The organism is Pseudobdellovibrionaceae bacterium, from assembly GCA_019637875.1.
Lineage (GTDB): Bacteria > Bdellovibrionota > Bdellovibrionia > Bdellovibrionales > Bdellovibrionaceae > JAHBUW01.
Map to the genome: position 1 here is coordinate 1 of JAHBUW010000018.1, position 54,926 is coordinate 54,926.

Annotated in this window: 65 protein-coding genes, 1 tRNA gene and 2 pseudogenes (1 of these 68 running past the window's edge); 30 read left to right on the forward strand and 38 right to left on the reverse strand. The window is 56.1% G+C overall.

All coding sequences use genetic code 11. The features are described 5' to 3' along the window. On the forward strand, positions 1-1,429 hold a 1,429-nt coding region (locus tag KF767_17485; GenBank protein MBX3019685.1), incomplete at its 5' end, for a hypothetical protein. 22 nt (positions 1,430-1,451) lie between these two features. Here the strand turns inward: KF767_17485 and KF767_17490 are convergent. Together KF767_17490 and KF767_17495 are read right to left on the reverse strand one after the other, a co-directional pair. Next, complete coding sequence (locus KF767_17490; protein MBX3019686.1) at positions 1,452-1,967, reverse strand: hypothetical protein; 516 nt, start codon at positions 1,965-1,967, stop codon at positions 1,452-1,454. A 157-nt stretch (positions 1,968-2,124) separates the two neighbouring features. Next, positions 2,125-2,841 carry a hypothetical protein gene (locus KF767_17495; protein ID MBX3019687.1) on the reverse strand — a complete coding sequence of 239 codons (717 nt, stop codon included), beginning with the start codon at positions 2,839-2,841 and terminating at the stop codon, positions 2,125-2,127. Positions 2,842-3,032: 191 nt separating this feature from the next. On the opposite strand from KF767_17495, the gene KF767_17500 reads away from it, so the two are divergent. Then, the gene (locus KF767_17500) at positions 3,033-5,030 is read left to right on the forward strand and encodes a patatin-like phospholipase family protein (GenBank protein MBX3019688.1); all 1,998 of its coding nucleotides are present in this window, start codon (positions 3,033-3,035) and stop codon (positions 5,028-5,030) included. Between the two features lie 9 nt (positions 5,031-5,039). Here KF767_17500 and KF767_17505 read toward each other — a convergent pair whose 3' ends face one another. From KF767_17505 to KF767_17525, 5 genes are all read right to left on the reverse strand, one after another. Next, positions 5,040-5,990, reverse strand: coding sequence for a hypothetical protein (locus KF767_17505; protein MBX3019689.1), 951 nt, complete (start codon positions 5,988-5,990; stop codon positions 5,040-5,042). A gap of 147 nt (positions 5,991-6,137) precedes the next feature. After that, positions 6,138-7,769 (reverse strand): hypothetical protein, encoded by a 1,632-nt coding sequence (locus tag KF767_17510; protein MBX3019690.1) that lies wholly within the window; start codon positions 7,767-7,769, stop codon positions 6,138-6,140. A gap of 96 nt (positions 7,770-7,865) precedes the next feature. After that, positions 7,866-8,453, reverse strand: coding sequence for a methyltransferase domain-containing protein (locus tag KF767_17515; protein ID MBX3019691.1), 588 nt, complete (start codon positions 8,451-8,453; stop codon positions 7,866-7,868). Positions 8,454-8,520: 67 nt separating this feature from the next. After that, positions 8,521-8,880 (reverse strand): DUF1304 domain-containing protein, encoded by a 360-nt coding sequence (locus tag KF767_17520; GenBank protein ID MBX3019692.1) that lies wholly within the window; start codon positions 8,878-8,880, stop codon positions 8,521-8,523. A gap of 8 nt (positions 8,881-8,888) precedes the next feature. Then, positions 8,889-9,881, reverse strand: coding sequence for a hypothetical protein (locus KF767_17525; protein MBX3019693.1), 993 nt, complete (start codon positions 9,879-9,881; stop codon positions 8,889-8,891). A 134-nt stretch (positions 9,882-10,015) separates the two neighbouring features. Here KF767_17525 and KF767_17530 point away from each other — a divergent pair, with 134 nt between their 5' ends. After that, entirely contained in the window at positions 10,016-11,281 is a 1,266-nt protein-coding gene (locus tag KF767_17530; protein ID MBX3019694.1) for an MFS transporter, read from the forward strand. Here the strand turns inward: KF767_17530 and KF767_17535 are convergent. The 3 genes from KF767_17535 to KF767_17545 all read right to left on the reverse strand — a co-directional run bounded on the left by KF767_17535 (position 11,272) and on the right by KF767_17545 (position 12,917). Further along, the gene (locus KF767_17535) at positions 11,272-11,766 is read right to left on the reverse strand and encodes a hypothetical protein (GenBank protein ID MBX3019695.1); all 495 of its coding nucleotides are present in this window, start codon (positions 11,764-11,766) and stop codon (positions 11,272-11,274) included. The two genes, KF767_17530 and KF767_17535, sit on opposite strands and share 10 nt — an antisense overlap. A gap of 92 nt (positions 11,767-11,858) precedes the next feature. Beyond that, positions 11,859-12,293, reverse strand: a complete 435-nt coding sequence (locus tag KF767_17540; protein ID MBX3019696.1) for a response regulator — start codon at positions 12,291-12,293, stop codon at positions 11,859-11,861. A 147-nt stretch (positions 12,294-12,440) separates the two neighbouring features. Next, complete coding sequence (locus KF767_17545; protein ID MBX3019697.1) at positions 12,441-12,917, reverse strand: hypothetical protein; 477 nt, start codon at positions 12,915-12,917, stop codon at positions 12,441-12,443. A gap of 89 nt (positions 12,918-13,006) precedes the next feature. Here KF767_17545 and KF767_17550 point away from each other — a divergent pair, with 89 nt between their 5' ends. After that, positions 13,007-13,861, forward strand: a complete 855-nt coding sequence (locus tag KF767_17550) for a LysR family transcriptional regulator (GenBank protein ID MBX3019698.1) — start codon at positions 13,007-13,009, stop codon at positions 13,859-13,861. Here KF767_17550 and KF767_17555 read toward each other — a convergent pair. After that, a complete protein-coding gene (locus tag KF767_17555; protein MBX3019699.1) occupies positions 13,829-15,226 on the reverse strand; it encodes a chloride channel protein in 1,398 nt (465 codons plus the stop codon). The two genes, KF767_17550 and KF767_17555, sit on opposite strands and share 33 nt — an antisense overlap. Positions 15,227-15,300: 74 nt before the next feature. On the opposite strand from KF767_17555, the gene KF767_17560 reads away from it, so the two are divergent. After that, on the forward strand, positions 15,301-15,888 hold the full coding sequence (locus KF767_17560; protein MBX3019700.1) for a glutathione S-transferase: 588 nt from the start codon (positions 15,301-15,303) through the stop codon (positions 15,886-15,888). Here KF767_17560 and KF767_17565 read toward each other — a convergent pair. From KF767_17565 to KF767_17575, 3 genes are all read right to left on the reverse strand, one after another. Beyond that, on the reverse strand, positions 15,885-16,802 hold the full coding sequence (locus KF767_17565) for a helix-turn-helix transcriptional regulator (protein ID MBX3019701.1): 918 nt from the start codon (positions 16,800-16,802) through the stop codon (positions 15,885-15,887). The two genes, KF767_17560 and KF767_17565, sit on opposite strands and share 4 nt — an antisense overlap. A 100-nt stretch (positions 16,803-16,902) precedes the next feature. Next, positions 16,903-17,331 (reverse strand): VOC family protein, encoded by a 429-nt coding sequence (locus tag KF767_17570; GenBank protein MBX3019702.1) that lies wholly within the window; start codon positions 17,329-17,331, stop codon positions 16,903-16,905. A 9-nt stretch (positions 17,332-17,340) separates the two neighbouring features. Continuing rightward, complete coding sequence (locus KF767_17575; GenBank protein MBX3019703.1) at positions 17,341-17,706, reverse strand: DoxX family protein; 366 nt, start codon at positions 17,704-17,706, stop codon at positions 17,341-17,343. Between the two features lie 102 nt (positions 17,707-17,808). Between KF767_17575 and KF767_17580 the strand changes: the two genes are divergently transcribed. Next, positions 17,809-18,189 carry a nuclear transport factor 2 family protein gene (locus tag KF767_17580; protein MBX3019704.1) on the forward strand — a complete coding sequence of 127 codons (381 nt, stop codon included), beginning with the start codon at positions 17,809-17,811 and terminating at the stop codon, positions 18,187-18,189. A 37-nt stretch (positions 18,190-18,226) separates the two neighbouring features. Here the strand turns inward: KF767_17580 and KF767_17585 are convergent, their stop codons facing one another. Then, entirely contained in the window at positions 18,227-18,871 is a 645-nt protein-coding gene (locus KF767_17585) for an HAD family hydrolase (GenBank protein MBX3019705.1), read from the reverse strand. A 602-nt stretch (positions 18,872-19,473) separates the two neighbouring features. On the opposite strand from KF767_17585, the gene KF767_17590 reads away from it, so the two are divergent. Next, positions 19,474-19,773 (forward strand): recombinase family protein, encoded by a 300-nt coding sequence (locus KF767_17590; protein MBX3019706.1) that lies wholly within the window; start codon positions 19,474-19,476, stop codon positions 19,771-19,773. Here the strand turns inward: KF767_17590 and KF767_17595 are convergent. The 3 genes from KF767_17595 to KF767_17605 all read right to left on the reverse strand — a co-directional run bounded on the left by KF767_17595 (position 19,735) and on the right by KF767_17605 (position 21,183). Continuing rightward, positions 19,735-19,875, reverse strand: a complete 141-nt coding sequence (locus tag KF767_17595; protein MBX3019707.1) for a hypothetical protein — start codon at positions 19,873-19,875, stop codon at positions 19,735-19,737. The genes KF767_17590 and KF767_17595 overlap by 39 nt on opposite strands. Positions 19,876-20,063: 188 nt before the next feature. Next, positions 20,064-20,885 (reverse strand): cation transporter, encoded by an 822-nt coding sequence (locus tag KF767_17600; GenBank protein MBX3019708.1) that lies wholly within the window; start codon positions 20,883-20,885, stop codon positions 20,064-20,066. A gap of 31 nt (positions 20,886-20,916) precedes the next feature. Next, positions 20,917-21,183, reverse strand: a complete 267-nt coding sequence (locus KF767_17605) for a hypothetical protein (protein ID MBX3019709.1) — start codon at positions 21,181-21,183, stop codon at positions 20,917-20,919. Between the two features lie 74 nt (positions 21,184-21,257). On the opposite strand from KF767_17605, the gene KF767_17610 reads away from it, so the two are divergent. The 8 genes from KF767_17610 to KF767_17645 all read left to right on the forward strand — a co-directional run bounded on the left by KF767_17610 (position 21,258) and on the right by KF767_17645 (position 28,741). Further along, positions 21,258-21,677: a winged helix-turn-helix transcriptional regulator gene (locus KF767_17610; GenBank protein ID MBX3019710.1), complete on the forward strand. Its 420-nt coding sequence runs from the start codon at positions 21,258-21,260 to the stop codon at positions 21,675-21,677. Next, entirely contained in the window at positions 21,674-22,876 is a 1,203-nt protein-coding gene (locus KF767_17615; protein ID MBX3019711.1) for a TolC family protein, read from the forward strand. The genes KF767_17610 and KF767_17615 overlap by 4 nt, the downstream gene beginning before the upstream one ends. After that, positions 22,873-23,304 carry a hypothetical protein gene (locus KF767_17620; GenBank protein ID MBX3019712.1) on the forward strand — a complete coding sequence of 144 codons (432 nt, stop codon included), beginning with the start codon at positions 22,873-22,875 and terminating at the stop codon, positions 23,302-23,304. Before KF767_17615 ends, KF767_17620 begins: the two co-directional genes overlap by 4 nt. A gap of 3 nt (positions 23,305-23,307) precedes the next feature. Further along, a complete protein-coding gene (locus tag KF767_17625; GenBank protein MBX3019713.1) occupies positions 23,308-26,439 on the forward strand; it encodes an efflux RND transporter permease subunit in 3,132 nt (1,043 codons plus the stop codon). Positions 26,440-26,668: 229 nt separating this feature from the next. Beyond that, the gene (locus KF767_17630; GenBank protein MBX3019714.1) at positions 26,669-27,220 is read left to right on the forward strand and encodes a sigma-70 family RNA polymerase sigma factor; all 552 of its coding nucleotides are present in this window, start codon (positions 26,669-26,671) and stop codon (positions 27,218-27,220) included. Continuing rightward, positions 27,204-27,755, forward strand: coding sequence for a hypothetical protein (locus KF767_17635; GenBank protein ID MBX3019715.1), 552 nt, complete (start codon positions 27,204-27,206; stop codon positions 27,753-27,755). The genes KF767_17630 and KF767_17635 overlap by 17 nt, the downstream gene beginning before the upstream one ends. A 60-nt stretch (positions 27,756-27,815) precedes the next feature. Further along, entirely contained in the window at positions 27,816-28,451 is a 636-nt protein-coding gene (locus tag KF767_17640; protein MBX3019716.1) for a hypothetical protein, read from the forward strand. Positions 28,452-28,465: 14 nt separating this feature from the next. After that, entirely contained in the window at positions 28,466-28,741 is a 276-nt protein-coding gene (locus KF767_17645) for a heavy-metal-associated domain-containing protein (GenBank protein MBX3019717.1), read from the forward strand. A 382-nt stretch (positions 28,742-29,123) separates the two neighbouring features. Here the strand turns inward: KF767_17645 and KF767_17650 are convergent, their stop codons facing one another. The 4 genes from KF767_17650 to cadA all read right to left on the reverse strand — a co-directional run bounded on the left by KF767_17650 (position 29,124) and on the right by cadA (position 32,792). Then, on the reverse strand, positions 29,124-29,477 hold the full coding sequence (locus KF767_17650; GenBank protein ID MBX3019718.1) for a hypothetical protein: 354 nt from the start codon (positions 29,475-29,477) through the stop codon (positions 29,124-29,126). Positions 29,478-29,507: 30 nt separating this feature from the next. After that, positions 29,508-29,831 (reverse strand): copper-binding protein, encoded by a 324-nt coding sequence (locus KF767_17655; GenBank protein MBX3019719.1) that lies wholly within the window; start codon positions 29,829-29,831, stop codon positions 29,508-29,510. Positions 29,832-29,867: 36 nt separating this feature from the next. Further along, positions 29,868-30,287 (reverse strand): DUF305 domain-containing protein, encoded by a 420-nt coding sequence (locus tag KF767_17660; GenBank protein ID MBX3019720.1) that lies wholly within the window; start codon positions 30,285-30,287, stop codon positions 29,868-29,870. A gap of 105 nt (positions 30,288-30,392) precedes the next feature. Further along, on the reverse strand, positions 30,393-32,792 hold the full coding sequence (cadA, locus tag KF767_17665) for a cadmium-translocating P-type ATPase (GenBank protein ID MBX3019721.1): 2,400 nt from the start codon (positions 32,790-32,792) through the stop codon (positions 30,393-30,395). A gap of 256 nt (positions 32,793-33,048) precedes the next feature. Here cadA and cueR point away from each other — a divergent pair, with 256 nt between their 5' ends. From cueR to KF767_17680, 3 genes are all read left to right on the forward strand, one after another. Beyond that, entirely contained in the window at positions 33,049-33,441 is a 393-nt protein-coding gene (cueR, locus tag KF767_17670; GenBank protein MBX3019722.1) for a Cu(I)-responsive transcriptional regulator, read from the forward strand. An 85-nt stretch (positions 33,442-33,526) separates the two neighbouring features. Beyond that, positions 33,527-36,043, forward strand: a complete 2,517-nt coding sequence (locus tag KF767_17675) for a multicopper oxidase domain-containing protein (GenBank protein MBX3019723.1) — start codon at positions 33,527-33,529, stop codon at positions 36,041-36,043. Between the two features lie 42 nt (positions 36,044-36,085). Further along, a complete protein-coding gene (locus KF767_17680; protein ID MBX3019724.1) occupies positions 36,086-36,442 on the forward strand; it encodes a hypothetical protein in 357 nt (118 codons plus the stop codon). A 953-nt stretch (positions 36,443-37,395) separates the two neighbouring features. On the opposite strand, the gene KF767_17685 is transcribed toward KF767_17680, so the two are convergent. Further along, positions 37,396-37,923, reverse strand: a complete 528-nt coding sequence (locus KF767_17685) for a hypothetical protein (protein ID MBX3019725.1) — start codon at positions 37,921-37,923, stop codon at positions 37,396-37,398. On the opposite strand from KF767_17685, the gene KF767_17690 reads away from it, so the two are divergent. Genes KF767_17690 through KF767_17700 form a run of 3 tightly spaced genes read left to right on the forward strand, consistent with a single transcriptional unit; the run spans position 37,922 to position 38,799 of the window. Next, positions 37,922-38,326, forward strand: a complete 405-nt coding sequence (locus KF767_17690) for a hypothetical protein (GenBank protein ID MBX3019726.1) — start codon at positions 37,922-37,924, stop codon at positions 38,324-38,326. The genes KF767_17685 and KF767_17690 overlap by 2 nt on opposite strands. Positions 38,327-38,348: 22 nt before the next feature. Then, complete coding sequence (locus tag KF767_17695; GenBank protein ID MBX3019727.1) at positions 38,349-38,570, forward strand: helix-turn-helix transcriptional regulator; 222 nt, start codon at positions 38,349-38,351, stop codon at positions 38,568-38,570. Next, positions 38,557-38,799, forward strand: a complete 243-nt coding sequence (locus tag KF767_17700; GenBank protein ID MBX3019728.1) for a hypothetical protein — start codon at positions 38,557-38,559, stop codon at positions 38,797-38,799. Before KF767_17695 ends, KF767_17700 begins: the two co-directional genes overlap by 14 nt. Positions 38,800-38,821: 22 nt before the next feature. On the opposite strand, the gene KF767_17705 is transcribed toward KF767_17700, so the two are convergent. Further along, positions 38,822-39,241 carry a hypothetical protein gene (locus KF767_17705; protein MBX3019729.1) on the reverse strand — a complete coding sequence of 140 codons (420 nt, stop codon included), beginning with the start codon at positions 39,239-39,241 and terminating at the stop codon, positions 38,822-38,824. Between KF767_17705 and KF767_17710 the strand changes: the two are divergent. Further along, positions 39,155-39,667, forward strand: a pseudogene (locus KF767_17710) (recombinase family protein). The gene KF767_17705 and the pseudogene KF767_17710 sit on opposite strands and share 87 nt — an antisense overlap. Continuing rightward, positions 39,659-39,889: pseudogene (locus KF767_17715) on the forward strand (zinc ribbon domain-containing protein). Before KF767_17710 ends, KF767_17715 begins: the two co-directional pseudogenes overlap by 9 nt. Before the next feature lie 189 nt (positions 39,890-40,078). On the opposite strand, the gene KF767_17720 reads toward KF767_17715, so the two are convergent. From KF767_17720 to KF767_17770, 11 genes are all read right to left on the reverse strand, one after another. After that, positions 40,079-40,498 carry a hypothetical protein gene (locus KF767_17720; GenBank protein MBX3019730.1) on the reverse strand — a complete coding sequence of 140 codons (420 nt, stop codon included), beginning with the start codon at positions 40,496-40,498 and terminating at the stop codon, positions 40,079-40,081. 29 nt (positions 40,499-40,527) lie between these two features. Next, a tRNA-Pro gene (locus tag KF767_17725) sits at positions 40,528-40,604 on the reverse strand. A 102-nt stretch (positions 40,605-40,706) separates the two neighbouring features. Continuing rightward, on the reverse strand, positions 40,707-40,871 hold the full coding sequence (locus KF767_17730; GenBank protein MBX3019731.1) for a hypothetical protein: 165 nt from the start codon (positions 40,869-40,871) through the stop codon (positions 40,707-40,709). Then, positions 40,868-41,392 carry a hypothetical protein gene (locus tag KF767_17735; protein ID MBX3019732.1) on the reverse strand — a complete coding sequence of 175 codons (525 nt, stop codon included), beginning with the start codon at positions 41,390-41,392 and terminating at the stop codon, positions 40,868-40,870. Before KF767_17735 ends, KF767_17730 begins: the two co-directional genes overlap by 4 nt. Positions 41,393-41,397: 5 nt before the next feature. Further along, positions 41,398-41,757, reverse strand: coding sequence for a helix-turn-helix transcriptional regulator (locus KF767_17740; protein ID MBX3019733.1), 360 nt, complete (start codon positions 41,755-41,757; stop codon positions 41,398-41,400). Between the two features lie 79 nt (positions 41,758-41,836). Beyond that, positions 41,837-41,986 carry a hypothetical protein gene (locus KF767_17745; GenBank protein MBX3019734.1) on the reverse strand — a complete coding sequence of 50 codons (150 nt, stop codon included), beginning with the start codon at positions 41,984-41,986 and terminating at the stop codon, positions 41,837-41,839. Positions 41,987-42,161: 175 nt separating this feature from the next. Continuing rightward, positions 42,162-42,572, reverse strand: a complete 411-nt coding sequence (locus KF767_17750) for a hypothetical protein (protein MBX3019735.1) — start codon at positions 42,570-42,572, stop codon at positions 42,162-42,164. A gap of 279 nt (positions 42,573-42,851) precedes the next feature. Then, entirely contained in the window at positions 42,852-43,115 is a 264-nt protein-coding gene (locus KF767_17755; protein ID MBX3019736.1) for a hypothetical protein, read from the reverse strand. Between the two features lie 248 nt (positions 43,116-43,363). Continuing rightward, positions 43,364-43,501 carry a hypothetical protein gene (locus KF767_17760; protein MBX3019737.1) on the reverse strand — a complete coding sequence of 46 codons (138 nt, stop codon included), beginning with the start codon at positions 43,499-43,501 and terminating at the stop codon, positions 43,364-43,366. A 160-nt stretch (positions 43,502-43,661) separates the two neighbouring features. Beyond that, positions 43,662-44,405 (reverse strand): hypothetical protein, encoded by a 744-nt coding sequence (locus KF767_17765; GenBank protein ID MBX3019738.1) that lies wholly within the window; start codon positions 44,403-44,405, stop codon positions 43,662-43,664. Then, entirely contained in the window at positions 44,402-47,155 is a 2,754-nt protein-coding gene (locus KF767_17770; protein ID MBX3019739.1) for a cell surface protein, read from the reverse strand. The genes KF767_17765 and KF767_17770 overlap by 4 nt, the downstream gene beginning before the upstream one ends. 252 nt (positions 47,156-47,407) lie before the next feature. Here KF767_17770 and KF767_17775 point away from each other — a divergent pair, with 252 nt between their 5' ends. From KF767_17775 to KF767_17800, 6 genes are read left to right on the forward strand one after another with little or no spacing between them, the layout of a single operon-like run. Beyond that, positions 47,408-48,892 carry an aldehyde dehydrogenase family protein gene (locus tag KF767_17775; GenBank protein ID MBX3019740.1) on the forward strand — a complete coding sequence of 495 codons (1,485 nt, stop codon included), beginning with the start codon at positions 47,408-47,410 and terminating at the stop codon, positions 48,890-48,892. 1 nt (position 48,893) lies between these two features. Continuing rightward, the gene (locus KF767_17780) at positions 48,894-50,159 is read left to right on the forward strand and encodes a GTP cyclohydrolase II (GenBank protein ID MBX3019741.1); all 1,266 of its coding nucleotides are present in this window, start codon (positions 48,894-48,896) and stop codon (positions 50,157-50,159) included. After that, positions 50,152-51,330 (forward strand): DUF1688 family protein, encoded by a 1,179-nt coding sequence (locus KF767_17785; GenBank protein MBX3019742.1) that lies wholly within the window; start codon positions 50,152-50,154, stop codon positions 51,328-51,330. Before KF767_17780 ends, KF767_17785 begins: the two co-directional genes overlap by 8 nt. Before the next feature lie 22 nt (positions 51,331-51,352). Then, on the forward strand, positions 51,353-51,985 hold the full coding sequence (gene upp, locus KF767_17790; GenBank protein MBX3019743.1) for a uracil phosphoribosyltransferase: 633 nt from the start codon (positions 51,353-51,355) through the stop codon (positions 51,983-51,985). Beyond that, entirely contained in the window at positions 51,954-52,598 is a 645-nt protein-coding gene (gene udk, locus KF767_17795; GenBank protein ID MBX3019744.1) for a uridine kinase, read from the forward strand. Before upp ends, udk begins: the two co-directional genes overlap by 32 nt. Positions 52,599-52,648: 50 nt before the next feature. Beyond that, on the forward strand, positions 52,649-52,816 hold the full coding sequence (locus KF767_17800) for a hypothetical protein (GenBank protein ID MBX3019745.1): 168 nt from the start codon (positions 52,649-52,651) through the stop codon (positions 52,814-52,816). On the opposite strand, the gene KF767_17805 is transcribed toward KF767_17800, so the two are convergent. Then, entirely contained in the window at positions 52,817-53,512 is a 696-nt protein-coding gene (locus KF767_17805) for a hypothetical protein (GenBank protein ID MBX3019746.1), read from the reverse strand. A gap of 95 nt (positions 53,513-53,607) precedes the next feature. Further along, positions 53,608-54,060, reverse strand: coding sequence for a hypothetical protein (locus KF767_17810; GenBank protein MBX3019747.1), 453 nt, complete (start codon positions 54,058-54,060; stop codon positions 53,608-53,610). A 119-nt stretch (positions 54,061-54,179) separates the two neighbouring features. On the opposite strand from KF767_17810, the gene KF767_17815 reads away from it, so the two are divergent. Beyond that, positions 54,180-54,641, forward strand: coding sequence for a hypothetical protein (locus KF767_17815; GenBank protein ID MBX3019748.1), 462 nt, complete (start codon positions 54,180-54,182; stop codon positions 54,639-54,641). Here KF767_17815 and KF767_17820 read toward each other — a convergent pair. Continuing rightward, on the reverse strand, positions 54,638-54,926 hold the final stretch of the coding sequence (locus tag KF767_17820; protein MBX3019749.1) for a hypothetical protein. Its footprint extends 494 nt past the window's final position; only the last 289 of its 783 coding nucleotides appear in the window; its start codon lies beyond the right edge, outside the window — the gene reads right to left on this strand; the stop codon is at positions 54,638-54,640. The genes KF767_17815 and KF767_17820 overlap by 4 nt on opposite strands.

A 54,926-nucleotide genomic window follows, 5' to 3' on the forward strand; every position in this document is an offset into this window, starting at 1 on the left:
GCGCGTGCGCACGGCCGAGGATGGCGGAACCGAATCGCGCCGTCCGACCCACAGCGATGCCACCGGCCCCAAACTCAGCAACAATCCGACCGACCCCGCCGTTTCAACGGAGTCGGGCAAGAATGCGCAACAGGGTCAACCGATTCAGCAAGGCGTACAGCAGGGACAACAACAACAGGCCCAACAGCAGCAGCAACAAGCGCCGCCGTCGCAACAACAGCCGGCTTACAATCCGAATCAAGATCTTCGCTCAAAACTGCTGTCCGCAATCGGTGGAATGTGGGAACAGAACGTCCGGCCGACACCGACTCCCGGCGAGAGATCGGCCGTGAATCCGCAGACCAATTATGAATGGCCCGCCAGCCAAACCTCGACCGCCGAAACGGAAATTCCGCCCATGGACACGGAAGTGAACACCGGAGTCGCGCAGGCGGCGCACCGCTGCTATATGAAATCCGGCGAAGCCGCCAAGATCTGTAGCGGGGCGCTCGCGCGTGCGCAAGGCGTCTCGGCGCAGATCCAACAAGCACAGCTCAGCGCGAACTCCGGTAATCCGTCCGCGTGCGCTTCCGTCGGAAATGCGACGGCCAGCGCAAACCAACAGATCCAAGGAGAGCAAAATACCTGCGCGGCCGTTCTCGCCCAGTGCGCGCAGATCTGCGCGTCGGCGCAATCGCAAGTCTCGGCTTATCCAGGAACGGACGCTTCCGTCCAAGTCGCGGAAGGTGCATCCGTTTGCCAAAGCGCGCAGGCCACCTCGGCGTCCATCGCGGTCAACCAGACCCAAATTCAGGCGGCCTACCAAGCGGCCGCGCAGTGCTATCAGCAGACGACCGGAACCGAATTCACGCCCACAACGGGTTCACCCGCACTCCGGCGCGCGTCCGCGGACTTCGGAAAAGGCACCGAGAACGGTGGACAGGCCTCGGCCTGCCCCGGGGGCGTCTGTGCGGCCGACGCGAATACGGGTTCACAGCAAATGCCGAATCCGGCGAAACTTCTCGTGGAAGATGAGGCCGGTGGTGGCGGTGGTGGACGTCAAGTGAGCGGTGGCGGTTACGCCGAGGCTTATAACATGCCGGACTTCGGTTCGAAGTTCCAGGCCACTTCCCCCAGCCGCAAAGTCGCGACAAAGCCGGGACAGCCCGCAGCGGCACAAGCGGCAATGGCTCCCGCGAAGAATCCGGGCTTTTTTATTAAAGACAAAGAAGCGGAACGGCGGGCGCGGGAATTCGCGAACTTGCCCCGCACACGCGGTCAGGCCGGTGGTGGCGGCGCGGGCGACGCCCGCCTCGCGCAGAAACCGGGCTTAGAACGATTCGTTCGTCGCCCCGCGAATCAACAGATGGGGATCGGCGGGAAGCATACGAACATCTTCACGACGATCACTCAAAGTTACGCAAGACACTCGGAACGTCTCCAGCCTTAAAGGCCGGAGACGTCACGACTCCTTAGCGGCAGACGCCACCGGATGCGCCCACGGCGCTGCAGCCCGAGTTGCCATTCGGCGAACCGCAGTTGCAGCCGGGGTGGCTGCGCCAGAAACAACGCACCAATACGCCGACTTTCGAGATGTCCGCCGGGATCGAAACCGTTCCACCTTGGCTGGAATCCGCCGTGTACAGATAGCCGGTCATGTTTGCGGGATTCACGTCCAACACGAAGACCGCTTGTCCCGAAGACGACTGCTCCAGGCTTTCCATGCGGATCCGCTCTTTCGAGGTCTCGATCACCGCGCGGGTGAAGATACGGTCGAAGGTTCCGGGACGACCGTCGGTGTTACCGCTGATCGACGCTTCGTATTTCACTTTCGGATAAGGCGCCACCAGCATGCGATTCATGGTCGCGGTGAAGTTCGCGCGGAAGTTGCGGTCTTGTGAACCGCAGACGAGCTCGGGGCCGGCGAAAGCGGCGGGAGCGAGCAGGGCCAGAACCAGGACGACGGACAGGGACTTCAGAATACGCATCGGTAAAACTCCTTTAACGGGGATGCTCGGAATTGGGGGTGGAGCGCTTGTAACGCCCCCCGGCCCGCCCGCGCGAGCGGAAAGGAGTCATTCTCATTGCGGGCGGCGTTTTCTCATTTACGCGCGCAAGGATGATGAAGAAAGGAAATGACCGGAACTACTTCTGCAGCAGAAAGATTTTGAGTTTCTTCACGGGGCGGCCTTCGGCGTTCACGAGGACGACCTCGGCGCCTTGGGATTTAAGAACCAGGTTCTCGACCGGGATCTCGTCCTTGGCGGCGTGATCCGCGACCACCGTCGGCTGACTGGCCGCCGCCGTGGCCCCGTGAGTGACGCTGCGGCTGCGGCTTTCGTCACGTTCGATGCGCAGCTCGGAAATATCGACGCCCGCGCCCAGCCCCGAACGTCCCGCGAGCGTCGCGCTGATCTCGAAGCTCTCCTTGCGGAAAGACAGACGTAGTCCCGCGCCCGCTTCGGCGCCCACGCCCAAGGCCGCGTTCATACTCACGCGCGCGTAGCTTCCTAAGAGAGATTCGGGACGCTGACTCAGGCCGATGCCGACCTGCCCGCCGGAAATGTTGAAACCCGTGATTCCCAATCCTAAGCCCACGCCACGAATCGAAACCGCGAGCGGAATGTCCTCGACCGCGCCCGTCACGTAGTCGTAGCACGACAGGCGTCCCGAGCCCGAAGCGGAGGTTCCGCCCACGCCGATGTAGGCCGAGGTGCCTTCGATCTTGAAGCTCATGTTGCAGTTGAAAAGAACCGGCGTGGTGACCGTCCCTGACTCGGCGAAAGCGGGAGCCGTCAGCGCGAGACTCGCCCCGAAAAGCAACTTGCGCGCGAAATTTTGCAGCGTGCGAAGACCAGCCACCCAAGACCTCATTCGTCAGAAACGTGAATTTACCATGGCGGGGCCGCCTCCGCAAAAATCGCTCGAACCGCCAGGGACGAACTTCAGGGTTGTCGAAAGTGTTGACGCACGTACGTCGTCTCGGAAAGCGGATGGCCGCCGACGGGCTTTTTCACCTATCATAAAGCGTGCTCCAAAGCTTTCTAGGCCTCATGGTTTTTCTGCTCATCTCCCCGGCCCTCGCGACGACTTGCCGCCCGGGCCCCCGTCCAGTCGCGATCGTCTTGAGCGGTGGCACGAGTCTGGGCGCCTACCAAGCCGGAGCCCTGACCCGCGCGCTTGAATTCTTCGCGGCCCGCCCCCAGGAGTACCAGGTGCAGATGTTCGCGGGCGCTTCGGCGGGCGGGATCAACGGTGTTTTGGGTTACCAAGACCTCTGCGGCGATCGCAATCCGGGCTGGCTCAAACGCTTTTGGACCGGTCCCGTCACCGAGACGCTCTTTCATCCCCACGCCGAAACCGGAAGCCTGCTGAACCGCGAAGCCTTCGCGCCGCTCGAGGCCGAGTTTCGCGCGGACTTCGCGCAGAGCCGCCACCGCTGCGAGACCGTGCTGTCGGTCGCGCTGACGCTCGCGGATCCGCTGCGGGTCGAGATCCCCGGTGATCAGGCGAGCCAATCCCAGTTTCTGACTTTCAATTTACGACTGACGCCCGGCCAGCCCGCGCGGCCTTCGAATTTCGTGAACCCTTTCGACTCGGCGACGAGTTCGCTGCTCGCGCTCGACGCGAATCAGCCAGCGACCGATCTGATGGACCTGGCGCGCGCGACCTCTTCGATTCCGCTGATTTTCCCCGCGCAGAAACTTCGTTACTGCGCACTCAAACGCGACGACCCCGGCCTTCGCCACGCGCCGCCGCCGTTCCAATGCCCCGCCTCCGAGATCCGCGAGGGCGCCTTCATCGATGGCGCGCTTCTCGATACGACGCCGCTCGCGCAGGCCGTGCGCCAACTGAAGCGCGGACTTGTGCACGACTGCACGGGCCTGGGCTCGAAGTGGCTGAGCGTTCCGCGCAACGAAAACCAGGGCGAGATTCTGAACGACCTGTTGATTTTGAATTTGGACGTGCGCAATCGCGCGCCCGACGACGGTCGTCCCGCGCAATCCCTCGCCGGGGGCGTCGGCAAACTTCTGGGCGATCTGCTGAAATCCGCGCGCGACCGCGAGATCGTGAATCTGCTGGAAGCCGAGCCCAAAGTGCGCGATCAGATTTTGTCGCTGCGTTCGCACTTCCCGCGCTGGTCCGAGGAATGGAACGGCTTTTTCGGTTTCTTCGACGCGGATCTGCGGCGTTTTGATTTCGCGGTCGGCTACGTCGACATGGAAAAATCCCTGCGTACGGACGGCGGGCGTGAAACCGGCGCGCTCGTGCAGTGCCTAAGGGCCTACGCCGAAAAACCCGTTGCCCGCTGCGCCGGACTTTCACGCGACGAAGAGATTCTTTTCCGCACCCTGGTGCGCGAGGACGTGAACGTCCCCACCGAGAAACCGAGCCGCTTCGCCCGTCGCATGCACGCGCTGTCGGAAGAAGGCTACGCCTTTCGCGAACTGGGCCTCGCCGGGAGCGAGGCCGCCATGGCCCCCGTTCGCGTGCGCGGGCAAGTCGATCGGGGCGCCCGCAGCTTGGCCCAGCATTACCCCGAAGATTCCGCGACAACTCTGGGTGTGGTCTCGAGTTATCTTTTCGGCGCGAGCGATCCCCTGCCCGTCGAGCGCGTTTACCATCTAAACTGGGGGACCGGCTTCGAAGCCGGCTACAGCCAGCTCGTGGGCCTGAACTACCTGCGCGGCAGCTACTGGCGTTGGCCGCTCGTGGCCGAGGTGTATTCGCCTTCACTCCTCGCGACGGCTCCGGGCCGCACGACCGCGATCAGTCTTTACAGCGGCATCGAACGCCAGAGCTTTTTCAGTTCTTCGGTTGAAAATCTGGTGAGTCTGCGCGCGGGCTACCAGTTCTCGACCGCAGAGGGCGAAATCCCTTGCACGCGCAGTCGACTGGAAGCCTGTCGCGGCCCCACCCTCGAACCCACGTTCGCCGTCGTTTTTTTCGGAAACTTCCGTCTGCAAGCCGCTTTGAAAATCACCTTCGACGAGCGCGACCTCGAAAACGTCACGGCCGCCACCCTCTTTCAGGGTGGACTGCAATTCTAACCGACGTCTTCAATTGGAAAAACGAAACTGCAAAAGCCCCGCCAGCGACTGCCCCGCGGTGGAGAGCCCCAACACCTCGCCCGACGACGCGACATGATGATCGAGAGTGATCCCCACGTCGAATACGCCCTTATTAAAGGGATGCACGCGGTATCGTTTCACGCGGTAAAAGGCGCTCGCGCGATGTTGAAAACCCCAGTGCAATTCGCTTTCACTGAGACGATCCGCCTTCTGGTCACCGTACTGAAAAACCCTGAGCCCCAAACCCGCGTCATAAAAGAAGCTCCACGGCCGCAGGGTGAGCCAGCGACGACTCAGCATGAAACCCGCATCGTAAGAGCGGATGTGGGGCTCGATCATGGCGGGAAATTTCGCGCGCATCCGCGATAGGATCTCGGCGCCACCCCCGCCGTAGTCGTGAAAATCCAACCCCAGCACGAAGCCCCAGTGGTCTTCGCGGTAGTAACCGAAATCGAGCCCCCACGCGAAGGTGTTGCGCGAGCCCAAATCCGCGAGGTCTCCGGTTCGCGCCGCGGTCGTCCCGATCTGCAGACCGATGAAGAACGGATCGTGGGACGGCACCGGTTTTTCGCGGATCCGCACGATCTCGGCCCGGCGACGGCACTGCCAGTCACCGACCTGACCATCGGCTTCAAGCGTTTTCGCCTCGATGAAGAAATCGAACGCGAGTTCTTTCAAGATCTCTTCTTTCGACGCATCGAACTCCCAAAGCAGCGAAAACATCTGCTCGGGCGGCATCACGCCGTGAAAATCCTGAAAGGCTTCGGCGTTCAGAAATTCGCGCAGTTTGTCCCCGGGACGCAGGCGAAGATCCAGCGCGCGTCCCGAGCGGTTTTGCGCCTGGACGCGCACGCCGAAGGAATCCGCGCTTTCGATCATCGCCGCCATGAACTGAAAGCCGCACTCGCTTTCGGCGGTGCCGCCCTTGGGTTCGCGCACTTCGGCATCCCACCGGACCCGGTAACTGGGACTGGGTGCCACGTTGGGCGCGGTGGAAAAAAGCTGCGCGTGAAGGGACAACGGAAAAAGGAGAAGAAACAGGAACGACCACATCCCCGCACGCTAGCACGCACGGGCGCGCTCCGCCTACAAACGATTCATGGCGTTTTCGACAAATTCCTTTTTGACGTGGATTTGATAGCGGGGCGTCGCTTCGAAAAGCTGGTAGTCCGCGCGATTCTCGAAAAACTCCCCCAGCCCCGACGTCTCGGTCCCGGTGTTAGACGTCGCGCGAATGGTCACGTCCGGAAGATTTTCGGCCCCGGAAAAGTAAGCGACGGTCTCATCCCGTAGCGCCGTGCTGACCGGGAAGCGGTACAAAAAGCCCAACGCGTCGAGTTCGGACAAAAGGTAATATCCGGGGCGCTCGGGATAAACGAGCAGCGACACCGGCCCCGGAGGCAAACGCTCCAGCGAGGCCGTCACGCTTTCGATCTCTTGAGAAATGGGCCGCGTCGTCCAAAGACCTTGGTAGCGACCCGTTTTGATTTCATCCAGCGACGCCATCCGCGTCTGCCCCTCGGGCATGCGCTGGTATTGCGCGACGACCAGAAGCATCGAAAAACAAAAGGCCGAGACGAGGACGGGCCACTTCACGTCACGCACCCAGCCCGACGCGAAAAAGAAAATCATCAAAGGGAAGAGTCCCACCGCAACGCCGGGAAGGCCGCGCGTGAACCCCAAGACGAGCGCCAACGAGAGGCTCGCCGCGATCAAAAAGCCCGGCTTGAAATCCTCAGGCAGACTCGCGCGAATTTTCCAGAAATGCGAAAGCACGAGCGGCGACATAAGTACGATGATGAACTCGGCCGGATACGGTGCCTGCGGCCAACCCACGATCGCGAAAAACATCGCGAGCGCCGCGAACAGAAAATGGAAAAAACGCGCGGGCAAAACGAAAGCGAAAACGAGCGACAGCAAAAACACGAGCCCCATATGTCCGCCCGGAAGCACCCACGCATCGGCCGCGACACCCTTCCAGCCCAGCAGATTGTTTTGCACATGCCAGGCCTCGCGAAAGCCTTCGGGATTGATTTCACGCACGGCCAGAAACGCCAAAAACGCCGCCAAATTCAGACTCGCGGCCAGGTGCATTTTCACGAGCCCGTCTTCGCCCGCGCGCGCGGGCCTCAGCATCATCGCCAGAACCCCCAAGACCAAAACCGGTAAAGTTTCGGGACACGCCACGCCGAGCAAAAATCCCGTCAAGGGCAGTATCCACGACTTCACCGCCGTCGGGGCCTGCATCCAGCGCCAAGCGCTCGCGACGACCGTCACGCCTAGCAGCGACGCCATCGAAAGCGGATGCACGCCCATCACGTTCAGCGGGACGAAACTCACGAGCGGGGCCGCGAACAAAAGCGTCGCGAAGGGCGCCACCCGGTGACGAAAAACGAAGCCCAAAAGCAAAGCGAAAAGCCACGACAGGCCGAGCTTCAGTTCGCGCAGATGCAGCACGATCCCTTCGGAGCTCAACCGGCCCGTCAATTCGTTGGCGAGACGGAAAAACGGATAAACGAGCAGCTGCGCGAGCTGATCCAGACCGAGTTCTTTACGAAAGAAACCCTCGTGAACGAGCAGATCCAATTGGTAAAGGACGTGGCGGGACTCTTGGATCAGATCGAGTCCGTAGTAAAGGCGGCTCCATGAAAAAATCCAAACGCAGGCCGCGAGCATCATCGCCGAAGGCAGGCCAAAGCGTCTCCACTGCTCATCCATTTTTCGCGCCCACGCTTTTATCCATGCTTCACAGGATGCGGGCCACGCCCCCAAAAACCAACCTTACCCGGGAACCTATGGACCTTCGTCCAAGGGTCAAGCGGGGTCGAGACGCGCCCCTAAAAGAAAGCGGCGAAACAAGAACAGACAAGGTCCCGGACCATAGTGCGCGGTCAGGCGTTTTTCATAACGAGCGACGAAGTCTTGGAAGCGCTCCGGGGTCATTTGTTTTTCGAATTCCGTCAGGAACGTTCCGCGCGTCCAGTCCGCCACTTGCGTCGCGCGCGCCATCGGATGCAGATAGACCTTCTCGCGCACGTCGATGTCGCCAAAGCCGAGATCGAACAGAATCTGCGCGTAATGGGTCAGCGGCTCGACCGCATGGGCCTCGCGCGCATCAACCTCGGGAAAACCCGCGATCTCTTCCATGGCCAAGCGATGGGAAGGCTCGCCGTAGTTGTGGGGCATCTGCACCAGGAGCGCTCCGCCCGGCGCAAGCAAACGACGCAACTTCGCGAAGACCGCACGATGATCGGGCATCCACTGGATCGCGGCGTTCGACAAAATGAGATCGTAGACCTGATCTTCGGGGAAGGCCTCGAAAGAACTTTCGACGTAGGTCACGCCCTGGGTGGTCGCCCGCGCTTTGGCGAGCATCGTGGGCGAGGGGTCCACGCCCGTCACGGCTTCGGCGCGAAACTCCGTTCACGCTCGTTCTGGAACTTAAGATACTGATCCGGATTCCAATTGTTCATCTCATCCAATTCAGACCGAAAGCGATCAACGCGGGGACGGCCTGCACCCAAAAAATGCGTTTAGAGACGGTGGCGGCCCCAAAAATCCCGGCGACGATCACGCAGCCCGTGAAGAACAGCGCGAGCGGAACCCGCATCGACTCCTCGGCGACCAACGACCACACGAGCCCCGCGGCCAGAAAACCGTTGTAGAGCCCCTGGTTCATGGCGAGCGATTTGGATTTCTTGGCGAAGTCCGCATCCAAACGGAAAACATTCATGCCGGGCTGCTTGTCCCACAGGAACATCTCCAGGACCAGAAATCCGAAATGTTGAAGCGCGATGAACGCCAAGAGACATTGAATGAGGACTTCCATGAAAACTCCTAGTAATGACCGAAAACGAGCAGACCGTCGGTCAGGCTGACTTTCAAACTGTGAACTTTTTCAAGCCCTAGCCCACGCATCATACCGAGGACGAAAATCAAGTTCGTGACCTCGGTCGCCGCATACGCGCTTTTTAACGCCGCATCGTTTTGCCCGATCCCGCGCTCGATCGCCTTTTCCAGATCGTCGGTCCCGTAACTCATCTTCTTCATCCGATTCACGAGGCTGGTCGAGTGTACGCCCCCGATGCCGTAGGCCTCGTTGCCGACGGACGCGGGCAGTTTCGCGCGCAGTTCGGTCCCTTGCTTCAGCGCATGCGTCAGCGCGAGATCCGCCTCTTCTTTGGTCAGCGGATTCGGGGAGGGTCCTTTCTTCTTCGTTTCGCGTAGCAGCCAGTTTTTGAAGCTGACCGAGGCGATGTTCGATTCAACGACGAGGATCTGCCCGTTTTCCGCCGGCGTCACGAGCTGCTGGCTCCCGCCGCCGATATCCCAGACCAGCGCCTTTTGCCCCACGCGGGGAAGTTTCGTTTGCGCGGCGTTGTAGCCCCACATTCCCTCTTCCTTCTGGGTGATCAGCTTCACGTTGATGCCCAGCTCGCGGTTCAACGACTCGAGGTAGAGCGGACCGTTTGCGGCCTCGCGGAAGGCGGCGGTCGCCACCCCCAGATGCTTGTCGACCTCGAGGTCTTTGAGCTTCTCTTTCATCTGCGCGATAAAGCGGCGGGCCTCGGCGCGGGTGGTTTCGCGGAATTCCTTTTTCGCCGAGCGGTCTAGATCTTCTTTGAAGTTCGCCTTTTGCGACTCGTCCAACAGCACCTTGACGATTTTGAGCTCGCAGGTGTTCACCACGGCCGCCTTCACCTTGACCGAGCCGGAGCCCAAATCCCAGGCGGCACGACGCTCCTCGCAGGCCGTCGCCGGGTTCGAGGATTTCGTGCCCCCGCCCGCGCAGCCCGCCAGAAAGACCAGCGCCCAAAGCCCTGCGATCAAAAGTCTCCGTCGTTCTGCCGGTCGTGATGCCGTCCGATTCATGAATTCTCCTTCGCCCTGCCAGCTTTCAAAAAATCCCGGGATCCGTCAATGAAAGACGCTGACTTCGGGTGGGCTTCGGGCAGAATCAACGGATGGAATCCATGCCGACCCCCGCCGCGACCTCCGCCACTCCGGAAAAACTGAAATTCACGGGCTACCAAAAATTCGTCGTGGCCGCGCTCGCCTTTTTGCAGTTCACGATCATTTTGGACTTCATGATTCTATCGCCCTTGGGCGCGATCTTGATGCCCGCGCTCAATATCACGACGGCGCAATTCGGATGGGTCGTTTCATGTTACGCGTTCAGTGCGGGCGTCTCGGGGATTCTGGCGGCGGGATTCGCCGATCGCTTCGACCGCAAGAAGATGCTGCTTTTCTTCTACACGGGCTTTTTGCTGGGAACTTTGTTCTGCGGACTTGCGCCCGACTACCCTTCGCTTTTGATCGCGCGCACCGTGACGGGACTTTTCGGGGGCGTGATGGGTTCGATCGTTTTCGCGATCTCGACGGATCTTTTCCCCTACGAGATGCGCGGACGCGTGATGGGCCTTCTGCAGACGGCCTTTGCCGCAAGCCAGGTCCTCGGTATCCCGTTCTCACTCTACCTTTCGAACTCTCTCGGCTGGCATGCGCCGTTCATCTTGATCGTGGCTTTCGGAGCCGTGGTCGGACTGATCCTTCTGTGGAAACTTCGCCCCATCAACGGACACTTGGCCTATAAAGCCGAGCGCAGCCCCCTTCGCCACTTGATCCACACCTTGACGCAACCCCGGTACCTTCAAGGCTTCGCGGCCACCTGCCTCCTGGCCACCGGCGGCTTCATGCTGATGCCGTTCGGCTCCAATTTCCACGTCCACAATCTGGGCGTCAGCCTGGACATGCTCCCGGCGATCTACATGGCAACCGGGATCGCTTCGCTGATCCTGGGACCGCTTTCGGGAAAACTGAGCGACACCTACGGTAAATACCGGATGTTCGTCGTCGGCACCGTCGTCACGGCCCTCGCCTGCTACGTTTACACGCGTATGGGAATCTCTCCGCTGTGGGCCGTCGTCGGCATCAATATCCTGATGTTCGTGGGCGTGACCGCGCGGATCATCTCCAGCTCCGCACTCGCGTCCGCGCTGCCGCTCGCCCCCGACCGGGGAGCCTACATGGCGATCAGCTCCTCACTGCAACAGGTTTCGGGTGGAATCGCGGCGGCCGTCGCGGGCCTGATCGTCGTGCAGAAAAACGACGGACCGCTCGAGCATTTCGATACGTTGGGCGATATCGTCATCGTCTCGGCCGTCATCAGCGCGGTTTTGATGTACGGGATCCACCGTTATTTGAAAAATCTGAAAGCGGCTCAGAGCTGAGCTTCGGGCCTTGAAGCCGCGCGCTTTTTCTTCATTTTCGAACCCGAGCGCGGCTTGAAATCCCCGCCCGGCAGCCCCCATGCGTACTGGTGGGCCAACTGGCCGTCGGTGAAAATGCAAAGGGTGATCTCTTCCCGAAAGCTCTCGCGGTCGCTCGGGTCCCCGTAACTAAAAATCACGCTCTGACATTCCGCCGTCGTTTCCAGACGGTCAAAGGAATGAACCGTGATCGAGGGGTGATTGTTGCTCGCCACCCACATCTGGATTTGCCCGCGATCATCGCGGCCGATCCAGGACATCTCTTGATGGAAAATTTCGCCGTGTTCGCCGATGGCCGAACTTTGCAGAGCGAGCACCTTGTCGGGAAGTTTCGTGGAGAGCGTCAGCTCTGAACGAAAGGTCTCACGCTCGTGATTCAGGCCGCGTCCCTCGTACGTTCCCAGCGCCTGCAAGAGCAGTCCCCAAGCCGTATTTGATGAATCCATGCCGCCTCCCGGAAGAACGACAGATCACCATATTCCGGCGAATCTGTCCACGAGCGGGACGTCCGGTTTCACGTGGCGGTCCTGCGTCCAACTCAAGCGCTCTTAAGGCTCTTTAAACTGAAATTTTCAAGATCGCGGGCGATCCGACTGCGCATCGGGGCCGCGAAAAGTTTCAAGCGCGCCGTGATCCGCGCCGTAAACTCACGCGGCATATAGGGTTTCGCGATATAGTCTTCGGCGCCGAGCCCCAGTCCCCGTGAGCGTTCGTCGATCTCGGATTTCGAGGTCAGGAAAACGACCGGAATATGACGCAAGAACTGGTTCTCTTTCAGGCGGCGGACGAATTCAAAACCGCTGCCGTCCGGCAGCATAACGTCCATTAAGACCATGTCAAAATCCTCGGTCTTCATACGTTCGCGCGCCTCGGAAAGCGAACCGGCGACCGTCATCAGATATTGATCACTCAGACAGTTCAGCGCCATGAGTTGGAAGTCTTTTTGGTCTTCGACGAGAAGGATTTTTTGCATGAGTCGCCTCCTGGGTTAGTCACAGGATAGCGAACGAACGACTTCTTAGGGGTGATGCTTGGTTCTCAAACGCGTTTCAGATTGAGACGGCGGCCTGATTTCCTCGGTTTTCGACCGCCGCCTCAAACGTTCTTAACAATTCAGGCTTCAATTCAAAGGCTCCGCAGAGTCCGAAATCTCCTCACACTTGAGCAAATAACGGCGAGGCGAAGTTCCCGTCGGTGAATCGACATGCAGCGTGAGGGGATCGCTACCACGGAAGCCGCAGCCGTCATTAAAAATGTCGAACGCGCGGAGTGAGCCGATCCCCGGAAGATCCACGAAATGCCGGAGTTCTTCCGCGCAGCGCGTGCTCATATAGGTTGTCGACCAAGACGTCGCGATGACCGCATCGTTCGCAAAACCGGCGAAGGTGACTTCGACCGGGGTTTTTGAAGAGCGCCAGAACTCGGGCTCGGGATCGCCGGTGCGTTTGATCTCCAGATCGAAGTCGGGGCCGCGATGGCCGTCGGCGACCGCCGCGCAGCGAACGTGGGTGGGCGCAGGGCTGAAGATTTGAATTTGGGCTTGGGCATTCGTGGCCATCAGCCAGCCGGCCAAAGTGAGAATCAGTTTGTTCATCATAAGAACCTCCGTTGAAGAGCGATGTACGCATTTTTCCCCAATTGGTAAAATTCATTGATTTAATGGACCAATCGATTAATTCGATATCTATGAGCCTGTCATCGCTCTCGTTGGATGCATTTATCGCCGTCTCGCGGTCGGGGTCGTTTACGACCGCGGCGCGCGAGCTGGGGTTGACCCAGAGCGCGCTTTCGCAACGGATTTTGAATCTAGAAGGGGACATCGGCGCGGCCGTTTTCGCGCGCGGCGCCCGGGGCGTGACCTTGACCGCACTCGGCGAAAAGCTCCTGCACTACGCACTTCGCAAAGACCTGATGGAAACGGAGCTCCTGCAGGAGCTCAAAATTCGCCGAGGCCTCACGGAGGTCTCCGGCCATGCCCGCATCGCGGGCTTCTCAACCCTCAACGCGAGCCTGCTGGTCCCCGCCCTCGCGGCTTTTCGCGAACGCTATCCCCGCGTGAGCCTGACGATCGAAACTTTGGAAATCCGCGAAATCGGCCCCGCGCTTCGGCAAGGTCGCGTGGACCTGGCCTTCACGACCGAGAAACCCACCGGCGCGGGTTTGGAATTTGAACTCGTGGGCCACGAGATGAATGTACAGGTCCGTCGACGCGCGGATCGCACAACCCCCGAAACGTTCCTGGATCATGACGACAAGGACACCACCAGCCTGGAATTCCTGCGCTTGCAGGGTGTGAAATCTCCGAACCCGCACCGCGATTTTTTAGGCGACATCCACGGCATTCTGGCTGGCGTCCGCGCGGGCTTAGGCACCGCGGTCGTCCCGCGACATCTGGTGACCGAGGACCTACGGATCGTGCCGGGTCAAAAGGCGATGAAGGTCCCCGTCTATCTGACCTCGATCCGCCAAAGCTACGATCCCCGTTTTCTGACCGCGCTCAAGGAAAGCTTAAGGGTCTCCATCGCGCGTGCTTTGGGCTGAGGACGGCGCGAGCGTCGCCACCAAACGCTGGGCGACGAACTCGTAGAAGCTTTGCTTGGAAATCAGCTTCGAAACCCCCTGGCCGATCATCGCGGCCATCATCAGCGGCAAAATGGATGAATGGCGATCCGTCATTTCCAGAATCAAAATGAACGCGGTCAATGGCGAATGCGTGAGGGCCGCGAGCGCGGCGGTCATCCCCGCCAGCGCCGCGAGGGGCAGTAGCGTCCCCAGCACAAAAGTCGCCACCAGACTTCCCGTCGCGCCACCGATCGCGAGGGTCGGCGCGAAAATTCCCCCGGCCCCGCCGCTCGCGAACGTGAGTCCGCTCCCAATGAAGCGCGCGAACAGATCCGCGGGTGTCGCCACACCTTCACGGAACAGTAGCGGGTCGATCACCTCGCGCCCCGAGCCCATCGTTTTCGGCGTCACGAAAACGATCAAAAGGGCGAACAGAAAACCGAACGTCAACGCCGCCAAGGCCTTCGCGCCACGGCTCGTGAACAGAGCGCGCAGCTGAAAAATGTACTTCAGAAACTGACCGAACAGCGCGCCCACAAGGCCCGCCGACAACGACACCAAAATGACCATGCCGACCTGGCCCCAGGAAAACTCCGCCAGCTTCGGGTAGCCGAAATACAGGTACGATCCCATCACAACCTGCGAAATCAAACCCGCGACCACGACCGCGTGCAGGATTCCGGTCCGAAAGAACGAAAGGTGTGATTTCGCAAGTTCCTCGATCACGTAGGCGATTCCGCCGAGCGGAGTGTTGAAAGCCGCGGCCAATCCCGCCGCGCCTCCGGCGAGAATCATGCCTTGCCGATTGGGAATCTTGAGCCGCGCGGGGAGGTAACGATTCGTCAAATCGAAGATGGAACCGGCGATCTGCAAGGTCGGCCCCTCCCGGCCGATGGCGCCACCGCCCACCACCGCGACGAGCGAACTCGCCACTTTAACCAGGATGATCCGCAATCCCAGAAGCCGCGGGATCACGGCCGCGGCGCCGGGCGTCTCGGTCAACTCGCTGGCGGCCATCAGCTGCGGAATGCCGCTGCCGTTCGCGTAGGGCGCAAATCGGTCCACCAGCCACCACGACACCAAAAAGAGCGAAGGCGTGATCACGAGGAGACCGTAGCCCGCGAAAACCAAAAGCTCGGCCGCTAGCAGCTCCGCCCGGTGGAAGATCTGCGCGTAGATGATCGCGGCCAGCGCCGTGGCGGCGCCCGCGATCCAGTACGGAAGCGCGCCGAGAAACTTCTGGCGTGCCGAGGCCAGGTGATTGCGCTCGTCAAACAGATCCACGGCGACATGAGCCTGCTGATTCAAACGCGCGCGAATTTTTTCTCGCCAGCTCTTGAACATACCGGCCGTTCTACTCCCCTCTGCCGCGCAGGGCAAGACGTTGATTCCCCTGCCCGCGAGCCTAGCATGAAGCCATGTACCGAATCTACGGCTCGACCCGCTCTCCTTTCGCGCGCATCCCGCGGCTCTTCATGATCCAGCATGGGATCCCGTTTCATTTCGAAGTCATCGACTTTCTTGATTCACGCGAAGAGGCGGCACGTTTAGCGTCACTCACGCCGATCAATAAAGTCCCGTTTCTCGAGGACGGCGCGCAAATCTATTACGATTCGCGCGTGATCATGAACCACCTCATGAAAAAGCACGAAATCCCCGCGCTCTCTGCCGATGACGAGAACCGCGTGACCGCGATCTATTCGCTGATGGATTCCCTGGTGCATCTGTTTCTGATGCGTCGGAACGGTTTCGACGTCGATTCGCCCAACGTCTTCATTGACCGTCTGAAGGCGCGCGTCCCCGCGGCGCTCGAGTTCACGCGGGCGTGGAGCGCGAGCCTTGATCCCGACCGGGCGGAGGATTGGAATTACGCTTCGATGAGTCTGTACGCCGCGCTCTTCTGGGCCGATGCGCGAGGGCTTCTGAAATTGGCCGACGAGCCCGCGCACGCCGCCTTCCTGGAGCGCTTCGCGAAAAGACCGGGTATCACTGAGACCGGATTTTAGGACTTTTTCGTTTTGTCGAATTTGTCCCGCGCCCGCTTCACTTGATCCCAGTGGTCCGTCACCCATTCCAAAAGCCGGTCCATGGGCTTCATGAGTTCAAGACCCAAGGGGGTCAACTCGTATTCGACCTTGGGAGGGACGACCGGAAACACCTCACGTGTGACGAGCCCGTCGCGTTCGAGTGACCGGAGCGTGGACGTCAGCATCGTCTGCGAGATGCCATAGAGGTTTCGTTGCAGCTCTGAAAAACGTTCGCGCCCCCCGCGGCCTCGATCAGGTAATGGGGACCCGTCGCGTTTCCGTAAATCCGTCCCGAGGCGGGGCCATGCGCGTAGAAGAAAAAGACTTTGGGCTTCGTCTTCGCGCCCGCGCGGACTTTGTCTTCGACTTTTTTGATGGCGGCAGTGAAGCGTGCGATCTCGGCCTGCCCTTTTTCTTTTTGCCCCAAAACTTCGGCGATGGTGGTCACGCGACGTTTGTAGCCTTCGATCCCCCCTTTGTCCGAAGCTTCGAGTATCAGCACCGGCACCTTCGCCGAGCGCAGCTGCTGCACGGAGGCGGGCGGCAAGTTCTCTTCGGTCGCGATCACGAGATCGGGCTTCAGGCTGATCATGCCTTCCACACTGGGACGATACGGATGCCCGACCTTTTCGATTTTTTCGACCGCGGCCGGGAACTGCGCACCGGCATCGACGCCGACGATGCGCGCACCTTCCCCCAAGGCGAAGATGATCTCCGTCGTGGTCGGATTGATCGCGACGATCCGTTTCGGATTCTCGATCGTGATCGAGGTTTGGTCGTAACCGGTGACGGTGACCGCTTCGGCGAGCGGCGACAAAGAAAGGGCGAAGGCAATCACGAACATCCAGCGCATGGGGTATCTCCTCTGCGCATCTGGATAATGTGAGCAAGATTCAGATTCAATCTTCCGACGGCGGGGGCGGAAGTTGCGACCCGAACGCAATTCAAGTGAAAATCACTTAAGAATCTCCATCCTCTTTCCACGAAAGACGCTTAGTTTTTCGCCAGATCCAGAAGACCGTCCGCCTGGATCTTCAAGTACGGATTCCAGGCCACTTCCCAGAAATGTCCATCCAGATCTTGGAAGTAACCGCTATGGCCGCCCCAGAAAACGTCCTGCGCGGGCTTCACGATCTTGGCGCCGCAACTCACCGCCCGTTCAAGCAAGGGCGCGACCTCTTCCTTCGTGCGCACGTTGTGTGCGAGCGTCACCCCGCGAAAGCCCTGCCCTTCACCCGACACCGTCACGTCGTGCGCGAGGTGCTCCCAAGGGAACAGCGCAAACAACCAACCCCCTTGATCGTAAAAAGCGATCTTCGAAGAGTCTGCCTCGGTCGGATGCCAGCCGAAGAGCTCATGGAAGAAGCTTTTCGATTTCTCCAGATCCCGAACGCCCAAGGTGACGATATTCAAACGTTGCATGCCGACTCCTTACGCAGGCCGCAGTTTCAAACGGCCGTAGGCGATGAAAGCCCCGATCGCGGCCACGACCAACCAGTACATGACGGGAGCGTGATCCGGCTCTCCGGAAAGAAAGTGGATCACGCAGAATAAAATCATCTCGAATGAAACGAAAAGTGCGGCGTGGGGAATCCACTTGCGCATGGAATGCACGAACAAAGGGACGACCAGCAAAAGCGCGGCGAGGATTTCCGGCACACTGAGCCCCAACCAAACCGCATTGGGAAGCAGGGCGAGCGAAGGCACCGTCTGCTCTGAATTCGAGAACTTCCAAAGCGCTCCCGCCAAGGTGTGAAATCCGAAAAGACCTTGCAGAACCCAAAGCAGAATGTTCACCGGGACCTCCGCAAAAATTGTAACGGGAACTCGTCGCCAATTCCATCCCAATTCCAGACAAATTGAATTGAGAAGCTCGACACAACCCGATAGAACGCCCAAATGAAAAACGACGAGAACGAAGTTCTTATCACCCAACTTTGGGATTTGTTTTCCGCCCAGAAATGGCAGGAATCAAAGGATCTCTTTCACGAAGAATTTCGGGCCGACTGGCCCCCGTCGCGAGAACGTTTCGTCGGGGCAGACGCTTTCGTCGACATGAATTGCGTTTACCCCGGGAATCATCAGATTCAAGTCATGCAGCTGATGTCCTCGGGGGACCGCGTGGTTTCGGCGGTCTCTGTCACCGCAGATACTGGACAACGGGCTTTCGCGACTTCATTTTTCCAAATCAAAGACCGGAAAATTTGGAAGCTCATCGAATTCTGGGGCGCTCCCTACGAAGCTCCGGAATGGCGAAAGCCCTACTCACAACGCTACTAAGCGACAGTGAAGAGGTCCAAAGTGATGGGAACGGCCGCTAAACCAAATCGAGAAGGCGACGGAAGTCGTGAATCACGAAATCCGCGCCCAAAGCCAAAAGCGCGTCCGCGTGCCCCGGAAGAATGTGTTTCCCTCCGGTAAAGCCGCAGACCTTCATGCCGGCCGCTTTGCCCGCGCGTACGCCGGCGGCGCTGTCCTCCACGACCAGACACTCCGAAACGTCCCAGCCCATCTCACCCGCGGCGTGCAGAAAGAGGTCCGGCGCGGGCTTTCCCCGCGTGACCATGTGTCCGCTGAATAACACCGAGGGAAAGTAGGCGGCCAGTCCCGTCCACGCGAGTTTGCGCTCAATCCAGGCGAGTTCGCTGCTTGAGGCAACGCAACGAGGCCGCTCAAGATTCATCAAGACCTCGGCGACACCGGAAATCGGCTTGAGCTCGCGCGCGTAAACGGCTTCGACTCTTTCATCGACGAGCGCTAGGTAGTTCGATGGCAGGCGCGCGAGCTCTTCTTGGATCAAGGGATGATTGGTCCCCAAACCGACGAATTTTTGAATCTGCTCTTCCAGCGTGGTCGGAAATCCGAGCTCGGTTTTCACCTCGGCCTCCACCCGGTTCGCGAGAATCTCACTGTCCACCAAAACCCCATCGCAGTCGAAAATGACGTAGCGAGGACGTGCCATACACACTCCTAAAAATTCCGAGTGAGGCGACCTCATAGAGGCGCCCACTTCAAAAAGGATGCAGATGTCTTTTGATGATCACTTTGATTGAAAAGAAAAAAGCCGGAACGCTTCTTTCGCTCGATGAATCCCTTTGTGCCGGCGTCACCGCCGGGTTTTAGAATTCACTTGAAGGTCGAGCCAACCTTCGGGGGACCCGCCGAATCTTTCGATACTCCCCGTCCTCGTCACCTGGCTGCAAATTCCCAGGCCTGGCGCTCATGATCTCGAGGTGAGGCTAATTCGATGCCGAAGAAACCGCAAGCGGCCGCGCCCCGGGGCCGCCCGGGCCTGCTCCAGAAATACGAAACTCTTGCTCGACCCCTTCAGGGGGACGGAGAAGAGAAAGCCGTCTATTTTTTGATTTAAAAATTGGTCGGGGGAGCCTTACAACTGCTCACCAGCTTCAACCGCTTGAAAAGATTAGCCTTCATCATCACGATCAGCAAGGAATTTTCGAGAAAGCGGCACCCCTCTACAGACAAGGCCGCTCTCTTCGAGAGATTGCACAGGAACTTTCGGTCGCGAAAACAAGCGTCCGTCAGTCTTTGATTTCGGGTGGTATGGACCTTCGCCCGTCTTGCCGGGATAACACTTACAAGACTATCAGGACCACCAAGCGTCACCATGGAGTCGCGCCTTACGGTTACATTTCTCACCTCGGACAACTTCATCAGGAGCCGCGCGAGCAAGCCAACATAACCCTCATCGTTGAGCTGAAGTCCAAAGGACTCTCGCTAAATGGCATCGCTAAAGAGATGAACCGTCGCAAGAGGAAGAACCGAAGTGGCGGTCTCTGGGACCACTCGCTCGTTCGCTCGATCTTAAACCGGAATAATCGACTCAATCGAAAGGACCATTAAATGGGAATCAATGACGCCATCAAAGCCGCAGCTATCCTCGCTCTTATTGCCGCCGGAACCGGCCAGCTCCCGCGAGCTGTCCGCGCGGTTCAGATCGCGCAACTACATTTGCTGAAGAAGTCGCAGTCCCCCAGTTGGGGAAAAGCACTTTTGTTACCTCCGGCAAAGTAGCTTTCTTATCGTCCTTAACGGTTGCCCGCCTCATCGGCAAATGGCGAGCATCGAAGCTCGCTTAGCCGATGAAGCTTGTTCTAAGCAGCGTCGGTATCCTTTGCGAGGTATAATGGGGATTAAGATTTTGAGAGTCGAAGAATTCTAATTCCGCCCCTCAAAACGATCACCGAAATAATCAGTCCCACGGCAAGATCCGGCCAGTTTGCCTTGAATGTCCAGACAAGCGCGCCCGCGAGGAGTACGCCTAGGTTAGCAATGACATCGTTCGTGGAGAATATCCAGCTTGCCTTCATGTGAACTTCGCCATCCCGATGCTTCGAGAGCAGGAAGATGCAGAGAGCGTTCGCTGCCAGCGCTACGGCAGCAACTCCCATCATAAAAAATTCCTCGGGCTCACTTCCGAAGACGAACCTGCGTAGAACTTCCACCAACGCGCCCAGGGCGAGAAGAACTTGAAGATAACCGCTCAGGCGGGCTGCTCTTTTCTTATGGTGAACTGCCTTTCCAACGGCATAAAGACTCAGCCCATACACCGCTGCATCAGCGAACATATCAAGGGAATCCGCGATTAGACCCGCTGACTGCGCGTAAAGCCCAAAACTCATTTCCGCAACGAACATGAAGCCATTGATCGCAAGAAGCTGCCAAAGAACCTTGGCTTCAGAGGCTGAGGCAGCGTCATGCTTTTCGCTCGACGAAAGCAAACCTGCTTCCTCCTCATTAAGCTCGCGTGAGTGAGAAAGCTTAGCGCCAAAACCAAGGGGCTGAAGAGCTTGAAGTAACACTTCGGCCTCAACCGAATGCGTGGCGGTGAGCTGCCTTGACCGGAGATCAAAGGCCAAATTTTGCACTCCGGTCATTCCATCGAGCGCCATGCGGATCATTTTTTCTTCGGATGGACAATCCACCTTCGGGATGTCGAAAGTCGTCTGTTTCAAAGCTCTGCTCCGCTTTTTCTGAAAAGAGTGGTTAGTGAGAGTCCTTTTCAGCGCGTTCGCCCGATCCCTTTTCTTTGGCTTGTGCAGCCTCATACTTTTCGTTTACTTCCCAGCATTGGGACTTTCTAAATTCTTTGTTGAGGCGGCCTTTTTTCTCGGCGCATTTATGAGCGTCTTCGTTATTCATTGCCTTGGGACAATCCTTTTTGCACGCGGCAACAACGTCGAACTGCTCTTGAGCGAAAGACGGTAAGGCCGTGAAGAGTGCAAATGTAGCGATCAAAAGCGTGGTTTTCAAAGCAGGTCTCCTTTTTGGTTTTCATTTAGTTTCGGCTTCTTGACTTTCTAGCATACTTGCATGATGGTGCAAGTATGCACTCAATAAATGTTGAACCTACGGCGCTGCTTCAGGCGATTGCGGACAAAACGAGACTTCGGATTCTCAGAATTCTGATCGGTCTTCCAAAAGAAGAAGGCTGCCTATGTGATCTTACCGATAGCCTCCAGGAGCCCGAATACAACGTCTCAAGGCATCTCAAGGTTCTAAGGAACGCCGGCCTTTTGAGTGCTCGCAAGGAGGGTCGCTGGGTGTACCACAAGTTGAGTTCTGAAAAGGCCGTTAAGCCCTTCTACCGACTTGTTGCCGAGTTGCCAGATTTAGACCGCACATTCTCTGAAGATTTGAAGCGATTTAAGGACGAGATCGCTAAACGTAGCAACGACCGTTGCACAAAAGACGGATCTGATTTCGAGCGGCGGACGCGTCGCTCAACGCGCCAGCAATCAGTATGAAAAGACTTATTCTTATTTTTTCCCTCCTTCTTTCTTCACGAAGCGAGGCGGCTTGCCCGGAGCCGATAAAATCGGGCTATGAAGCCTACCAATGCATTTTGGAACAAAGTCCAAGTATGCAAGCCCTGAGATACAGAGCTGACGAGGTACAAGCCCTTTCTGAGAAGGCAAGGCAGCTACCGAATCCTGAACTCGATGCGGGTATTGAATTTAGCGGCGAGAAGAAAACAGAAGTCAGTCTTTTACAGCCTATCGAACTTGGAGGTAAGCGCGGGGCGCGCCTGGAAAGGGCTCAGGCTGAAACCTTTCTACTCTCGGCCAAGGATGTCGAGAGTCAAATCGAAGCCTCCAGCTCGGCTCTAGGGTCGCTGATTCGGCTTCGCCAGCTTAAGTCCGAAAGTGATCTGGTGAAAGGCAGCCTTTCGATTCTTGAGCGAGTTAATCGGAAGCTGAAAGCTCGCCCAGCCCTGTCGCCTGAGCAGAAAACAGCGCTCCACTTGTTTTCTACCTTTGAGAAGACCTTAAGGTTTCGCCAGCTCACCATTGAAAATGATTACCAGAAGGCGACTTCATTTATTGAAGCCGCTATAGGTAGAGCAATCACGAAGAACGACCGCATTTCGGTTGGTAGCTTCAAGAAATGGCCTACCCTCAATTTCGATACGTTGAACGGACAAACCGCTTCGCTCCAGGTATCACTAGCCGAGCTGAAACTTGCAGAGTCGGAACTAAAGGCGGCTCAAAGTGAAAGTTGGCCTGATTTCAGAATTGGCCCCAGCATGGAGAAGCAGCCCGAGCGAAGTGAAACCTCCTGGGGGGTTAAACTTGGCGTTACGCTACCCCTTTGGAATTTTAATGGCGGCGGGCGTGACCTTGCGAAGGCGCGCCTGAAGTCTGCGGAAGCCTCCATTGAAGCATTGAGGCGGCAGCAGACAAGTGAGCTAGGCGCTTTGCAAAAGCAATATGCCGCCCTCACCAAAGTTCTCTCTGAAATCGAACCAGTTTCGGAAGTAATAGATTCGGTCAAAGGCAGTGAACGCCTCTTTGATCGCGCGTTGATCTCACCGGCTTCCCTGATTGAAACCTACCGTTCGACGTTCGAGCTTGTTGAGGAAATTCACCGCAACGAGATTCAGGCGATGTTGATTTGGTCGGCGGTTGAGAATCTCAAAGGGACATTTCCAAAGGATCTTCCATGAAATATCTGTTCGTTCTCTTCATCGTCGTGTTTTCTTTCAAAGCCTTTTCGGAAGAGGCCGAGGAAGAAAAAAAAGGGCGCGTCGGCCCCGGAAAAGCCGTAACTGAGGCTTCCGAAAAAGATGGGCTTAAAATCTCGGAGAAGGCTCAAAAAAACTTAGAACTGGAGTTTATTGCGGCCTCCAACAGCTCCACTTTTTCCGTACCGACGGCGGCTCTGGTTCACTTCCAAGATTTCTCGGCAATCTATCGGGAGCGGGGTGGCTGGTTCAAAATGGTGGAGATTGAACCCATCATTCGCGGCTCGGTAGCTCAGTTTACTTCAAAAGATATTTCGCCTGGGGATCGCATCGTTGTCAGGAACTCAGGATTCATCCGAGTGATCGAGCTCGACGTGTTCGGACCAGAGGCGGACGCCTGTGCGGATTGATCTATGATAAATCGAATCATTCACTTTTCGGTCTATCATCGAGGTGTGGTGCTCTTCGTGACCGCGCTTCTCGCTGGACTCGGTTGGTTCAGTTTTAGCCACCTTTCCATTGATGCCGTTCCAGACATTACAGACACGCAAGTTCAGGTCTTTACGACAATCGGCGGACTTTCTGCGGAAGAGGTCGAGCGAAGCGTTACTTTTCCAGTTGAAAACGCGATGGCTGGAATTGCGGGAGTTCGGCAGGTTCGCTCTTTAAGTCGCTTTGGCCTCTCCGTGGTCAACGTCGTCTTCCATGATGGCGCGGACATCTATCGCGCCAGGCAAATGGTCTCTGAACGCCTCCAGGGCATTACAAACGAACTGCCAAAGTCCGTTCATCCCAAACTTGGCCCGATCAGCACTGGCCTTGGGGAGGTTTTTTTCTACTCGATCGAATCCAAGAAAGTCGAGACTGGCGAAAAGCGTTTAGCGCAACTGATGGAAGAGAGAGCGATCCAAGAGTGGTACGTCAAACCAAGGCTTCTCACAGTTCCGGGCGTGGCCGAAGTCAATACGATCGGCGGTTTTGAAAAGCAGTTTCACGTTCAGCCCGATCCGGTAAAGCTCGCCTGTTATGGCATCAGCTTCCATGAAGTCGTCGAAGCTCTCAATGCCACTAATCAGAACGTCGGCGGTGGCTACATCCAACAAACCAGCGAGCAGTTCTTAGTGCAAGGAAGCGGGCTTCTTGCTGATGCGGAGGAGATTGAAAATACCCCCATCAAAAACCTAGACGCGCTTAAGACGATTCTCGTTAAAGATGTGGCTAAGGTTGCCCTTGCGTCGGAATTGAGAACCGGAGCCGCCGTCGTCGGCGCTGACGAGGCGGTACTCGGAACCGTTTTGATGTTGATGGGAGAAAACAGCCGGGATGTCTCCACTCGCGTTGCTGCTCGTTTAGAGGAAGTCAGAAAAGGTCTGCCGGAAGGCATGGAGCTGCGGGTTCTTTACGATCGCTCCGAGCTTGTGAATAAGACCCTTGGAACGATTGAGCACAACCTTCTCTTCGGTGCGAGCCTTGTCATCCTGGTCCTCTTGTTTCTTCTGGGCAACATTCGCGCTGCGGTGATTACCGCTTTCGTCATCCCGCTATCTCTTCTCATCACGTTCATTGCCATGAAGTATTTTGGCATTTCTGGGAATCTTTTGAGCCTCGGGGCTTTGGATTTCGGGATTATTGTCGATGGCGCCGTGATCGTTCTCGACCACTGCGTGCGTAAGATTCACGACAAGGTAAAAGCCTTAAAACGCAGCCTGAGCAAGAGTGAGGTTCAATCCACCGTCTACGAGGCCACCGTCGAAATTCGGACGGCCGCAGGTTTTGGAGAGCTTATTGTGGTAGTGGTTTTCCTTCCAGTTCTGGCCCTGGCCGGAATTGAAGGGAAAATGTTCAAGCCAATGGCCGCGACTTTTGCCATTGCCGTGTTTTCCGCTCTTGTTCTCTCATTCTCTACCGTTCCCGCGCTCGCAAGCCTTTGGCTGGGAGGAAACGCGAAAGAAAAAGATCCGTGGCTGATGAGGCAAGCCGAACGGCTTTACCGTCCGGTCTTGGATTTTTTCATTAGGCAGCGCGCTCTCACTCTTGGCATTGGCATTTTGTCGATCGTCTTGGCGGGCGTGATCTTTTCGACTCTCGGTGGAGAGTTCGTGCCGCAAATGGACGAAGCCTCCCGAACTATTCAGTTCGTCAGACCCGTGAATATCGGCCTTGATAAATCCATTGCGCTTCAGGAGAAGTCCCAAAAAATCATTCAAGAATTTCCCCAAGTGGAAACCGTTTTTAGTCGAATTGGAACAGGTGAAGTTGCAACTGATCCAATGGGCGTGAATCTTTCGGATACCTTTATCATGTTCAAGGATCGCACTCTTTGGCCGAAAGAAAAGGGATCACCGCGAACCTGGGCAGAAGTCACCGAGCAGATCGTAGGTCGTCTTGAAAAAGAGCTTCCAGGTCAGCGTGTTCTTGTAAGCCAGCCAATTCAGATGCGCTTCAACGAACTCCTCGAAGGAACGAGGGCTGATGTTTCCGTCAAAGTATTTGGTGAGGATATGGAAAAGCTCACCGAGCTGACGCAAAAAATGGCGGAGGTCATTCAAAAAGTTCCTGGCGCGGGTGACGTAGAGGCAGAAATACAAGGCACTTCGCCCATTCTGAAGGTCACACCCGATACGGCGCTGCTGGCAAATCTCGGCGTACCGAAACGCGAAGTATTAGAGACGGTGCAGATCGCTCTCGGGGGTGAGGAAGCGGGATTTCTGTTCGACGGCGTGAGGCGCTATCCCATCGTTGTACGCCTCAACGAGAGTGATCGCTCCGATCTAGATAAACTCAGGACTCTTCCCGTAGAAATTGGAGATCGCTCGACGATTCCACTTCGTCAGGCGGCGTCCATTCAGTTTGATGAAACATTTGGCGTAATCAATCGTGAGCAGTCAAAGCGTCGTGCGGCGGTGATGATAAATCCGAGAGGCGTTGATACTGAAACATTCGTCAAAAATGCCCAAGCCCTTGTCGAAAAGGAAGTTGTTCTCCCGTCTGGCTACTATGCGGAATGGGGTGGAAATTTCCAGAACCTCCAAGAAGCGCGAACTAGGCTTATGATCTTTGCACCGATCGCACTTTTGCTCGTGCTGGCTATGGTCTATTGGGCATTTGGAAGTGTGGCGCAGACGATCTTGGTTTTTGTTGGCGTCCCGCTTGCGCTCGTTGGTGGTGTGTTGGGCTTAAAGCTAAACGGCCTACCATTCAGCATCTCGGCAGGAATTGGCTTTATCGCGCTCTCGGGGATTTCCGTGCTAAACGGGGTTGTTCTCGTGAACTGCTTCAACGATCTACAACGCCAAGGCTTGAGTGGTATCGAGCTAATTCGGAAAGGAACGCTGCTTAGAATCAGGCCCGTTTTGATGACAGCCCTGGTTGCTATTTTCGGGTTTATTCCCATGATGATTTCGACCGGAATAGGAGCAGAAGTGCAGCGCCCTCTCGCAAGCGTTGTCATTGGCGGACTATTTTCAGCCACCATTCTGACGTTGGTGGTTTTGCCCGTACTCTATGTAATGAGCGAGCGCTACATGAATTCTGAAGTCGTTTAGGACCAGTTCCGCTGGCCCGGTGGATAAAGCCACAGCGCTAAAACTCTCAGATTGCTCAGCTTGAGCAGCTTAAACAGTCGCAATTTTCAAGTTGGAGAGAAGCAGTACCTCCTCCTGCCAACGATCTATAGTAAGTCGCGTCCTGTGGCGCAACCTGCCGATTCTCCTATAGATTTGGAGAAGTGTCACAATCAGTCTATTCTATTCGTATTACTTCTCGAGAGGTTGAATGGTCTTTGATGAAAGCTCTAGCGACGAGGTGCTGATGCAGGCTTATCAGAACGGTGATAACCGCGCTTTTGAGCTGCTTTTTCAGCGACATTCATCGCGCGTGTACGGCTTTCTCTTAAACCAATTGAAAGATCGGGCGCAGGCAGACGATGTTTTTCAAGGAACGTTCCTCAAGCTGCATAAAGCACGTCGGCATTATGATCCGTCATTCCCCTTTGGACCTTGGCTCTTTACGGTCTGCAAGAGCGTCCTGGTGGATCATTTTAGGCGGAAGGGACGAAATCGAGAAGATCTTCGCGAAGATCTCATTGCGGCGGCCGTCGACGAAAGAACCCAGGAGAAGAGTGGACCTGCTGTTTCTCTCGAAGGTCTTCCAGCCAATCAAAGGGTCGCGATCGAACTTAGATTCGGTGATGAGCTTTCATTTGAGGCAATCGCTAAGAAGCTCGAAACGTCGCCTGCGAATGTTCGCCAACTTGTGAGCCGTGGCATTCATAAACTTAGATCCCTTCGCGCGCATAAGGAGCATGGTGATGACGACGAAAGATAAAAACATCTCAAAGGAATTTGGCGAATTCCTCTCTAGTCCAGAAGTCATACCACCATTGGCTCTTCGCGACTCGATTCTTTCGACTGTGCAGAAGGATTTGAACCCGTCCGGCACACAGGTGTTCTTAAGAGTTATTGGGGTCCATACTGTTGTAAGCCTTTTCTCCCTCTCGATCTGCTCGCAATTCGGATTGCAGTCTTTTAAGATTTTCGATGCCATGAATTGGGCGATGTCTTACGTCGGCCATGCGTATTGCATGGCATTTTGCGGGCTTCTTTATCTTGGAATAAGTGCGCTTGCTTTGAGCCTTCTTCTCAAGCCGGAAGATGTTCGGGTTTTAAGACAGCATCGCTTCCTTCAGGTGACTCTTCTGTCCGGCGTTTCGTTGGGAGTTTTCCTATGCCTGGGAGCTCAGATTCTGCTGATACCGGGAGCGCTCTGGATTACGGGCGCGATTATCGGAGGTGTTTCTACGCTGGAACTTGGATGGCTTGTGCGCTCCAAGTTCAGACGCCAACTCGTATTTGGCACATAAGCGCCATCTGTCACAAAACTCACTTCGATAGCGTACTTAGTTAAAGAAGGAGTCCTTCTCATGCAAAAGAGAATTTTTCTTCCCGTGTTTTTCGCGCTCTTGTTTGCACGGGTGGCTTTGGCTCATCCGGTCGCATACCAAGGGGCAACGGGAGTCATGACGTGGAATCAGCCTTTTATGTCAGACCACTGGATCACCTACAGCTTCCGACCTGATATGGCCGTCGCCGGCAGATTCATGCGAATGGAAATGCCTGAAGGGCGCCTTAACTACTCCGGTGCTCAATTTGATTACCTGGCCTACAGAGACAATGGCGACGATCACCAAGCTAATATTTACGTTTACGGAAGCGGTGGAAACGTACATTTTAGTGGATCAAATGCCGGTGGTTACCTCGTCGGTGCCGAAGCGGACGCTGAGAACCGAAAGTATTTTGGACTCATAAAAGCAGAAACCATGCGCTCAAGCATCGCTCCCGATTTCAATCACGTCGAAGGAAGACTAGGTATCGCACCTTACGAAGCAGAATACACCGAGCTTGCGACTTGGTTCATGGTCCAGGGTCAATGGCATCCGAGTCTCGAAAAAAAGTTTGTCGTCACACCGCTTGCGCGGCTTTTCTACAAGAGCTTTCTTTTGGAAACGGGCGTGAGCCTTGACGGTGATTGGATGATGAACTTCATGTTTCACTTTTAATCAGGAGAATCGATATGAGAAAAATCCTAATCGCTTCGTTGTTCGTTCTGCTTCCGGCTATCTCCCAAGCCAAACCCATTGCGGTTCAAGTGAAGGGAATGGTTTGTGCGTTCTGTGCCCAAGGCATCGAAAAAAAGTTTAAAGCGCTACCGGAAATTAACAAGGTCATGGTGAGCCTTGAGAGCAAAAAGGTCGAACTCGATACAAAAGAAGGCAAAGACATGAATGATGCGGATATCAACCGAATCGTAACCGAGTCTGGATATGAAGTCGTAAAGATCGAGCGATAACCATGAATCGATTCGCAAGTTTTCTCACGCTCTTTAGTTCCCTGGGCACACTGATCTGCTGCGCTCTTCCAGCACTCTTAGTGAGTCTTGGATTGGGTGCTGTCTTGGCGGGCCTTGTGAGCAGCGTTCCCGGACTCATCTGGGTCTCAGAGCATAAAACTGGAGTTTTCCTTTTTGCAGGCGCAATGCTCTTTGGAAATGGCGTCTGGCTCTGGATTAACCGCAATGCTCCTTGTCCCATCGACCCAGAGCTTCGTAAGGCTTGTGTCAGCGGTCGCAAGGCGAGCAAAATCATCTACGCTCTCAGTGTCGCGGTCTTTGCGACTGGCGCTTTCTTTGCGTACGTTGCGCCAGCCCTTCTAGTTTAGGCTCAATCCTTGAGTCAGTGCTCGTGTGAGCCTGAATCGTCTTCAACTTCGCAGTCAACGGGCTCGTCTTTCATGCCCGAAATATAGTGAGTCAGCCGAGCATTCATGAGATGGCTTCCATGCTGCATGAATTCAAGCCTCGTTGCGTTCGGCCCATCACCTGATTTGACCGTGACCATCATTCCCTTTTTGGAACGATGAAGAAATCCAACTGATTGAATATAACCTGTTCCTGAAAGCGAATCCTCGGCGATCTCGTAGCGAATCGTACTGTACTCACGAGCTTTCACTTCGAGTTCAATGATTGTCTTCGGTACAGTCGGTGCGAGGCCCGTGCAAAGAAGTGTTGCCGCCATGATATCGATCATAATCCCCCCTAGTCTGCGTCAAAGTTAGTTCTACCGTTTTTCAATCCACATAATCGTCAATCCTCCGTTTACGTCGTCCGCTGAGAACAATACACGATCTCCAGCTTTGAATTGCGTCAGCATCGCTGGTTCTGCCACGTAGAACGGCATCGTCATTCCGGGCATGTTGAGGTTTGGAATCTCCTCGTGCTTAAGGGTGATTTGCTGACTTGAAACGTCGACTCGTCTGACAACTCCCTTCACCTTTGGGAGCGCCTGTTCCGCATTCGCATAGGTGTCGGCAGAATTTAAATCTTGAGCTAGTGATACATGGGGTGCGAGTCCGATCAGTGCGCACAAAATGTATGATTTCATTTTCTTTGCTCCTTCTTTAGTTCGTTCTCTCTGTTTCTATTGGTCCAATCTCTTCAAAATTTGATTTAACTGATCCACTTCGCTACGTTGGCTCCTGATAATCCCCTCACAGAGAGTTTTAAGTTCTGCATCCTGAAGCTTCGCCTTCTCGCACATCAGGATTGCGCCGGAATGGTGCGGGATCATCGAGCGAGCAAACTGCCGATCGCCGATAAGCGTCTGTTCACGCATAAAGTAGAAAAGAGCCAAAAACAAAACCAGCGACCCCGCATAAACAACGAGATTCAATCTTCGATTCTGATACATCATTCTCATCGTCAGCGGCATGAGAAAAACCATTGGGGCAACCATCATGCCAGCCATGTAAGCGGTGTTCAGGTTGTGGATGACCTCATCCATTGACCACACCATGGTGAACATGACTGCGTACATGATGGGGAAATGCAGCAATGACATTATCAAGAGCTGTGAGTAAGCCTTTGACTCGGATTCTTGATGGCTGTGTTTGTCATGTTTCATTGGGAATCCTTCTTTCTTCTAATCAGTTTATTTCTGTTTCCATCAATCGAGGCTCGCACGTCTAAGCCTCAGGGCGTTCCCGATCACCGAAACCGAACTGAGACTCATCGCAAGGCTTGCGAACATGGGGCTTAAGAGAATTCCGAAAGACGGATAGAGTAGGCCCGCCGCTAAGGGAACGCCAAGGACGTTGTAAATGAAAGCAAAGAACAAATTCTGACGGATGTTCTTCATCGTTTCTTGGCTTAAGCGGTGAGCCCGAACAATGCCGAGAAGGTCTCCTTTGACAAGAGTGACACTTGCAGACTCCATTGCGACATCCGTTCCGGTCCCCATGGCGATTCCGACATTGGCTTGCGCCAAGGCTGGCGCATCGTTGATGCCGTCACCGGCCATCGCGACGCGCTTTCCCTCGGCTTGTAGCTTACTTACGACGGCATTTTTCTGCTCGGGCAGCACCTCAGCTTCAAAGCTGTCGATACCAATCTCTTTCGCGACGGCCTCAGCCGTGTACCGGCTATCACCAGTGAGCATAATGACTTCAATCTTCTTGGAATGAAAATAGGAGATTGCTTGTTTGGTGGTCTCCTTGATCGGGTCTTTCACCGCAATTACACCCGCTGGCTTCTGATCGATCGCGATGAGCATGGCTCCGTGGCCGGTTTTCTGAAGATCTTCAGCAGCGCGCACGAGCTCTTGCGCTTCGATTTTGAATTCGGACATCAAACGCTTGTTGCCGATCAATATTTCCCGACGTCCGACATTCCCCTTTAGCCCACGACCCGTCAGCGACTCGAAGTCTCTTGCATCTCGAAGTGCCAATCCACGCTCTTTAGCACCTGATACGATTGCCTCTGCGAGAGGATGCTCGCTCACTTTTTCGAGCGAGGCTGCAAGCAAAAGGACTTCGTCATCGCTATACCCAGGCAATGCCTTCACGACTGCTAACTTCGGTTTTCCGACCGTGAGCGTTCCCGTTTTATCAACGATCAAAGTCGTGATCTTCTCCATGGCCTCAAGTGCTTCAGCGTTCTTAATGAGAACGCCGTGAGTTGCACCTTTGCCAGTGCCGACCATGATCGACATTGGCGTCGCAAGCCCCAAAGCGCACGGGCACGCGATGATAAGAACGGCAACTGAATTCAAGATGGCGTAAGTCATCGCAGGCTCAGGACCAGCGAAAAGCCAGACAAGAGCAGTCAAGATTGCGATGGCGACGACAGCAGGAACAAAGTAGGCCGCAACTAGGTCTGCTAGCTTTTGGATGGGCGCTCGGCTTCTTTGGGCCTGAGAAACCATCTTTACAATCTGTGAAAGAAGCGTGTCAGCGCCAACTCTCGTCGCTTCCATAACGAACGTGCCCGAACCATTGACAGTTGCACCGGTGACCGATTGACCTTCGGTTTTCTCAACTGGAATTGGTTCTCCTGTGATCATGGATTCATCGACAGAGCTTTTCCCGTCAACAACGCGTCCATCTACGGGGACCTTCTCTCCAGGCCGAACACGAAGGCGATCTCCAACGTGAACATGTTCGAGCGGAATGTCTTCTTCCGTTCCGTCCGATTTTACCTTCCGAGCGGTTTTCGGGGCTAAGCCCAGAAGCGCTCGAATGGCGTTCCCGGTTTGATTGCGAGCGCGAAGCTCAAGAACTTGTCCTACGAGAACAAGCGTCGTGATGACAGCCGCTGCCTCATAATAAAGTGGGATCATCCCGCCGTGGACTCTCACGCTCTCAGGAAAAAGTCCCGGAAAAAAAGTAGCAAACACGCTATAGACGTACGCAACACCCGTTCCGATCGCGATCAGCGTAAACATGTTGAGATTGCGCGTTTTGACCGAAGCCCAGCCGCGCTCGAAAAACGGAAGTCCACCCCAAAGGACAACGGGTGTTGCAAGTATCAACTGGATACCCGCGTAGAGCCATTGAGGGATCGCGTGCTGCACAGGTTGACCAGGGATGAGGTCCGACATTGCCAGCAGAAAAAGCGGAATCGAAAGAGCCGCACTTATCTTTAGACGCTTCGTGAAGTCGATGAGTTCCGGATTCTCCGCGTCTTCAAGACTCACTTCTTCTGGCTCAAGCGCCATCCCGCAGATAGGACAATTGCCCGGACCTTTTTGCCGAACTTCAGGGTGCATAGGGCAAGTGTAGATCTTTTCCTTGTCTGCGGCTGAAACCGGAGCCGGATCTTCTTTTTTTAGAAACTTGAGTGGCTCGGCTTCGAACTTGGTTTTGCACTTCGGATTGCAAAAGAAATAGGTTTCGTCTTCGAAGGTCGAGCTTCCGCCTTTGGCATTTTTTGGATCGATCATCATTCCACATACCGGGTCCTTGACCAGAGATGGTGAGACTTCCGCCGACTTCTTTATTGAACAGCAGGAATGTTCTTGGCCGTGGTCATGGTGCTGACCGTGGTTTTGGTTGTGGTCGTGTTTCATATGATCCTCCGATCGTGTTTCGCCATCGGTGAGCCTTGGGAACGAATTCAAGCTTCACAGGCGGAACAGATCCAGGATCGACCTTCCAAGCGTTGGAAGGTCAACCCCCTAAAACAGCTTTTTTCTACCACGAAGCTTGTTTTTAGGGGTTTTGCGCTGCAACAAGAGGCGAGTGCGTCGTAAATGCCACTCACTTGACCTTCCAATAGTTGGAAGGCGTAGAGTGTCGGTACAGAGCAGTCCCGGAGGAGATCCTATGAATATTGGAGAAGCGGCAAAAGCGTCAGGGATCAATGCCAAGCTTATACGCCATTACGAATCGATAGGAATTATCCCAAAGGCTGGTCGAAGCGACGCCGGGTACCGAGTGTACTCAGACACGGATGTTCACATTTTGTCGTTTGTCAGAAGAGCCCGAAGCCTGGGTTTTTCGATGAAAGAAATCAAAAAGCTTGTCGGTCTTTGGCGGAATCGCTCGCGGGCCAGTAGCGCGGTCAAAGCCCTCGCCCAAGCGCACGTCAAAGCACTTGAAACGAAAATCAAGGAGCTTGAATCGATGCGAGACACCTTGCGCCATTTAGCAAGGAATTGTCACGGCGATAGTCGGCCGGACTGCCCCATTTTAAAGGACTTGGCAGGAGCGGAATAATGTTGATGGGTCCTGTCACAAAATCTTGGCGACGAGCGTATCCTTCCATAGCAACTGCGATCAGCAGATCGACACGGGAGACTTCATGAGAACCCTTCATTGGCTTATTTTTTCGTTCGTAACGATGTTCATGAGTGTCCCTGTGTTTGCCAAGACGGTGCGATACGAACTCGTCGTCAGAAATGAGAAGGTGAACTTAAGCGGCAAAAAAGAAGTGGATTTTGCCCTGACCGTGAATGGCGGAATTCCTGCACCAACTCTAGAATTCATCGAGGGTGACGATGCTGAGATCCTTGTGAAGAACGAAATCCCGAACGAAGAGGTCTCAATCCACTGGCACGGGATCTTACTTCCGCCTGAAGAGGACGGTGTTGCTTATGTCAATACGCCACCAATCCATCCCGGCAAATCGCGCCTTTTCAAATTCAAGATCCGCCAGAACGGTACTTATTGGTATCACTCGCACACTGCGGTCCAAGAACAAAAGGGCGTCTACGGTGCGTTGGTTATCCACCCGAGGAAAAAAGCAATTGCTTACGATAAAGATGCGGTTGTTGTCTTAAGTGATTGGTCTGACGAGAACGCCGATCAGATCATCAGAAATCTCCGAAAAGATGGTGATTATTATCTCTATAAGAAGGATTCCGTTCGATCCTACTTCGGAGCCGTTCAGGCGGGCGGCTTGAAGACGCATCTGCAAAACGAGTGGGAACGCATGGGAGGCATGGACCTTTCGGATGTGGGCTATGACGCGTTTCTGATCAACGGCAAGCGGAGTTCTCAACTTTTGACGGCTCATCCTGGAGAAAGAGTCAGAGTTCGGATTATCAACGCGGCGGCATCGAGTTACTTCTACGTTTCAATGGGCATTCCAATGACTGTCATCGCGGCCGACGGCGTTGATATCGAGCCCGTGCAAGCCAAAGAGCTTCTCATGGGGATGGCCGAAACTTATGACATCCTGGTCACACTACCGGAGCATAAGAACTACGAGCTTCGTGCCACAGTTCAAGACGTTACGGGATACGGTTCGACTTGGATCGGAATGGAAAGTGCTCCGAAGGTCGTCGCTCCCGACAAACCTCTTCCTGACTTGTATGCGTCGATGGACCACAGCGGACACGGTGGCGGTACAATGTCTGGCATGGATCATAGCGCCCACGGTGGAGCCGCTCATTCGAACGGTTCAGCTACGGATCACAGCAAGATGGACCACTCCAAGGTGGACCATTCGAAAATGCGCGGCGATCATATGAGTCACGAAGGTCAGAACGCCGAAACTGGGCATGCAAGACATACAGAAGCTTCGACAGGAGGAGATCATCGCGGGCACGGACCATCGGCTCCCGGCTCGCCAACGACGGGAAAGGCTAAACCTGCTGCTGGTGGAGGGCATGCAGATCACTCTGCACACGCGATGCACCAGTCGCATGGAGGAATGGACCACTCGAAACACTCAAGACCCGAACCTGCGAAGACAAAAAAGAAAAAAAGTAGCAGTGCGGATTCGATGCCTTTGACCATCGCTCCAGGCCCGATTGATTGGAGCAATCAATCCGATGCCATGTTGAAGCAAAATACTGCTTCACGGAATTTGGAACCTTCATCTTCAAAGCCTCCGATCGAAACTCTGACAGTGGACTCATTACAGGCGCTTCAGCCGACGACTCTCCCGAAGGACGCCAAGGTACACGAGCTCAAGCTTGTCCTTGGCGGAGATATGGAGCGATACGTGTGGCACATCAATGGTAAGGCGATTCATCAAGACAGCTTGCTTCGAATCAACAGCGGCGAGGTCGTTCGAATTGTTTTTCAGAACGACACGATGATGCATCACCCGATGCACTTACATGGACACTTCTTCAGAGTCGTCAACGCGAATGGTGAAAAGTCGCCGCTCAAGCACACGGTCGATGTTCCGCCTCACGGAACGCGAACCATCGAGTTCTATGCGAATGAGCCCGGACAATGGATGCTCCACTGCCATAATCTCTACCACATGAAAACGGGCATGGCGCGGATCGTGCGCTACAACGATTTCAAACTGACGCCTGATATGGAGTCGAATGTCCATAGCGATCCGCATCTTCATGAGCACTGGTACAATCACACTCGGCTCGAAGCAGCCAGCAATCACGCTAAGGGTCAATTCCGACTGATGCGCACTTGGGACGAGCTTGATCTAGAAATTGAAACAGCAGAGATCGAAGGGAAGAACTTCTCATTTGGCAAAAAGTGGGAAACAGAAGGTGATCTCGTCTATCGCCGCTGGTTTTCAAACTTCTTCAACGTCTTCGGGGGCGGAACCCTGTATCACGGGGAGGGATTCGGCACGGTTGGCGTCGGCTACACGCTTCCGATGCTGATTGAAACGGCTGTTTCCGTGAATCACGAAGGGCGCTTCCGCCTTGATGTAGAAAAGCGTTTCCAGTGGACCAAGAACGTCCTCTCAGATGCCGAATTCACTTGGCGTCCCAATTGGGGTGGCGAGCGCGATACAGAGTTTGAAGTCAGCCTAATGTACGGCCCTTCGTGGACTTGGGCCGCAGGACTCATGCTAACCGAAAAGAGCGCCGGTATCGGTGCGCAGATCCAGTTCTAGAGGCTTAAGTCCAATGGGAGGAGAGAGATGATGAAAATACTAATGACGTTAATCGCGACTGTTTTCCTGGGTTCCTTCGCATCGGCAACTTCACCTAAGAGTTCGACCTGGAAAATCGTGCCGAACGAGGAAGTCTGCATGGTGACGAACATGCACTTTGCTCGGCCACAGATCCCTGTCGCAAAGGATGGAAAGACTTATTACGGTTGCTGCGAAAACTGTAAGGCAACGATCCAAACGGATGCGACCTCAAGAACAGGGACTGATCCTTTAACGCAAAAACCTGTCGACAAAGCTAGGGCCACAATCGCTGCCGATGATCGGGGTGCAGTTCTCTATTTCGCCAGTCGGTCTAACTTCGATCAGTACATCAAACAGATTGCCGGGAAGTCGAAGTGAAGAAGTCTGGCGAGGAGAAGACTGTTAAGTCACTTCTTTGCGCCGCTCCCCTCAGCTTCTTGATTATCTCTTTCCTCATGACCTTTGCGTACGGGAGTGGGACTAGGCCCTGCACCATTTGGTCCAGGAGAGTGTTCTTCCCTGGCGCAGGCAGTAAGCGAAAGAACGAGTGAAGCGAGAACAAACAGGTTTATTTTCATGCGTAGATTTCCCTTTCATGCGCGCTTCAGTTTTAGAAGCGCGGAAGTAGAAGTTCGGTGGACAGAGTTTGACTGAACGCTAGTTACTCGAGCGTTACTCCTCCTTTTCTTTTGTGATGTAGATGCCCCAGGGATTTGCTTGAATTCTCGGGCCGCTCTCGAAGCTGAGCTCAAGCTTCATGTCTGCTGCTGTCTTGAAGCCTTGAATCGAAGTCACCCGGTCGCCAATCACGAGTGCCGTGCCTTTGCCTCTACATTTCTACGTCCCGATAGCGAGATCACGGTAATGAGTCCAAAGGTCGCGATGATCTCCGAAACTACGAAGCGAAAATCTCCTCGATTGTGGCTTGATAACTGAAAGATTTTTTCACCGAACATCGCATGGGCAACTAAAACGCCACTTATTGCTCCAGAGATTTGGGCGAACGCATAAAGCGCTAGCTCGTGGGCTTAGAACGATTGAGGCAAGAGTTCTTTCCGAAGCAATGCCTTCGTGAGGAGCCCGCGCGACCTCGCGGCCGAACTTCATCAATGCTGTTCGGTTCTGGCGGTTGAAGACCACAACATTACTCAGATTCGGATTTGGATGTTTGGCAAAGTATGGCTCACGAAAGAGATGTGCCCAGGCATGGTGCATCCAGTTTTCGGTCCCGCCCTCAAAGAGATGCTTCCTCCAAAGTCGCTTGGTCAAAAAGCCTGAGCGCGAAAGCACCTGAAGTTCTTTCTCTACAGAACGACGAGCTCTCGGCATCGCTAATCCTTCTCCCAGCGAGACGGTTCGACAATTCGGTGCTCGAAGTGGCCTTCGACCCAAACATTTCCTCGGGCGTGCGCTTCGATCCATCGGCTCTCAACCCGAGCCGGCCTCAAAGTCGGCATCACCCCTGCATCCTGCGGAGGGGCTGACGCCTTTCCTTTGAGGAACGCTTCCTTCTTCTGCTTTTCGGTCTGTTCGTGAATAACTGAGCCTGCGATCATTCCGGCCATACCACCCAGTGCTGAGCCCACGATCACGTTGCGAGTTCGGTACTCACCATTTTTTCCAGGATCAGCAATTCCGCCAAGAACTGCACCTGAGCCAGCGCCGATGGCACCACCAAGGCCGACACTTTTGTTTTGAGTCGCGCATCCCATCATCGCAAGCGAAAGTGCAACCATGTGAATCAGCGCGAAATAGTAGAGGTTCGCTTTTTCTTTCTGCATTAGACCTCCGAATCTTCCAAAACTTTTCTCCTGCATGACGAAGTGGTCCTCTCCGGTGTTCTTCAGATCGAGAGTCATGGATTCTTGGACCAATGGGAGCTTGAGGCAGGTCTCAGATCGCGCGGAACCAGCGCTTACGGGTTCAGCAGAAACAAAGCTCGGGGCAGCGTTGGAGCGGATCAACGAAGGCTACAATGGCAAGGTGAACCGGAATCAGCTCGTTGTGTGGCTCATCTCGAAGTTCGCTCCCAAGCTTGAAGAAGCGGAGATCAAAGAAATCCGAGCAGAGCACCTAGATGAAATCTCAGCGTTCGAGGCGTTTTTGCGGAGGGCCAAGGAGACCGGCAAATTACCACCCGAGTTAAGTGCGTTTATCCAAAAGGAAAACGGACTTGATGATGCGCCTAGGAAGAAACCGAAAAAGAACTTGCAAGAATATGTACCCAATGGTGATATACCCAAAGATGACATTTTTGCCTGATCGAGTAACATAGCGGAGTGAGATGAAGAACGGAGAGATCGAAAAACTACGTAACAAGTTAGGACTCGACCGACACGAGTTTGGTCAGTTCCTCGGGCTTGAGTATCGAAGCCTGATGAACATCGAAAACGGTGTTCGGAACCCGACAAGGCTTACGATGAAACTTCTCCGGTACCTAAACTCGATTTCAAAAAAAGAGGCTTTGGACTTCATTGAAGATCTAAATCGACATGAGCCTAAATAATTTAGTCATCAAATTTTGGAGCCTTATGGCACGCACTCGAAAGTTCAGCGCCAAGCGCGCGGCTTTGGAAGAGATGCGAGTCGATGTGTTTTTGGGCGAAGGAAAAGGCCAAAGCGGTCCTGAAGCAAAGGAATCTCTTCGTCGCCTTTTGAGTTCGATGGTCCTTAATCTTCATCGGCGCGGTCGCCCGAAGAAGAATAAGGACGAGGAGATTTTCTGTGAAGTATAAAATCGGCGTTTATGTGAGGGTCTCAACCGACGAGCAAGCGCTCCGTTCGGAAGGATCGCTTGAGACTCAGAAGCACCGAATTGTGGGCGAGATCGAAAACCGAAACCGACGTGATGGTGGATTCGGTAAGGTCGTTGAAATCTACGAGGATGACGGCTACTCCGCAGTTGCGGTCCGCCCAGCGTACCAAAGGCTCATGCGAGATGTTCACAGCGGGAAGATCAACATGATCTTCATTGCCGACTACTTCCGCCTTTGCCGTCACCTTTTGGATTACCTGACGCTCGCGGATCGCCTGAAGAAGATCGGAGCGCGGGTTCTTTCGGTCAAAGATAACTTTGATACTGAGACCGCTATGGGTCAGTCGATGATCCGAACCCTTATCAACATGGCCCAGACGGAGCGAGAACTGACGGCGGAACGCGTGGCGATCAACTTCCACGCTCGCGCACTTCGTGGACTGCGAAACGGTGGCCGCGTGCTCTACGGCTTTGACCGGATTGAGGACGATCTTGCACGTCTCAAGGTCAACGATTCAGAAGCTGCGGAGATTAGGGAAGTCTTCCGTACCTACATCGAAGAAGGCACTTTGGCACGCGCCGTTGACCGGCTGAACGAGTCAGGTCCGTTTCGTAAGACCAAGAGCTACAAGAACTCGGACGTCGTGAAGACCGAGAAGTGGAACCGGATGACTCTCAACATGGTCCTTCGGAATCCTGCTTACCGGGGCATGCGCGAGATCAATCGCGAAAATAAGGGTAAGGAGCAGGAGACCTTGAAAGAGGTCGAACGCCACCAGATCGTGAAGGCCTCGTGGCCTGCGATCGTAAGCGAAGCGGACTGGAGCCAAGTGCAAGAAATGCTCGATCACGCGGGCTCGGCGGCTCGGGCTCGCCTTGCCACTAAAACTCGCCGGGAATATCCACTGACGAGCGTTTTCACTTGTGCGGAATGCGGGCGCGCTATCATGGGCGCATCCGGGCATGGTCGGAAGTCCGTTCATCGATACTATGTCCACGGAAAGCTCAAGGGTCAGAAGATCACTTGCTCGATGAATTGGATTCCGGCTGATGACATTGAGCCGAAGGTTTTTGCGATCCTGGACCGCATTCTCGAACAAGAAGGCTACCTCGACACCCTTGAAGACCGTTTCCGGTCAAACGTCGACACTCAAAGAACCGATCTTGAGCGCGAGAAGTCGACGATAGAAGCGTCAGTTGCTGAGATCGATCGGGAGATCAAGAGTACGATCCAGGTCCAAACGCGCACGGCTGACCCTTCAATTGATGACGTGTTCCGAGAGCAGCTCCGGGAACTTGCCGACAAAAAGCGGATGGAAACGGTCCGACTTTCTGAAATCCAAAACCGCTTGGCTGATCTGCCAGACCCCAAGGCTGCTCGAGAGGCGTTCAGAATCAACGCACAGGCGTTCAAGAAAGCGTTTGCGAAGTCCAACGAGGCGACGAGGAAAAGACTTGTAGCGAGCGTTTTCGAGCGTATTTCGTTCAACAAGTTCGGTCTCGACCTCCACCTCAATCCCCACATCGCCTCCGCCGAGGCGGTCCAAATTCTTCAAAAAGAGAAGTCCTCGGAGCTTCGCTCCGGGGACTCTTCCCTCTACTCCAACATCCTCATTTTCAATCAACAGGTCCGAAAAAAGAAAACCGCCGGACCCTTCGCCCTTGCGGGCTGGGATCAAGCGGTCAATACGTCCTCAGTTGTAAAGATTGGTCGGGGCGACTGGATTCGAACCAGCGACCTTTTGCTCCCGAAGCAAACGCGCTACCAAGCTGCGCTACGCCCCGACGGTGGGATCCGGAACCTTAAGGAATCCGGCTTTTTCGGGAGGAGTTCAAGAGATTTCGCGAGTTTGCCCGCTAACAACTCGCATTATGCTGAACAAGAGGTCAGGGTGCGATCACCGACGCCGTGGAAGAGCCGCGGTGAACCGAGTTGCTCCCGCTGCCGCCAGGGCTATCGCCGCCCCCGCCCCCACCCACGCCGGGACCGGCCCAAACGGTGATCGAGAGCGAGAAGAGAATCCAGACGATCATGAACTTCAAAGTTTTCATTGAGGCTTCCCTTCTTGGCGCTCGAGATCTTTGGTGAAATCCAGCGAGCCGTGGGTCCACGCGAGAATGGTATCCGACGCCGGCGCCGCCGCGGATTTCTCAACAAAGTCGCGCAGCACGCGATTGATGTTCGCGAGGAATTCTTTTTTCAACTCGGTCGTCGTCGAGACATAAAGCGCTTCGTACCAGCAGGGCCCCGTCTCGCTCATCTTCGACAGGATATTCATCGACAGGGTCATATACTCGATGACCTTGAGCTCACCCAAGTCCATGAAATCCGAGCGCACGCTCAGACGACCGTCGACGTCTTCCCACAGATTCACGCGGCGCAGATCCGCTTCGAAATAACGGGCATCGCGTTCTTCCAGGCCGACCTTGCGCGCCCAGGCGGCGACATCAAAGGCCGTTTCCGATTTCAAGCTGGGGCCGAGATAAAAGAGCGCGTAACGCGGGTCTTTTTTGATCGTGACGACGACCTTCTCGCGCAGATGTTTGAGGGATTTCTCCGAGACGAGTTCCATCGCGCTTACCCCCAAATCCGGGTTTGCGATTGGCGTTCGAGCTCGCGCTCGCGCAGGGACTCTTCACGTAAACGACGCACCCAATTCTCGAGCGCGCGCTCTTCCAGGCCCGAAAGGCCCGAATCCGTCGCGGGGTTCGAGACCGCCCGTGCTTTCGCGATCGCTTCGTTCACGACCTGCTCCAGGTCGACGCCGAGCTCTTGCAACAGGCTGATCAGACGGGCCGAGCCCATGTCGCCATGACCTTTTAAGAAACGATTGAGATGACTGGGTTGCATGCCGATCCGGCGTGCGAGCTCCGCTTGGCTGAGGCCGCGGTCGTTGAACAACTGATAGATTTTTTGAACCAGTCCGGATGAGCTCAACGAGTCCCCTTTGCAGAACGTGCAAGTGGGCCCGGTCTATCAGGTTTTGCTCAAAAAAGTCAGCATTGCCGAAAAAATTCTAGTGATTTACCCGATCTTGAGACTCGAGGGCCTGGGAGGGACGATCTGAACCTCCGCCACCACCGATTCCCGTGTTCGCGAGGGCGAGTGACACGAGTCCCGAGAGGGCCGCCAGAATCAAGAGCAGGATCCAATTCTTAGGCTTCATGAAGCCCGAGTTAACAGGGGTGCGAAGGCTTGTCGCGAGGGATTTCGCGGATTGCCGGAAACGGGTACGGGTCCGCGCCCGAAGTTCACGAAATCATGAAACAAAAAAGGGATCCTGACGGATCCCTCACGAAGACGGGCCCCGAAGGACCCGCGATCAAATGAAAACTCAAGAATTAACGGCAGCCGAGCGGGCGGCAAGCGCGCGAGTACTGATAGCACTTACGCATCGCTTGGTCTTGAGCCACGCGTGCGCGGCGTGCAGTTGCGCGGAAGGTATCGCCACGGCGGTTTTGCGCGAAGCAAGTGACCCAACGTGCGGGACCAGGACGACCCGGACGATAAGATTCACGATCCCAACGATCCGCCGCGATCGCGCCGATGATTCCACCAATGATTCCACCGACGATCGCTTCGCCCGTGTTCGAACGATAGAAGGTCGCTTCATCGCCCATCGCTTCCAGATCCGCAGGGTTCATTGCGCCCGCTTCTTGTTCGATGACTTGCGCTTCTTCGATTTGACCAACCGTTGCGAAAGCGGGAACCGCCATCAACGCCGACAGTGCGATCACGATAAACTTTTTCATCTTCTTACTCCTTCAGTGAGTGTTTTGTGTTTGCAACGAGTCGAGCTATTGCGATTGTGATGCCACAAATAAGTGGGTCACAATGACACCCGATTTAAAGCACAAAGTCCCGAATATCCCCGTGGCGAGGAAGCTGTGCTGAAGAAACTTTCAGAGTCTCGCTGCGTCGACGGTGACGAAATGCCACCCAAATTTTAGGCAAGAGTCACAGTGACTCCGCTCCCCAAAAAAAGAAACCCGACTCCTCGAAGAAGAGTCGGGCTGTTTCGACTTCAAGAATTAGAAGCCGAAACGATTGAGGCTCGGGACTTCGTCCCGCGCTCTCGTTTCAATTTCGAGTCTTTCCGTATGTTGTTCCGCGGCCCGCACTTCGACGAGCTTGGGCTCGCCGAAAAACTGCCACCAACTCCAGGCCTCGCCTTCTTTCGTGGGAAGGAGAGATTGAAGTTGATCGGCGGCCCGCACGATACCCATCACGGTTTTCTCAGATTGAAAGTTCAGTCGTTGGCGCCAAATAGACTTCTGCTTCTTTGCAGCGTTCATAAAATCTCCTTCCCACATTTCGTGGGGGTTGGTGAACAAGGCGCACGCATCCGGGCCGGGACACGTGAACCGGTTTGAAAACAAAAAATAAAAATGAATGAGGATCAAAACGCGAGGAGGTCGCACGAACGTCGACGTGAAAACCAAGTCTTACGCGCAAAAATGCAAGTAACACTTGAACGTTTCACGGACGTTCAAACACGAACACACTTCAATTGTCGGTCTTATTATATATGGTCCTGACGGACTCAGAAGACGTTTGATCCTGGAGTTTGTAGATCAAGTCCGGAGACTTTCTCGCAAACCATGCCGCGAATCGCGTCGTCCATAATTCGCGTGACCGCGAGTTCGACAACCGAAGAGTGATTTTTTAGTTTCATCATCATGAAAGCCTCCTTTCATTGGAATAATCTCAGTCTGAAGAAGTTCTCGGTGTTTGGCAACGACAACTTGATTCATTTTTTCTTCAGACGCGCATTCGAAATACTTTGTCGAGAACGCTCGTAGTTCCTGAGTGGAACCACGAATGCGCAAGGTGGTTCCACTTTATTCCGTCAGATGATTTCCGGTTCGCGTATAACGATCCTCGAGTCCGACGGAGGCGACGACGTTGGCCTCATGCAAAGTCTGGACATTGCGCCACAGACGTTCACTGACTTCTCCGGGAAGATAACTCGGCATTTTGCGCGCGACGTCTCCGCTCGCTGCGGACCACAGGTACATCACCTCGGCCTTGGTCGCGGCCAAACGTTCGCGTTCGGACGACGCCAGGCTTGAGTCTTCCACGCGCGCGTCGGCAACGAGGTCCTGCAAAACGCGATCAGCGGTTTCGGATTCGGCGAAGCGCCGCGCTTCGATCAAAGAGGCGATCGCCACGGCCTCCAGACGATCCTCCGCGCCGTCCTTCAGTAATTCTCCCAGCCCTTTCAAGTAGCGCGGGTTCTCGAGCAGTTCGAGCTTACGCTGCCGCTCGGCATCGCTGGGAAGAACCTTGGCTTGCAGCTTCATGTATTCGCGAAGCTCCACCAAGATCTCGGACTCCGGATCAGAAGTGGGTCCCGCCGTTTCCGTCGCGGGACTCGCCTCCAGCACGGGGGCCACTTTATTTTCATCGGATGGGGTCGCGGCTTTCACCGTCCCCGTTTTCATCACGGCCGCCCCGACCGAGGCCGGCGCGCGCTTCGGTGAGGGCGCGGTCCCGCCTTCACTGACCCGGTAGTGATAACTGAGCGGCAGACTCACGAGCGCCAAGAGCGCGAAGTAAGTCAGCGGGCGATTCAGAAATTTCACCGCGCGCCTCCGCCGAATACGCCTTGCAAGAGGCGTCCGCGCAGCACTTGGCGATTCATATTCGTCGCGCCTTCATTCTGATAGTAGGCCGAGCCGTTCACGTAACCGCCGGTCACGACGAGGTTGCGGTGCAGTTCAGAGCTCGCGGTGAAGAGGTTATAAACCTTCCCGACGTACTTCGTCGTTTGCACCGAGCGAACGTCATCCAAGCCGCCCGCCGCTTTCACGAGGCGATCCCCCGCGATGAAAGAGCGCGCCTCGCGCATGTTGCCCTCGCCGTCCACGAGGGGATGGTTCGGCGTGACGCGCAGTTCACCGCCGGACTTCATTTTGAACACCAGGATTTCGTGTTCGGTGTCCACGAGCTCGGTCACCCACTGGGACACCGGCGTCGTCTCAAGGCGGACGTTCGCGAGACTCGAATCCGCGGTCACGGTCACGACGTTTTGGGTCTTCGACGTGAGCGCTTCGATGAAGGTCTGCGCGCGGCCCTGACGTCCCTTCAGCTCGGTCAAGATCTGCTGCTCGGGCGTCGCGCACGAGGACACGCACACCGCCGAAACGTAGATCTTCGCCGGCACGTCACACGACGAGTTTTTACTTGTCGGCGCGACCCACACCCGCTCGGGTTTCACGCCGGCGTTCATGAAGGTCGGATACAACGCGCGCGATCCCGAATCGATCCCCGCACCACCCGAATGCACGTCCTCGAAGTTCGCCAGGAACTCTTTGATCACGGGGATCTTGTCCTGACACTTCACCATCCAGTCGTAACGGCCCTTCGCCTGACTGTTGGACAGGCTGTCGTGCGAGCAGCGGTAAGCCACGTAATCGCGGCAGTATTTTTCTTCGGTCCAAGCGCCCGCCTTCACGGTTTCTTTCACTTTCTGCACCTGATGGTCGACGCAGGCGTAAGATTTGGTCGTGACCACTTCACGCGCCTTCAAGATGATGCCGATCTGATTTTTCGGACATTTATTGGAACTGACGGCCTCTTCGTTTTCGCGGGTGACGTCGTCACGTTTCACGGCATCCGGGTTCGCGTCGCAGACGCGCTCAACGACGGGCTTCGCGCCATCACAACGAGCGTCGACCGCGGGTCCGCCGTTCTGATCGCGGCAGGTGTAGTCTTGGCGTTGCTTGCCGCCGCAATTTTCCGAACACGTGCTCCAGGTGTCGGACGCGACCCACTTGTAAGTGGGGCATACGCCCTTCACTTTGAGAGCGCCTTGACGTGAATTGCTCGACGTCACCTGGCCCTGCTTACAGCTTTGATCTTCGATACGGTGGAACAGGTCGAAGAAACCCGTTTCGCCGAAACGGCAGGTCAAAGGAACCTGAACTTCACCGATGACGACGCCCGACTTCACGGTGCCGCTCACCCCGAAGCCGGGGCAGCCGTCCTCGCAGGTCAGGGCCTGATGTTTGGTCGAGCCTTGCAGATCGCCGTTCACGCAAAGACGGCTCGACTGCACGCTCACACAGGCGCCCGCGGGGCGTTCGCTTTCGAAGAAGATGCGGCTTTCACCGTCCTTCAGTTTGTCCCCGTTCATGAGGCGGCAGCTTTGTCCACCGCACACACCTTCGGTTTTCACTTCCTCCGTACGCGAAGCTTCCACCCAATCTTGAATCGGGTCCTGGAAACGGCACTCGTAAACGACTTTCGTGTGGACCACGTTTTCTTTTTGTCCGTCCAGGCCGCAGGCGACCTTTTCGTTTCGCTCGTTCACATATTCGGTCCGCGATTCGCCAAGGGTCTGACATTTAGGAAGGGGAATTTCGGGCTTCGCGTCCACGATCCGGATGCGGTGGCGAAGCGAGAAAAGGACCTCGTCATAAGCGAGCGGCGAATAGATATCCGCGCGGACCTCGTAAGTTCCCGTCTGCTGGAAGCTGTGCTGAACGGAAAGGCCCGGCAAAAGGCTGCTGCCGTCCGCGAAATTCCAGCGAACCGCGCTGATCGAGGGGCGCAAGCACGAAGGAATGCTCGCCGCGAAATCCACGGGCTTGCCGACTTCGGCCTCGTTCGCCGCGAAGATCTGCGTTTCGATCAAACACTCCAGGTCGTCGTAATAATCGATGACCGTAACGTGATGAACCAGGTCGTAGGCCGCCCCGGATTTCAAAGTCACCTTCGCCTCGATCCGGTGCGCGCCGGTCATCTCGAACGCGTGGGTCGCGGACGCCCCCGCGTAGACGCCGCCGTCATCGGTTTTCCACGCGATGCTTTCGATCTCAAGGTTCGCGGGCGAAACCACGTGGTAGGTCAGCTCCATCCCCGGCAGCGAAGCCTGCGGGCCTTCGAGCATGGGGGCGTTCTCTAAAACGAGCGTCGATTGCGAAAGAACGGCGGTCTCGCCAGCGGCGGAGCTCACTTTGGCTTCCACCAGATAACGACCGGCCTCCGTATATTGGGTCGCGATTTTCGATTTATCGTTGGCGAGGACCTTCGCGTTCATGGTGGTCCACTGAACGTCCGCGCCCGGCGCGCAGCCCAGATCCTCACTGAGGCTCGTCATCACGATTTCACCCGGAGCGGCGAGATTTTTCCCTTGAAGACTCAAGGAGCCCGCCGAGACCATCTTCTGCTGGCCTCCGCAAGAGGCCGCGAGACCCGCCACCGCATCCGTGGTCGGCGAGGTCCCCGTGTTTGGCGAACATGCCGTCAGTCCCATCCATGAGGTGACAAGCAATGTCATTTTGAAAGCCTGATTCAGATCCTCGGTCCAAGTTCCTGACGTCCATGTCATTCGCGGTCCTCCACCCTTCCTAGGTAGTGGAATCCATCCTCTCAGGCCGAGGGGAAACACCCAAATTTTTTTGCATTTCCGCTTCATCGCGGGAAGGCCTGTCGGGGGCTTCGACGCTTTCCCGAAATTCACCCCAACCCCTCTCACGGCGGAGCGACATCTTCCCCGAAAGTGTCGAAGTTTTTGTTGGCCCAAATCCCAAGGCGGGGCTATCGTTTTCAAAGTGTAAAGCTCAAAGGATTGAGGTTTCGTATGAAGGATCTGCTCGGAATGGAAACCCGTGGGCTCGTCGCCTGCGACAATATGATCGGCGGCGCCTGGGAGCCCGGCGAAAACGGGACGCACGAGGTCCGTTCGCCCTACCACGGTCGCAAGATCGGTCACACGACCACGCCCTCATCCGCGCAAATCGATCGCGCCATTCAACTCGCCGGCGAAGCGCAGAAACCCTGGGGCGCGCTCCCGCACAAAGAGCGCGCGCGGGTGCTGTTCCGTTTCCGCGAAATTTTACTGCGCGACCAAGACGAGATCGCGGGCCTGAAAGCTTCCGAGTGCGGCAAAACCTTCGCCGAGGCGAAGGCCGGACTCATGAAGGGCGTCGAGGTTCTGGAGTTCGCGCTCTCGCTGCAAAACTTGGATTTGGGCGGCAAGATGGAGGTCTCGCGCGGGGTCAGCTGCGAATACCGCCGCGAAGCCTTGGGCGTGATCGCGAACATCACCCCGTTCAACTTTCCCGCGATGGTCCCGATGTGGACCATTCCCATCGCGCTCGCGGTGGGGAACGCTTACGTCTGGAAGCCCTCGGACAAAACGCCGCTGACCGCCCGCCGCATCGCGGACGCGCTCGCCGAGGCCGGCCTTCCCGCAGGGCTCATGACCGTCCTTCACGGCGGCGAAGCCACGGTGAACGCGATCATCGATCACCCCCTCGTCCGCGCGGTGGGCTTCGTGGGCTCGACAAAAATCGCGCGCCTGATTTTCGAACGCGGCACCCGCCAAGGCAAACGCGTCCTTGCCCTGGGCGGCGCGAAAAATCACATCATCCTGCTTCCCGACGCGAATCCCGAACTGAGCGGAACCGGCATTTCCGATTCCTTCACGGGCTGTGCGGGTCAACGCTGCATGGCCGCTTCGGTTCTGCTCGCGGTGGGGGAAGTCGATCACCACATCGAACGCATCGTCGAACGCGCGGGCTCGATGAAGCTGGGCGAGAGCATGGGTGCGCTCATCACGAGTGCGCAGCGTGAGTTCTTGGTGGGCGCCATCGACCGTGCGGAAAAAGCCGGCGCCAAAATCCTGCTCGATGGCCGCAAAGCCAAAGCGCCCGCGGGACTCGAAGGCGGAAACTGGCTGGGCGCAACGGTCCTCGATCAGGTGGCGACGGGGTCCGAAGCCGCGACGGACGAGCTCTTCGGGCCGATCCTGAGTGTGGTGCGCGTGAAGGACCTAAGCCACGCCTTGAAGATTCAAGCGAGCAGTCCTTACGGGAACGCCTGCTCGGTCTTCACGACGAACGGCGCCCTGGCCGACCGCGTGGCGCGTGAAGCGCGCGCCGGCATGGTCGGCGTGAATATCGGCGTCCCCGTCCCGCGCGAGCCCTTCTCGTTCGGCGGGATCAACTCCTCCAAATTCGGCCACGGGGATATCACCGGTCCGCAGAGTTTGGACTTCTGGACCGACCTCAAGAAAATATCGACGAAATGGGAACAACAGACCGACTCGAATTGGATGTCCTAACATGAGCACCTTTGACGTGAATAAACGCTCCGACCACATCATTCTGGCCTCGCACAACAATCTCAAATTCAAAGAGACGCTCCCCATTCATTGGGGTGAGCGCGATCCACTCAAACGCGGACCCGTCGTCGCCTCGGTCGCGAACAAACGGGCCCGCAACGCCATCGGCGCGCACAGCGGAAGCTACACCGTGTACCGCGCCCTTTCGGTCGCGAGCGGAAAGTTCCCGCCGCTGCATCGCCCGGACCTGAACAACACCCAAAGCCCCACGCCGATCGGTCCCTACAAGCAGTGGTTCGATCCGCAAAAAATCGTGTCACTGGATCCCTGGGGTCTGGATCCGCAAATTCATTTTAAAACCTACTTCGAGCAGGGCTACGACATCCGCCCCACGATCGCCGTGACCCAGGCGCATTTGCAAATCCCCGAAGTGACCGACGCGATCAAGGCCGGACGTCTTCCCGTCGACGGCAAGATCGTGAAAGAGAACGCCGACGTCCGCGTGACGAAGATCGCGATCGAGCCCGTCTGGTATCTGCCCGGCATCGCCGAACGCCTCAACACCACCGAAGGCGACCTGCGCCGGATTCTGTTTCAAGAGACCGGCGGGATGTTCCCCGAATTCATCACCCGTCCCGATTTGAAAGTCTGGCTTCCGCCCATCGGCTCGACCACGGTTTACATCTTCGGCGATCCCCGCGATCTGGCGAAACCCGAGGTAGAGCTGACCTGCCGCGTGCATGACGAATGCAACGGCTCGGACGTTTTCGGTTCGGACATCTGCACCTGCCGCCCTTACCTGATGTACGGCATCGAAGACGCCGCCCGCACCGCACAGCGCGGGGGCATCGGCCTCATCGCCTATTACCGCAAGGAAGGCCGCGCGCTGGGCGAAGTGACGAAGTTTCTGGTCTACAACGCGCGCAAACGCCAAGAGGGCGGCGATTCGGCGGCGACCTACTTCCACCGCACCGAATGCGTGGCGGGCACCGAGGACGCGCGTTTCCAAGAGCTGATGCCCGACTGCCTGCACTTCCTGGGAATCTCGAAAATCCACAATCTGCACTCGATGAGCAATATGAAATACAACGCCATCGTCGGCAGCGGCATCGAGGTCGTGAACCGCATCTCGATCCCGGATGAACTCATCCCGAAAGACGCGCAAGTCGAGATCGAAGCGAAAAAGGCGGCGGGCTACTTCACGAAAGAAACGCCAAAGAACAAAACCGAACTCACCGCGGTGAAAGGGCGTCCCATCGATGAGTAACGACCTTGAATATCTTTTGAGCCCCCGCGCCGTCCGTGACGGCGCCGAAAAAATCTTCGACCAAGTCAAAAACGGCGAAGGTCATTTTCGCTATCATCCCGAAAAACTCGCGGGCGTGGTGAAACTTGTTTTGGAAGTCACGCGCGCGAACTATCCCGATCTGAAGATCCCCTTCCATTCACGTTGGGGACACTTCCGCGTGGGCGGAGTCAAGCGCCTGGAACAGCTGAACGCCCGTATGGCGGGCGCGGACCCTCTCGAGGTCGCACGCACGCGTTTTGATCTGGCCATCACCTCGGTCCTTCTGGATGCGGGTGCCGGCATGACCTGGTCCTACCAAGAAGGAGCCCAGCGCTTCTCGAAATCCGAGGGCCTGGCGGTCGCGAGCTTTCATCTGTTCATGGAGGGCGGACTTGCGGGCGACGGCCAGAGTCCCCGCGCCGACGGCGCGGGCCTTTCGGCGTTCGACGAAAAGCGTTTGCAGCTCGCGTTTCAGGTGACGCCGCAAAACCCCCTGGTCGGCGCGACCGGTCGCGTGGCGCTGATGCGCGCACTCGGCGAGGCGGTCCTGGATCCGCGTTACTTCAAAACCCCCCGTCCGGGCGCGCTCGTGGATCTTTTGATCGAAAGACACGGAAAACGCATCCCCGCCTCGGGAGTCCTCCGCGCGGTGCTCGACGGTTTGGGCCCGATTTGGCCGGGACGCCTTCAGCACGAAGGCCGCAATCTGGGCGATATCTGGCATCACTCGCGCTGGGGCTTGATCGCGTTCCATAAACTTTCGCAGTGGATGACCTACTCGTTGATCGAGCCGCTGATCGATGCGGGTCTTGAAGTTTACGGCGTAGAAGAGCTCACGGGCCTCGCCGAATATCGAAACGGCGGATTGATTTTGGATTCGGGACTCGTCTCGTTGAAAGACCCCGCCGCCGCGGCACAAACGTGGACGCCGGATTCGGATTTGATCATCGAGTGGCGCGCGCTGACGGTCGCGCTTCTGGATGTGATCGGCGCGCGTCTGCGCGAAGAGCTCAAGCTCAGCCCGACGGAGTTCCCCCTCGCCAAAGCGCTCGAGGGCGGAACTTGGTGGGCCGGACGTCGGCTCGCGAAAGAACAGCGCGCGGACGGCGGCCCCCCGCTGAGTCTGCAAAGTGATGGAACGGTATTTTAGTCGTTTTTTATCTGGAGACTGCATGTCGCAAAAGATCGTCGTTTTGGATCACCCGCTTCTACAACATAAACTCGGCTACCTGCGGGACAAATCCACCAATTCACCCGAGTTCCGCGATCTGATGTCCGAGATCAGCTCGATTCTGGCTTTCGAAGCCATGCGCGACTGGAAAGAGCTGCAAACCGTCGCCATCGAGACGCCCGTCGCCTCGGCGCAAGTTCAGCGCGTCTCGAACCCGCCCATCGTCGTTTCGATCTTGCGCGCCGGGAACGGCATGCTCGATGCGGTCCTCAAGATGATCCCTTTCGCGGGCGTGGGCTTCATCGGGATTTACCGCGACAAGTTCATCCACAATACGGTGGAGTACTATTTCAAGATGCCGGCGGAAACGAAGGGGAAAACCGCGATCCTTTGCGACCCCTTGATCTCGACCGCCGATACGGTCATTGCGGCCATCGACCGTTTGAAAAGCCACGAGGTCGGGCAGATCCGCATCGTTTGCGTGCTGATCAGTGAATACGCCTGCCAAAAGCTTCAAAACTTCCATCCCGACGTCGAAATCTACACTTTGAATATTGAAAAGCAGATCAACGACGTGGGATATCTGGTGCCCGGACTGGGAGATGCGGGTGACCGGCTTTACCACACAAAATAGACCCCTTTTGATCGGCATTTCCGGCGGCAGCGGCTCGGGGAAAACCTATTTCGCCCGCGCCCTCGCCGAAAAGCTCGGGGCCAAGAACTGCACGGTCATCTACCAAGATCACTTCTACAAAGATCAAAGCGCACACTTTGATTTCGACGGTGGCTCGGTCAACTTCGACCATCCCGATGCCATCGACTTCAAACTCTTCGCGCAGTGCCTGACCGATTTGCGCGCGGGCCGCGACGTCCGCATTCCCCATTATGATTTCAAGACCCACTCACGGATCGGCGACGGACAGCCGCTCGCGGTCCACCCGGTCATCATCGCCGACGGCACTTTGATTTTTCATTATCCCGAGGTGCGCGCGCTGTTTGACCTGAGGGTCTTTCTGGATACGCCCGAGGAGCTGCGTTTTTCGCGACGTCTGGACCGCGACGTCCGCGAGCGGGGCCGCACCCCCGAAGGGGTCCGCAGCCAGTTCGAGACCCAGGTCAAACCCATGCACGATCTGTTCGTCGCCCCCTGCCGGGCCTACACCGAGCAGGTCATCGAAAAGCCCGAGGATTTCGCACGGGTTTTGGATTTTTGCGTGAAAAGTGCGGGCCCTTACTTGACGGCCTAAAATCCCCACCCAACTTGTCCCCAAGATCCAGTTCGTTTGGAGGGACAACTATGCTTGAAGCATCCATGGATTTCATCTGGAGCTACGGCCCGGCGCTACTCATTGCGCTTGCGGTCTGGCCGCTCCCCTTCCTGAACACTCCCAACCGCGATATGAATTTGCAGCCGCCCGCGATCAAACGCAAAGCCGAACCCTGTCGAAACTGTCCGCAGAATTAATTAATGCTGAACGCAATCCAGAGAAACGGAAAGCTGGGGTTCGCTCATCACCTGAGCGACCGCGCGGAAGGACGCGAAGGCCTTCCGTTGCGCGACGTCTTGATCCTTTAATCGAAGCTCAAGCTCGTTACTGATCCAGCCGGTCGCGGTTTCCCGAGCAGTGGACTCGCGCGCTTCAAGCGTCTTCACGTAACGTCCATTCCCGTCATATTCGGCGAGTTTGATCGTCAAGAGATCCCCGATCAGAGCGACGTCGAAGACCTTCTCGTCAACCGAGCCGCGGCAGAGGAATCGGGTCGAGACGTCCGGGATCGCCCCGTTTTGCGGATCGCCCTCGAAGCGCTCAAAAAGCCGTTGATCGAGAGTGGCGTGTTGCAGATTGTGCGGAAAGAGCCTGATCTCCGCGACGGAAAGGGCCCGCGGCGAAATCGCACGGCAGTCTTCGGTCACGAGTTCCGGCCCACGCTCAGAATGAATCAAAATCCGCGACCGCACCCGTTGGCCCGGACCGCAAGCCCCGTTTTTATCGATATTCACGAAACTGATGGGGGCGACCGCTTTGGCGTTCATTGGAGTGGATTCCAGCGCAATGGCGCTGGGTTTTCCGCAGTTCATGCTCAGAACCATGAGCGGCATCATCGCCAGAATCACGATGAAGCGGATCAACGACTGTTTGGTCACATACATTAATAACATTTGAAACTTTATTCTCGCACCGGGACCGGCCGTCCGCGAGGGTTACCCTGTCGGCGACCCGCTTTGGGTCACCCGGGCGTTTCAAATTGGTCGACTCAAAGCGGAGTGATCTTCACCTCGAAAGACAAGACGGTCACGACTTCGCCATTTTCGTCGTAAACGCCTTGGCTGATCGACGAGGTTTCGCCGTCCAAGGTCGCGACCATGGCGTTGGAAATCGTCTTCACCTCACCGGTGACCGCATCGATTTCTTCATAGACCGCGCGGATGTGATTTTGGCCGGGACTTTCCGTCAGCGGAGTCGTGTGGAGACGGATCTGCGTGATCGGATTTTGCGAGGCATTCAATCCGCAGACGACGTACCAATTTCCCGCTTGGGCGATGAGTTGGCTTTTGCAAACGCTCTGACCATGGCGTTGGAACTCGAAATCAAGCTGGTAACTTTTCGCGGTCGCGGGCGCCGTCTCGGCCGCTCCCGAAGCGGCGACATTGAAACCCACCAGACCCAGAAGCGCGATTCCCGCAACGAGCGCAAATAAGCGACGCATGACATCCTCCTTGAAAACTCGGGCGTCCATCGCCCTTCTGACCTCAGAGTTTAGGTGAGCGCTTGCGGCGGTCAAAGCAAAGCTTGCGCTTTGCCGCGCCCTCTCAAAGACTAAGAGTCATGAAGAAGCATTTGAAGTTCATCGCGCTGTTTACGGTTTTAATGGCGGCCGCGCTCGGATTCATGGCCTACTTGGGCCAGGGCGCGAGCGTCGTCGGCGATCAAGTTCTGAAGTCCTCGCTCAGCACCGAGGCGCGCATTCTGCTGACCGCGATGCGCACGGAACTCGATCTTCATAAATCCCGCAAAGGCTATTGGCCCGAACGGCTTACGCTGGCCGACACGAATGGCGTGACGGTCCAGCGTTATGCTGCGGGCGTCGTCAACCCCGGCTACGAAATCAAACTCTGGTGGGGCGATCCGATGCTGCAAGGGAAAGCCATGGAGATTTGCCCCGACTGTCGGGTCACGAAAAACGGGTACAAATTGATCGCGTTGGGAAATCTCGACGACGATCCCGACTTGGACGTCTGGTACATTACGAACGAAATGGCGAAGCCCGAGCAGATGCGCGCGGACTAGAAAGACTGCGGGCGGTATTTCAATCCGCATTTCGACGCCGCCGAAGCCGCGTGAATCTGCGTGAGGCCGACGACCCGGTCCAGATTCGCCAGACGCGCGCCCTCTTGCAGGGCCGCGGTACGGTCCGCGGGCATCCCGTGATCGCCCACCGCATGGGAATCCCCCAGCGTGCGCACGAAACTCTCCAGCCGCGCTTGATGCGTGAACGGAATCTGCCGGTGCACTTCGAGCAGATAACCCGCCATGCAGTCCGCGTGCAGTTCTTTGATTTTGGTCGAAAGCAGA

Excerpts from the sequence above, each read along its gene's own strand:
- KF767_17735 (MBX3019732.1), bottom strand. The coding sequence starts at position 41,392 with ATGGAACTCGTCTCGGAGAAATCCCTCAAACATCTGCGCGAGAAGGTC.
- KF767_17755 (MBX3019736.1), bottom strand. The coding sequence starts at position 43,115 with ATGAACGCTGCAAAGAAGCAGAAGTCTATTTGGCGCCAACGACTGAAC.
- KF767_17640 (MBX3019716.1), top strand. The coding sequence starts at position 27,816 with ATGCAAAAGAGAATTTTTCTTCCCGTGTTTTTCGCGCTCTTGTTTGCA.
- KF767_17655 (MBX3019719.1), bottom strand. The coding sequence starts at position 29,831 with ATGAAATCATACATTTTGTGCGCACTGATCGGACTCGCACCCCATGTA.
- KF767_17780 (MBX3019741.1), top strand. The coding sequence starts at position 48,894 with ATGAGCACCTTTGACGTGAATAAACGCTCCGACCACATCATTCTGGCC.
- KF767_17540 (MBX3019696.1), bottom strand. The coding sequence starts at position 12,293 with ATGCAAAAAATCCTTCTCGTCGAAGACCAAAAAGACTTCCAACTCATG.
- KF767_17570 (MBX3019702.1), bottom strand. The coding sequence starts at position 17,331 with ATGCAACGTTTGAATATCGTCACCTTGGGCGTTCGGGATCTGGAGAAA.
- KF767_17650 (MBX3019718.1), bottom strand. The coding sequence starts at position 29,477 with ATGATCGATATCATGGCGGCAACACTTCTTTGCACGGGCCTCGCACCG.
- KF767_17490 (MBX3019686.1), bottom strand. The coding sequence starts at position 1,967 with ATGCGTATTCTGAAGTCCCTGTCCGTCGTCCTGGTTCTGGCCCTGCTC.
- KF767_17590 (MBX3019706.1), top strand. The coding sequence starts at position 19,474 with ATGGACCTTCGCCCGTCTTGCCGGGATAACACTTACAAGACTATCAGG.
- KF767_17545 (MBX3019697.1), bottom strand. The coding sequence starts at position 12,917 with ATGATGAACAAACTGATTCTCACTTTGGCCGGCTGGCTGATGGCCACG.
- KF767_17615 (MBX3019711.1), top strand. The coding sequence starts at position 21,674 with ATGAAAAGACTTATTCTTATTTTTTCCCTCCTTCTTTCTTCACGAAGC.
- KF767_17760 (MBX3019737.1), bottom strand. The coding sequence starts at position 43,501 with ATGATGATGAAACTAAAAAATCACTCTTCGGTTGTCGAACTCGCGGTC.
- KF767_17550 (MBX3019698.1), top strand. The coding sequence starts at position 13,007 with ATGAGCCTGTCATCGCTCTCGTTGGATGCATTTATCGCCGTCTCGCGG.
- KF767_17510 (MBX3019690.1), bottom strand. The coding sequence starts at position 7,769 with ATGGATGAGCAGTGGAGACGCTTTGGCCTGCCTTCGGCGATGATGCTC.
- KF767_17620 (MBX3019712.1), top strand. The coding sequence starts at position 22,873 with ATGAAATATCTGTTCGTTCTCTTCATCGTCGTGTTTTCTTTCAAAGCC.
- KF767_17810 (MBX3019747.1), bottom strand. The coding sequence starts at position 54,060 with ATGCGTCGCTTATTTGCGCTCGTTGCGGGAATCGCGCTTCTGGGTCTG.
- KF767_17580 (MBX3019704.1), top strand. The coding sequence starts at position 17,809 with ATGAAAAACGACGAGAACGAAGTTCTTATCACCCAACTTTGGGATTTG.
- KF767_17695 (MBX3019727.1), top strand. The coding sequence starts at position 38,349 with ATGAAGAACGGAGAGATCGAAAAACTACGTAACAAGTTAGGACTCGAC.
- KF767_17645 (MBX3019717.1), top strand. The coding sequence starts at position 28,466 with ATGAGAAAAATCCTAATCGCTTCGTTGTTCGTTCTGCTTCCGGCTATC.
- KF767_17815 (MBX3019748.1), top strand. The coding sequence starts at position 54,180 with ATGAAGAAGCATTTGAAGTTCATCGCGCTGTTTACGGTTTTAATGGCG.
- KF767_17555 (MBX3019699.1), bottom strand. The coding sequence starts at position 15,226 with ATGTTCAAGAGCTGGCGAGAAAAAATTCGCGCGCGTTTGAATCAGCAG.
- upp (MBX3019743.1), top strand. The coding sequence starts at position 51,353 with ATGTCGCAAAAGATCGTCGTTTTGGATCACCCGCTTCTACAACATAAA.
- KF767_17805 (MBX3019746.1), bottom strand. The coding sequence starts at position 53,512 with ATGTTATTAATGTATGTGACCAAACAGTCGTTGATCCGCTTCATCGTG.
- KF767_17770 (MBX3019739.1), bottom strand. The coding sequence starts at position 47,155 with ATGACATGGACGTCAGGAACTTGGACCGAGGATCTGAATCAGGCTTTC.
- KF767_17535 (MBX3019695.1), bottom strand. The coding sequence starts at position 11,766 with ATGGATTCATCAAATACGGCTTGGGGACTGCTCTTGCAGGCGCTGGGA.
- KF767_17800 (MBX3019745.1), top strand. The coding sequence starts at position 52,649 with ATGCTTGAAGCATCCATGGATTTCATCTGGAGCTACGGCCCGGCGCTA.
- KF767_17750 (MBX3019735.1), bottom strand. The coding sequence starts at position 42,572 with ATGAAAAAGTTTATCGTGATCGCACTGTCGGCGTTGATGGCGGTTCCC.
- KF767_17730 (MBX3019731.1), bottom strand. The coding sequence starts at position 40,871 with ATGAAAACTTTGAAGTTCATGATCGTCTGGATTCTCTTCTCGCTCTCG.
- KF767_17560 (MBX3019700.1), top strand. The coding sequence starts at position 15,301 with ATGTACCGAATCTACGGCTCGACCCGCTCTCCTTTCGCGCGCATCCCG.
- KF767_17675 (MBX3019723.1), top strand. The coding sequence starts at position 33,527 with ATGAGAACCCTTCATTGGCTTATTTTTTCGTTCGTAACGATGTTCATG.
- KF767_17660 (MBX3019720.1), bottom strand. The coding sequence starts at position 30,287 with ATGTCATTGCTGCATTTCCCCATCATGTACGCAGTCATGTTCACCATG.
- KF767_17520 (MBX3019692.1), bottom strand. The coding sequence starts at position 8,880 with ATGGAAGTCCTCATTCAATGTCTCTTGGCGTTCATCGCGCTTCAACAT.
- KF767_17680 (MBX3019724.1), top strand. The coding sequence starts at position 36,086 with ATGACGTTAATCGCGACTGTTTTCCTGGGTTCCTTCGCATCGGCAACT.
- KF767_17625 (MBX3019713.1), top strand. The coding sequence starts at position 23,308 with ATGATAAATCGAATCATTCACTTTTCGGTCTATCATCGAGGTGTGGTG.
- cadA (MBX3019721.1), bottom strand. The coding sequence starts at position 32,792 with ATGAAACACGACCACAACCAAAACCACGGTCAGCACCATGACCACGGC.
- KF767_17690 (MBX3019726.1), top strand. The coding sequence starts at position 37,922 with ATGGATTCTTGGACCAATGGGAGCTTGAGGCAGGTCTCAGATCGCGCG.
- KF767_17610 (MBX3019710.1), top strand. The coding sequence starts at position 21,258 with ATGCACTCAATAAATGTTGAACCTACGGCGCTGCTTCAGGCGATTGCG.
- KF767_17745 (MBX3019734.1), bottom strand. The coding sequence starts at position 41,986 with ATGAAGCCTAAGAATTGGATCCTGCTCTTGATTCTGGCGGCCCTCTCG.
- KF767_17585 (MBX3019705.1), bottom strand. The coding sequence starts at position 18,871 with ATGGCACGTCCTCGCTACGTCATTTTCGACTGCGATGGGGTTTTGGTG.
- cueR (MBX3019722.1), top strand. The coding sequence starts at position 33,049 with ATGAATATTGGAGAAGCGGCAAAAGCGTCAGGGATCAATGCCAAGCTT.
- KF767_17635 (MBX3019715.1), top strand. The coding sequence starts at position 27,204 with ATGACGACGAAAGATAAAAACATCTCAAAGGAATTTGGCGAATTCCTC.
- KF767_17630 (MBX3019714.1), top strand. The coding sequence starts at position 26,669 with ATGGTCTTTGATGAAAGCTCTAGCGACGAGGTGCTGATGCAGGCTTAT.
- KF767_17700 (MBX3019728.1), top strand. The coding sequence starts at position 38,557 with ATGAGCCTAAATAATTTAGTCATCAAATTTTGGAGCCTTATGGCACGC.
- KF767_17685 (MBX3019725.1), bottom strand. The coding sequence starts at position 37,923 with ATGACTCTCGATCTGAAGAACACCGGAGAGGACCACTTCGTCATGCAG.
- KF767_17500 (MBX3019688.1), top strand. The coding sequence starts at position 3,033 with ATGGTTTTTCTGCTCATCTCCCCGGCCCTCGCGACGACTTGCCGCCCG.
- udk (MBX3019744.1), top strand. The coding sequence starts at position 51,954 with ATGCGGGTGACCGGCTTTACCACACAAAATAGACCCCTTTTGATCGGC.
- KF767_17785 (MBX3019742.1), top strand. The coding sequence starts at position 50,152 with ATGAGTAACGACCTTGAATATCTTTTGAGCCCCCGCGCCGTCCGTGAC.
- KF767_17775 (MBX3019740.1), top strand. The coding sequence starts at position 47,408 with ATGAAGGATCTGCTCGGAATGGAAACCCGTGGGCTCGTCGCCTGCGAC.
- KF767_17530 (MBX3019694.1), top strand. The coding sequence starts at position 10,016 with ATGGAATCCATGCCGACCCCCGCCGCGACCTCCGCCACTCCGGAAAAA.